The sequence below is a fragment of the Clostridium psychrophilum genome (assembly GCF_018861705.1).
GTDB lineage: Bacteria > Bacillota > Clostridia > Clostridiales > Clostridiaceae > Clostridium_AD > Clostridium_AD psychrophilum.
In genome coordinates this window covers 1-57,671 of record NZ_JAHLEC010000004.1, presented here as the reverse complement: position 1 = coordinate 57,671, position 57,671 = coordinate 1, and the positions used below count along the sequence as shown (strand labels likewise).

Genomic DNA, 57,671 nt, shown 5'->3' with positions numbered 1-57,671 from the left:
CAACAACAAAAACAATAACTTCTAATCAAACCACAGTTAATGTTAATGATACTATTGTTTCTGCTACTAAGGCAGTAGATAAAGGTACAGCCAAAATTGGAGATATATTAAATTACTCTTTTATTCTTAGAAACGAAGGCAATACGCCTGCTCTAAGTGTGTTTTTTACAGATTTACTAAATAGTAATATTTTATTTAATACAGGTTCAGTAATTATTAATGGAACTCCTAGCCCACTTGCTAATCCGAACCTAGGATTTTCATTACCTGATTTAGTGGCACTTGGAACTACTACAGTTTCTTTTAACGCTACTGTTTTAACAAGGCCAACAAATAATGTTGTACCCAATTTTGCAACTATAGACTATCAATATAGAATAGATCCACAACAACCATTAATTCCAGTAACAATAACTACCAATACTGTTTTAACCTATATTGCTACTGGTGAAATTACTGTAACAAAATCTGCAAATAAAGTATATTCAACTGTTAATGACACTATAGAATATACAGTTAGTATAAAAAATACAGGTTCTGTTAATGCAACAAATATGTCGTTCAAAGATTTAGTTCCAGGTAGTACTTCATTTATTACTGGATCGGTTATAGTAAATGGTGTAATACAAAACACTTACAATCCAAATGTAGGTTTTCCATTACCTGATTTAATTCCAAATGCAATAAACCTAGTTAGTTTTGCGATTAAAGTAGATTCATTACCAATAAGTGGAACTATCATTAACACTGCTGCAGTAACTTTTAGTTATCAGCTTACCCCTACAGATCCAACAGTAACGATAACTACTAACTCTAACAGTGTAACTACCTTCATTAATTTAGGAAAGCTTGTTATTACTAAATCTGTTGATAAAGATTATGCTACCCTTGAAAATATATTGGCTTATACTATTACACTTCAGAATGTAGGTAGTGTAACAACTTCAAATATTTTCTTCCAAGATATTATACAGGCAAATGCATTATTTAATAGCGGATCTGTGGTTATAAATGGTGTAAGTAGTCCAACGTTAAATCCTAACACGGGATTTAGCCTTGCAGATATAGCAGAAGCTATAATAACTACTGTTTCATTTACTGTAACAGTAAAATCTGTTCCGTTAAATTCAATTATTTATAACACTGCAAATGCAAATTATAGTTACTATATTGATCCTAGCGACCCATTAATAAATGTATCAGACCAAAGTAACACTGTTGCAACCCAAATAAATTTAGGTAAGCTCACAGTTACTAAAGCAGTAAGTTTAGCCTATGCAACGCCTGGTGATACTTTAGATTATACTGTTAATGTAGTAAATTCAGGAAATGTTACTGCGGCATCAGTAAACTTCAGAGATGTTATTCCTACGGGAGCAACCTTTGTAACAGATTCTGTTACAATAAACGGTGTTATTCAGCCAGGCTTAGATCCATTTAATTCTTTTACTTTAGGTACAATAAGTGCCGGTGACTCTGCTATAGTTGGATTTAAAGCTATTGTAACATCTGTCCCAGTGCCATCATTAATTTCAAATATAGCAAATATAACTTTCACTTACAGAATTAATCCAGCAGGACCTGACATTATTAATCAAACTAATAGTAATGTTGCAACTACCCAGATAAATTTGGGACAATTGACACTTACTAAATCAGTAGATAAAACCTATGCCACATTAAATGATATATTAACCTATACTGTGGTTGTAGCTAATACCGGAAATGTTGATGCGCTTAATGCAGTATTTTTAGATAATCTACAATCAGATGTAACATTTAACACAGGTTCAGTAACTATAAATGGTCAAAGTTATGTGGACTATGACCCTAATGTAGGTTTCAATCTAGGAACAATCCCTACTTTGGGAAGTCTAATAGTATCATTTAAGGTAACGGTAACAACGGTGCCTACGCAGATTACGGTACTAAATTATGCTATTACAACCTTCAACTACAAGATTGATCCAAATGGTCAAGATTATACTAAATCAACACGATCAAATACAGTTTTAACCTATATAAGATTTGCTAGTTTAAAATTAGCAAAAACAGTTGACTTAACCTATGCAACAATAGGAAATACCTTAAACTATACAGTCGTTGTTACAAGTACTGGTAATACAGCTGTAAATCAACTATTTTTTATTGATATATTATCAAATGGAGCAACATTTAACACTGGTACAGTAATTGTTGATGACATTCCTAGACCAACTTTTGATCCAATAGTTGGATTTAATCTTCCAGACTTAATTTCAGGAAATACCTCAACAATTAAATTTACAGCCACAGTAACATCATTACCAGTACCGCCTGTGGTTACAAACTATGCTACAGCTAATGGCGTTTATAAAATTGACCCAGCAGGACCTAATTATCAAATAAGTGCTACTTCAAATACTACTTCCACTTCAGTAAATGTAGGTAATATATCTATAGTTAAATCTGTAAATAAATTATATGCGAATGTATTAGACACTTTGACTTATACGAATACAATAACTAATACTGGAAACGTTACTGCATCTAATGTAATATTTACTGATAACCTACAGCAGGAAGTATCATTTGTTGGAGGTACTGTAAGGATTAATGGTGTAGTGAATCCTCTACTTGATCCTACAGTGGGAATTCCTCTAAATAATTTAGGACCAGCTCAGGTAGTTATAGTTGAATTTGATGTAAGAATAGATTCGTTACCATTGCCACCAATAGTTTCAAATACTTCACAAGTACAGTTTAGTTACAAAATTGATCCGAATGGTTCTATTATAATAAAAACTAATTTTTCAAATACAGTAACTACTAATGTTGTATTAGGTCAGCTTACAGCTACTAAACTTGTAGATAAATCTATTGCTACATTAGGAGATATATTAACGTTTACAATTAATACAATTAATACAGGTAATGTTATTGCTAGTAATGTTATGTTTTATGATACACCTTCTGTAGGTGCAACCTTTAATCTTGGCTCAGTATTGGTAAATGGAGTACCTCAAATTAATTTTAACCCAACGGTGGGCTTTAGCCTTGGAGATATTGGTGTAGGTAGGGTGGTAAATGTTATATTTACTGCAACTGTGACTTCTGTTCCGGTAAGCAGTAAAGTGACTAATGAGGCTACTTTAACTTTTAAGTATCTTGTAGATCCTAAAGAACCTCCTTTTAGCAAAACCACATTTTCGAACATTACCACAACGAATATTGCTCTTGGTAAATTAAGTGTAACCAAAGCAGTTGATAAGGCATTTGCAACTATTGGTGAAAACCTCACTTACACTATTGTAATCACAAATATAGGTAATGTAGATGCTACTAATGTAATTTTCTTAGACCCAACACCTGCAAATGTTGTATTTGTAATTGGCTCAGTAACTGTAAATGGAACACCTCAGCCAACCTACAATCCAGCAGCAGGATTTCCTCTTAATACAATTAAACCGGGTGAAATAGTAACGGTGGTTTATAAAGTACAAGTAATAATTTAATATAAAATCAAAATGGCTAACATCAATATACTTTGGTGTTAGCCATTTTATTAAATTACATTTACGAACAAATATATTCTTATTGAATAAAATAATATAAAATATCATTTTTAAATTACTTAAAAGAGGATGTTTGATTAAGATGATAAGCAAAGATAATATTCATTTTGAGGTTATAAAACAATTGGATTATAAAGAAGAAAATGACAATGAAGAAATAAAATTTTTTACAGACTTCAATGTAAAACGAAGTATTTATACGCCTACAAATTTTGGTAAACCAATAATTATCAGTAATTCCAATGCTTGCATTGACATAAATAATTGCAAGGTAATAGATACAATAAAAGGAACCTCCCTTGAGGGTCAACATCTATCTAGCAAAAAACTTCTTATTTTGGGGAATGTAATATTTACATTGTATTTTTTTATCCCCTATATATGTGACCATTTATTTCATGTTGATGAAATTGTTCCATTTTCAGTTTTCATAATAGTACCAGGTAGTACAAAAAAAGAAGGTATATTTAGATTTAAATATATGATTGAAGATGTTACATCCACTCTCATTAATAAACACAAGTTATTTTTTAATGTTTCAATATTTATACAGTACTTGAATAATCCTTAGGCAGATAATTAATATATGGAAGTAATAAATCAATGTAGAGTGGATTTTAATTATAAATTATCACCGCCAGGACCAATAATATGTAATACCATCTTTAGTAATGTTGTTAAAACAGTAATTATAGAAAAGTTAGTTGTGGCAGTAAAGAAAGTAGATAAACCTGCTGCCTGCATATTTGATATTCTTACGTACACTGTCTGTTTAAAAAACAAATGCATGTATTATGCATCTAATATTTTTTTCCAAGATATTGTTCCAAGTGGTGTCAAATTCATATGTGGTTCTGTTAAAGTAAACTGGATAAAAAATAAGAAAGCAGATCCCAATAAAGGATTCTATTTAGGAACACTAAAACCATTTTCTAAATGTTTTATCTCATTTAAAGTTGTAGTTTTACCATTAACATTAGATTTAATATTAAAAAATCGTGCTTTTATAACTTATGATTATGTTTACAATTTAGAAAAACCTCCAATAAGGGTTACCATAAAAACAAATACGACCTGTACCAGTATTAAAAATACATTGTTTAAACAAATTAATGTTTCAAATAAATTTAAAATTCAGAATCCATGTATTTGTAATAAAGATTTAATAAAGATTTCTACTAAAGTAAATATAATTAAAACAAAAATTGTAGATACGCCTACAGGCATTTCAGAAGAAGGTAACTATTTAACAGGGTCCAAGATTTTAATTATAGGCTCTGTAAAATATAATATAACCTATATTGACAAAGAATTTTCTAGAGTTTGTTGTGAAAAATTTGTTAAAGGGTTTTCAACATCAATAGTTATTCCTAAGGTGATTTGTCACTCTGCACAACCTGAATTTAATATAATAGAAGAGAGTAAATTAACTACGCCTCTAAAGGATAAGCGTTTTGAGGTAGATACTACACTCCTGATATTCTTAATATAGAAAGAAAATTTTATATAGGTACTAATTTTATTGCATTAGAATACAATATATTGTAATTCTTATAATAAAACTAAGGAAGTGTTTTTTATGGCAATAACTCCTGCTGATTTTAACGTAAGCATATCGCCCTCACCAATAAGCGTGACGGTTGGATTTACTGGCAATGTGAACTTGTCTTTTTCAAATACAAGCCTTACTGAGAGAGGGTATAACCTAAAAGCAACTCTTACGCTACCTGATGGGGTTTCTTACGCAGGTGGTCCAATACCTCCAACTACAATTACAAATGGACCAGGCGGCACCCTCATCCTTACTTGGATAAATATAAAAGATTTGGCACCCAATGAAATTGGGTACCTACTTGGAGTTGTACTAAAAGCAGATGAATTCTTTAGAAATACTGGATTACCAGTTCCTTTTGATGTACCACTTACAAGTGTTGACCTTATAGGAACAGTAGATACTCTCCCAAGAGGGAATGCCGATCCTGGAAACGTTGAAATAAATAAAACTGATTCATCTACATTTATACCACTTAGATACACTCTTACAAAAGCTGCTCCAGGTAAAATACCAAAAGGGGCTGGACTCTTAAGTCCTAATGCATCACCTCTTTGGCCATATCAATATACTCTAACTGTGGAGAATAACAGTCGTGAGCCTTCTACAGTTACTTTAATTGATGATCTACCAAATGGAGTGAGATATCTTGACGCTCTTTTAGTAACAGGGCCAGATAGTGTAATACTTTCGTCGCCTACAGTAACTATTCCATCGGTGGGACCGGGATGTCAGGATTTCGTAACTATTGACTGGGGAACTGTCGTACTGTCACCATCTAGTGTAAATACAATTGTATTTAATGCTGCTATATGGGATAACTATACAATAGCTTGTACTGAAAATAGTGGTGCGAAAATTCCTCATATGACGCCTTTGCAAAATATTGCTACATTAACTGGATTATCTGGACCAGTTCAGGGAATAACTGTGACAAGCGCTATGGATATAACAATAGATAAAAGCGCAACTCCATCACCTGTTACAGATGTTAATGTGACAAATAATTATACCTTGACATATAGAGTAAACCAATATGATAACGTAGGAAATGTTATTATAACAGATACCATAAGTGATGGTCAGGAGTATAATGTAGGCTCTGCATCTTTATCACCAGTTAATCCTAATCCACCAAGAAATATTGACGGAACCACAACATTAACATGGAACCTAGGACTGCTTACTACAGGCACAACAGGTAGTATTACTTTTAATACTACAACAAGCACTAATTACTATTTAGATGGTCCTGTTGTTGCTGCAGATGGAATAAGCAACAGTGTTATTATTAATGGAATAAACCAAACAACTATAACACCCACGCCTGATAGTTCTAGTGCAAGTTTAGAAATAGTTATATCAAGTATTACAAAAGAGATAATTAACTATTTCTATAAAGATGGAACTCCTAAAACAATTGATGTAGTTGCTCCGGGAGATGGGGTGGAATTTAAAATAACCTATAGCGCTGTAGGAATAACTGCAGAGCAACGAGATGTGCAAGTAGATGAATATGCACCACCGAATATGGGACCATTGACAGCGGCACTCCCAGTTATTTATGGTGGAACACTTCCCGGACCATTTATTCCGGTTACTGTAGCTCCAAATGGTTTAAGGTGGTTTTTAGGAACAGTACCTGGTAACACCTTGTGGACTGCTGATTTTATAATTCCAGTAGCCAATATTGATTTTGTAGGAGTAAACAACAATCTTGCAAAACTTTCAGGTATAAATACACAAGGGTTTGCATATAGCAGTAGAGATCAAGTAGAGGTAAAATTTGGTCAGCCTAATATAAACTTTGTCAAAACAGTTACTGGACCTGATGTAAATGCTATAAAGGCGGGTGAAAATTATACCTATTCAGTTACAATATCTAATCCTCAAAATTTGGTAGGGGATGTAACAGACGCCTTTGAGATGGATTTTACAGATGTAATACCTACAGGACTTATCTATACAGGTTCCTCTAGTGTTACAGGAACGGGAACTCATTCAACTCCTGTATTTGCTTTGCAAAATGTATCCATGACAGTTAATAAACTTGCCCCTGGAGAGAGTTTAACTTTAAATTATACTGTTTTAGTATCACCGACAGTTGTTAGTGGACAAAGTTATATAAATAATGCAGTGCTTCAAAGGCCATATTCACAGCCGGATAGATCTTACCAGTTTCCAGGAGCACCATTTACTGCATCAACAACTTTAAGAGCCCAGGGAATTATAATGACAAAGCTTATAGCACCTATATTAGCTAAAATAGGGGACACAGTGACTTATATACTCCAGGTAACAGTTCCTGTTGGAACTACTGCTTTTAATGTGAAAGTTACAGACAACTTTCCTGTAGCTACTCAAAGTTTTATAGGCAATGCAACTAAGGATGGATTACCAATAATACCAACGGTTGTAGGAGGATTAGTAACCTTTCCAACTATTCCTTTTGTTGATGCCACAGCAGCTGTTGTGACTATACTTTATTCCTTTGATGTTAGAGTTGTAAATGGGACTCAGGTTCCACCTTTTATTGAAAATCAAACTGATAATGCAACTGTAGCATGGGACATTGATAATGTAGGCACTCCAGCCATGCCATTTAGTACCTCAGCTATTCTTCAAGTAAGAACACCTAACCTTACTGGTAGGAAAGAGCAAAGGAATGTGACAACTGGAGGGGCTTTTACAACAACTGATGTGAACTATAACGTGGGTGATGTTATACAGTACAGAATTACGGTAACGAACACTGGAGCTGAATCAGCATTTAACTCAGTTATAACGGATGTATTGGATCCACTTTTATCATTTAATGCGGGTTCTATTATTACAACCAATGGATCAGCCTCTGCACTAGCAAATACCATAACCTGGAATATACCGGTTATTGCTGCAGGAGCCAGTGATACTATTACTTTTACTGTAACCACACTTAGTGGGGTAGGTGCTGATGGGCGAATTCCAGATAATGCTTCTTTTATATATAACACAAACGATAATGGTTTTGGTATAAGTTATGGACCAATAAACACAAATACTGTCCAGCTTGTAGCTCAAGCTGTAACAATTGTAAAGACTGCATCTCCTACCCAAGGAGAAATCGGGGATAATATCACCTATACAGTAGTCTTTACTGTGCCTAATGGAACTATAGCCTATACCCCTATATTAACGGATACGCTACCTGTTGGTCAGACATATATCGGACCGGCAACAAGGCAAGATGGAATAGGCCCAATAGTAGTAGTTGTACCTAACGTAGTAGGACAGATTATCACTTTTCCAACTAACCCTAATATAGATGCAAGCTTAGGTACAAGGACGCTTACCTACACATTTATAGCCAGAATAACTAGTGCTACACACAGCGCACCTTTCCAGGAAACTCAAACGGATACAGCAAATATTAATTGGGGACGTACCTCAGGTGGTCCTAGAATAAATAGGACATCTACTGTTAATGTTACTGCAAGGACTCCTAATATAACTATATTAAAAGAGCAAAGGAATGTAAGTACAGGTGGAAGTTATACAACCTCAGATATTGCAGGCTTTCCAGGAGATATTATTTATTACAGATTTACAATAGCTTCAAATGGAGCTTCGCCTGCTTTTAATATCAATTTAACTGATATACTCAGCAGTAAAATTACTTTTGTAGGGGGAATATTTGGACCTACTTCAGGCATAGTTACACCGCCATTACCAGGGCCTGGTGGAACCTTAGCTTGGAATATACCTCAATTAAATAATGGCTCAAATGCAGTTTATGAATTTCAAATAGGTATAAATAACGGTATTGGTGCAGGAGACAGCATACCTGATAGTGCAACTTCTACCTATGATTCTAATGATGTAAATCCAATAACCTATAATGAGAATTCAAATAATGTTGTTATAGATATACCTTTGATTGCATTTGCAAAAACAGCCAATACTAGTGTAGCTGCTATAGGAAGCACAATAAACTATACTCTAACAGTAACACTTCCTAGTGGAGTAGCTGTAAATAACTTAACGTTTACAGATGTCATACCAGCTGGGCAAAATTATGTGCCATTAAGTTTTAGTGGAACACCAGTACCAACAGGCGCACTTGTAGCATCACCAAATCAATTGATTTATATAGACAATCTACCATCAAGGGTTGGACCTTTAACTTTAATATATACCTTTGATACCACTGTAATTGCAGGTACTACAGTACCACCTTACACTCAAACACAAACAAATATAGCAGATGTACAATGGAGTATCACGCCGCTTGGACCGCTTGCATCGGTATCTGATTCTAAGGATGTAGAAATACGCTCACCTCATATCATTGCATTAAAGGAGCAGAGGTTAGTGCCAGCAGGTAGTTTTTCAACAGCTCCACTTATAGGTATAGCTGCTTTAGATGTAGTAGAATATAGAATAAGACTTACAAATAATGGAGCAGGAGATGCATACAATGTAGTTACTACAGATACTTTAGACCCAACTTTGAGTTATCTTAGTTTGACAAGTGTATCTGCAGGAGTGGTAACTCCTCCTCCACCCAGCGTTAATTGGACAATTAACCCTGGTCCGATTATTGCAGGAACGTCTGAAACTCTTGTGTTTAGGGTTACTGTAAACGTAGGCCCTGCACCGGGCACAGCTGTAGTTGATCAATCATCAACTTTATATGATACCTTTAGTACTAACCCTACTACGCTTGGACCAACATTATCTAATCAGGTAGCATTTAACTTTAATGTTCCTGAAATTATAAAAAGCGTAGATAAAAATGCAGTGTTTGTTGGAGATATCGTAAGTTACACCGTGGCAGTGACTATTCCTTTTGGAAATATTGCATATAATGTTAAAATTACAGACACATTCCCTCCAGAGCAGACTTATAATACAGGAAGTTTAAGAGTAAATGGTGTTCTTACGGTTCCAGTAACAACAAGTCCTTTGGTAACACCAATTATACCAATAATAAATGCTACGGTAGCTGCTATAACAGTGCTCTATACTTTTTCTGCAACTGTTAATAGTATAACAGGACCAGGACCTCAGCAAGCTCAAGTTGATACTGCAATAGTGGATTGGGATTTAAGTCCTACAGGACCAGCTGGAACGCCTCAGAGTAGTAATGCCACAGTTTATGTTACAAATAGTGACATTACTTTAGTAAAAACTCAGAGTAATAATATAGCAGGCCCATATGTCCAAACTCCAATTCAAACCTCAGTAGGTAGTTTAATATACTATAAGTTGTCAGTTACAAATCCCGGACCGAACACTGTATTTGATGTAGTGTCTAATGATACTTTTAGTTCATTGCTACAAGTTATTTCGGTTAGTACTGATGCAGGTTCTGCAATTGTAGATGGAAATACAGTTACTTGGGCAATTAGTTCCATATTAGCACCGCCACCTATAATAACTTATAATGCTATAGTTACGGCTTTGGTTTTGCCTGGGGGAGGTACTGCAAGCACAATTCCAAATTTCTTTACAGCAGTGTTTGATGCCACAAATCCACCACCAGAAATTGAGTATGGGCCTAAAACTTCAAATACAGTTTTAGCAGATTTGCCAACGCTTCAATTTACTAAGACAGTTTCTAGTAGTAATGTGGAGCTAGGAGATATTATAACTTATACGTTATCAGTAATTGTACCAAATGGAACAATAGCCTATAATGTTGTAGTTTCAGATACTTTGCCTCCTGAGCAGAATTATGTGGGTAATGCATTTATAGGAGGAAGTCCCGTAACGGCTTCGCAAGTTGGGCAAACTATTACTTTCCCAGATTTACCAATTATTGATGCAACCGCCGGACAAGTAACACTTGAGTTTACTTTTGAGGCAAGGGTAGTAATAGGCAATACGTCACCACCATATACCCAACTTCAAACCGATAATGCAAATGTTAACTATGAAACAGACCCTCAAGGTACTCCAGCGACTCCCTTAACAGCAACCTTGGATATTACAGTAAATAATCCATCCTTGTCTGTAATAAAAGCTCAAAGTAATGTTACTCAGGGAACTGGATTTAGAACAATACCAATTTCGGTAAATACTGGGGATATAGTAAGGTTTCAACTGGAGGCAACTAGTTTAGGCGCTTCACCTGCCTACAATGTAGTTATAACAGATGTGCTTTCACCTTTTGAACAATTTGTGGGAATAGAACAGATTTCAGCAGGCAGTGTAACTTACAATGCCATTACCAGAACTGTTACCTGGGTGATTGCTATTATACCACCCAATACTATATATCAATTACAATTTGATATACAAGTACTTCCAGGAGTTGGAGCAGGAGGTTTTGATACAGATATTGCTAACTATGTTTATGGAAGTAATATAGCGACTCCAATCCAGTTTGGTCCTACTGATACAAATGAGGTGCGACAGAATTATCCTAATATACAGATTACAAAAAGTTCTAATATAAATAATACTGTTATAGGAAATGTGGTAACTTATACTGTTTCATTAACAATTCCTAGCGGTACTTTAGCATATAATGTTCAGCTTTTTGATACACTGAATGTAGGTCAGCAGTATAACGATAATGCAACATTAAATGGTGTACCTGTAATCCCTGATTCAGTTAATGGTCAGTTAATAACTTTCCCTGTAATACCATTTGTAGATGCTACAGCTGGAGCAGTAACTTTTAAATATACCTTTGAAGCTTTAATAGTCTCTGCAAATGTGGATCCTATAACACTTATTGAAACACAAATTAATGTAAGTAATGTAAGTTGGTTTATAGACCCAAACACACCTGCTGAGCCTCAGAGTGCTACGGCGCAGGTAAATGTTACTGATAGTTCAATTCAAATAACTAAACTTGCGAGAAATGTATCTAGGGGAGATAGTTTTACTGATATGATTATAAGTGGATTCCCAAATCAGACCGTAGAGTACAGTTTGACTGTTACGAATACTGGAGCTAACCCTGTTTATAATGTAATAATCACAGACGTTTTATCAAATGATTTATCATTTGTATCTGCTGTATCTGTTCCACTAGGAACGTTAATTCATAGTGGTGGCAGCACTAATGGTGTGGTTACTTGGTCCTTTGACCCATTAAACACAGGTGATACAGTTACAGCTGTATTCTCAGCAACAATTACAAGTCAGGCAACAGGTATCATTGCAAATTTAGCATCAGGAAATTTTGCACTTAACCCTGAAGATCCGACTCGTTTTCAAGCACCAGATTCAAATGAAGTACTATTAGATGTATTGCAACCAATAATACAAATTACAGGAAATGCATGTGCTACTATATTTACTAAATGCGAGAAAAAATATAATGATCACGATTGTCATAAAGGATGCCATAGAAAATACTAATGAATTTTATAAATTTATAGTTAATAACTAATTAAAAAATACCAGTTGAATTCTATTTGGAATTCAACTGGTATTTTTGTTTTTTAATAATATATAAAAGTTATTTTATATACTATTAGCTGTAAGGTGTGGCTTCTACAATATAGGTACAACATTTACTTTTAAAAGCGTTATGATCACATACAAAGAAAGAAAATACAGCATTTGTTCCTGGTATAAAATTATCATTATAAACCCAGGCATTACCGACTGGCACTTTTTCTTTGATATTTTTACATAACTTGAATGTTTGGAAAGTGAGGTTTGTAATTGTAGCACCTGATGGATTAGTAATAGTGAATGTAAAATCAAGTTTAACTTCCGGGTCGTCTAAACACAAAGTATCTACGGTAACATTAGCAACTTTAACTGGTGTACCAGGAGTTCCTGGTACTAATGGGAGTTGTACTAGTGTAGACACAGATTTTCCGGATTTTAAAATTAATTTGCTTATACAACAATCATAAGGTAAGTTGTTTTTGGTTAGAGACGTACAATCGTTATTTTTGTATTTTTTTGATAATGAATTCATAATTTATTCATCCTCCTAATTATATTTATAATAATGCAAGTTAATAATATAAAAAATTCTTACAATATAATATATGTACCATAATTAAAATTGATATGAAATGTAACAGACTTTTTTTATATGAATAACCTATAGTAGCAGTTTATATAAAAGTTTACTGCAAGGAGGTAAAATTATGTATAAAGACGTAAATTATGAAAGAGATTATATTGAGGGTAGAAAAAGTTATTATTGGCACGCTGGTGAAGAGAGTGACTCTGATGAACATTCTAGTAGAGATTGTAATTCAAAGAAGTGTGACAAACATCATTGTAATTCTAAATGTGACAAGGGCAATTGGTGGGATGAATGTGATGAATGTGATGAATGTGACGAATGTCACAGGCATTGCCGTAAAGGGTGTGTAACAGGACCAACAGGACCAACAGGACCAACAGGACCAACAGGTTCCATAGGCAATCCTGGATCAACAGGAGCTACTGGGGTAACAGGAGCACAGGGAATTCCAGGTGGATTAACGGGAAATACCGGATCAACAGGAATAACAGGAGTAACGGGAGTAACAGGAACAACTGGATCAACAGGAGCAACAGGATTAACAGGATTAACAGGATTAACAGGATTAACAGGATTAACAGGATTAACAGGAACAACTGGACTAACTGGAGCAACAGGAATTACAGGAGCACCAGGGACTCCAGGAGGAGTAACTGGGAATACTGGTGCAAATGGAACAACAGGAGCAACAGGAGCTGCTGGATTAGCAGGAGCCACAGGATCAACAGGTGCTGCGGGATTAGGAACCACAGGATCAACAGGATCAACGGGATCAACGGGTGCAGCTGGATTTACAACTCAGCTAAGAGGATTAGAAGTTCAGGTTCAAAACGTAGAAGCAACATTAATTGCTTCTGGAGCACCTGTCATATTTGATACAACTATAAATGATTTATCTGCATTTCTTTCTTATAACAATATTCTAGGAGAGATAACAATATCACAGACAGGAGTATTCTATATTAATTGGTGGGTATCAACAGATGGTTTAGGTGGTGGAGCAGACACAATAATCACATTCGCAATTACTACTTCACAGGGTGATAATATTCAGGCGTCAACACCTATACAAACAGGACAAGTGAGTGGAAATGCGTTAATTTCAGTTGGTGTAAGTCCAATAACATTACAGCTTGTAAATTTAACTGATGGTACAATAGCCTATGGTACAACTCCAATTAAAGCAGATTTAACGATTGTTAATGTAACATTCTAATAGTAGTCCCATGGATTAATAAGTCTACATTCGTCCATGGGATTTCTTAGTATTCTATAAGTGTTATTATTTAAATTTCAGAAAATAATTGGAATTTAAGAAGTCATTTTATCAGAGGTAACAACCTATTATTATAAAATAAAAATCTACAAGTATAGCATAAATATGCAATAACATTATAGGTTATTGTCAATAAGGAGAGATGAGATTTGGACACGATAGGTCTTCAAATTCAAAGACAATTAGCTGGAACAGTAAATACAAACTTTAATGTAATATTTGATACGGTAGTAAATAGTTATGGAGCAATAGTATATAACTCAGTAACTGGCGAAATAACAATAAACAAAGCAGGAAGGTACTTTATAAACTGGTCGGTGGCAACTCAGACATCTTTAGGAGCAAATAATATAACTTTTTCAGTTAAGTCATCTCAAGGAGATGACTTAATAGGAAATTCACCTACTAAAACTGGTGAAGTAGTTGGTTTCGCTATTATACAAGCCGATTCCGCTCCAGTGATATTGAGGTTGATAAATGCGACTTCTAATAGTGTAATTTACTCTACTTTGGTGTCAATTAAAGCAAATTTAGTCTTAGGTGAAATACAAGAAGATACAGGAACTACTGGAACAACCGGAACCACAGGTGTAACCGGAGTTATCGGAGAAACTGGGGCTACTGGGTTAATCGGTGCACTGGGGTAACTGGAACTACAGGTGTAACAGGAGCAACAGGAGGAGGTTCTATCGGCACTGGTGGAATCATACCATTTTCATCAGGGGGTCCTTTTTCAGTGACTACTATTGCAGGAGGATTGCCTGGACTACCTTCTTTCGTTGGATTTGGAAGCTCGGCTCAGGGTTCTGCTGTCTTTGGATCATCTATAGATCTTACAGGTTCTGCAAGCGCAGTTGTTAATTTCGCATTTTCAGTTCCTAGTGATGGTACTATTACTTCAATAGCTGCTTATTTCAGTACCTCAGCTTCGTTAGCACTTATAGGATCGACAATAACTGTAACCGCACAGTTATATAGTTCAACTACACCTAATAACATTTTTTACCAGTGGCAGGAACTGCAATAACATTATCTCCAGCTCTTACAGGTATCATTGCAATAGGCGCAATTAGTAATGGCGTTATTACTGGATTATCAATACCAGTAACCTCCAAAACTCGATTGTTAATGGCATTCTCTGAAACAGCTGCAGGATTATCACTTGTTAATACTGTATCTGGGTATGGAAGTGCAGGTATAAGAATAACTTAATTTTACTGACTTATGACGATTTATTCTTAATTATAAAGTAATGATCATGCAGAAGTAATCTACAATAATTATCAAGATGAAAATAATAATTTTAAAGTTAAGGTTTAAAATCAGGACTGTTTCTAAGGGGAGTGAGCACCTTTAGAAACAGTTTTTTCTATAAAGTTTAGTTTGAAAATGTGTGTATTGTCATTCATATTAATTGTCAATAGCAATGTCTTAATTATTATGTTCAATTCTCTTTAGGATAAGGACCTCATACTACAGGTTAAAATCATATATTATCTGTCTTATTTAAGAGAAGGGATTATTTAATTAAATGTCGGATAAATATGTAATCGCATATTATGGTATAACAGCATAGTATAAATAAGCAATGGCATTATAAGTTATTGCAAATAAGGAGAGATGCGATTTGGACACGATAGGTCTTCAAATTCAAAGGCAATTAGCTGGAACAGTAAATGCAAATTCTAATGTAATATTTGACACGTTAGTAAATAGTTATGGAGCTATAGTTTATAACTCAGTAACTGGTGAAATAGTAATAAACAAAGCAGGAAGATACTTTATTAACTGGTGGGTGGCAACTCAGTCAACTTTAGGAGCAAATAATATAACTTTTTCTATTCAAACATCTCAAGGGGATAATTTAATAGGAAATTCGCCGATAAAAACGGGCGAAGTTGTTGGTTTCGCTATTATACAAGTTGATTCTGCTCCAGTAGCATTAAGATTAATTAATACTACTTCTAGTAGTGTATTTTGTTCTACTTTAGTATCAATTAAAGCAAATTTAGTATTAGGTGAGATACAAGAAGAAACAGGAGCAACAGGTTCGACTAGTGCTACAGGAACAACGGGTTCAACTGGAGCAACGGGAGTTACGGGAGCCACAGGAACGAAAGGAGTAACCGGAGTAACTGGAGTTGCAGGAACTACAGGTGTAACCGGAGAAACTGGAATTACAGGATTGACTGGAACCACTGGTTTAACAGGAATTACTGGAGCTACAGGTTTAATTGGAACAACTGGAATTACTGGATTAACAGGTGCTATTGGTGTTACAGGAACTACGGGTGTAACTGGAGAAACTGGAATTACAGGAATAACTGGAACCACCGGTGTAACAGGTGAAACAGGAATTACCGGAGTAACTGGAGCCACAGGAGAAACAGGAACTACAGGTATAGTAGGACTAACCGGAACAACTGGTTTACCTGGAACTACTGGAGAAACAGGAATTACGGGTGTTACAGGAACCATTGGTGTGACTGGATCAACTGGAGCCACAGGAGTAACTGGTTTAACCGGAGCAACAGGAGAAACTGGAGTTACTGGAGTTACTGGAATAACTGGAACTACAGGAGTAACAGGAACTACAGGTATAACAGGATTAACTGGAACTACTGGAGTTACAGGGACAAGCGGAACAACAGGAAACACTGGAGCTACTGGGACAACTGGAGCAATAGGAATTATTGGTATAACTGGAGCCACTGGTGTAACTGGAGAAACTGGTGTAACAGGAGAAACTGGTGTAACAGGAGTTACAGGTTTAACTGGAGCTACAGGAGTAGCAGGAGTAACGGGAACTACAGGTGTAACTGGAGAAACTGGAATTGCCGGAGTAACTGGTTTAACTGGAGCTACAGGAGTAACCGGAACTACAGGAATAACTGGAACCACTGGTGTAACTGGAGAAATCGGAGTTACGGGTGTCACTGGAACTACTGGCGTGACAGGAGCAACTGGTGAAACAGGAACTACTGGTGAAACAGGAGTTACAGGATTGACTGGAACTACAGGTGTAACCGGAGAAACTGGAGTTACGGGTGTCACTGGAACTACTGGTTTGACAGGAATAACAGGTGTTACAGGAGAAACTGGAATTACAGGATTGACTGGAACAACTGGAGTAACTGGAATCACAGGTATAACTGGAACTACAGGTACAACTGGCGAAACTGGGGCCACAGGTATAACTGGAGTGACTGGAACTACAGGTGTAACTGGTTTAACTGGAATTACAGGATTGACTGGAACCACTGGTGTAACTGGAGAAACTGGAATCACAGGAGCTACAGGAGTAACAGGTTTAACAGGAACTACTGGCGCAACAGGAACTACTGGAACTACAGGTATAACTGGATTGACGGGTGAGACGGGAGAAACCGGAATTACTGGATTGACTGGAGAAACTGGAGCTACAGGAGTAGCAGGAGTAACTGGAGTAACGGGAACTACTGGTGAAACAGGAGTTACAGGATTGACTGGAACTACAGGTGTAACCGGAGAAACTGGAATTACCGGAGTAACTGGTTTAACTGGAGCTACAGGAGAAACCGGAGTTACGGGTGTCACTGGAACTACTGGTTTGACAGGAATAACAGGTGTTACAGGAGAAACTGGAATTACAGGATTGACTGGAACAACTGGAGTAACTGGAACTACGGGTGTAACTGGAGAAACTGGAATTACTGGATTGACGGGTGAAACGGGAGCTACAGGAGTAACCGGAACTACAGGTATAACGGGAACCACTGGTGTAACTGGAGAAATCGGAGTTACGGGTGTCACTGGAACTACTGGCGTGACAGGAGCAACTGGTGAAACAGGAACTACTGGTGAAACAGGAGTTACAGGATTGACTGGAACTACAGGTGTAACCGGAGAAACTGGAGTTACGGGTGTCACTGGAACTACTGGTTTGACAGGAATAACAGGTGTTACAGGAGAAACTGGAATTACAGGATTGACTGGAACAACTGGAGTAACTGGAATTACTGGATTCACGGGTGAAACGGGAGCTACAGGAGTAACCGGAACTACAGGTATAACGGGAACCACTGGTGTAACTGGTTTAACCGGAGCTACAGGTGAAACCGGAACTACGGGTGTAACTGGAGAAACTGGAACTACAGGAGTAACTGGTTTAACTGGAGCTACAGGAGAAACCGGAGTTACGGGTGTCACTGGAACTACTGGTGTGACAGGAATAACAGGTGTTACAGGAGAAACCGGAGTTACAGGTTTAACTGGAGTTACTGGATTGACGGGTGAAACGGGAGCTACAGGAGTAGCAGGAGCAACGGGAACTACTGGTGAAACTGGAATTACAGGTTTAACAGGAACTACTGGAGCAACAGGTGTAACTGGATTGACGGGTGAGACGGGAGCTACAGGAGTAACCGGAACTACAGGTGAAACAGGAGTTACAGGAGTAGCAGGAGTAACTGGTACCACTGGTGTCACAGGGGTAACTGGAGAAACTGGAACTACAGGATTAACGGGTGAAACTGGCCAAACAGGTGTAACAGGTACCACCGGTGTCACAGGTTTAACTGGAATAACAGGAGCCACAGGAGAAACTGGAATTACTGGATTAATGGGTGAAACTGGAGCTACAGGAGAAACCGGAGCTACAGGATTGACTGGAACTACAGGTGTAACTGGTTTAACTGGAATTACAGGATTGACTGGAGCCACTGGAGAAACAGGAGTTACAGGATTGACTGGAACCACTGGTGTAACTGGTTTAACCGGAGCTACAGGTGAAACCGGAGTAACGGGAATTACAGGTTTAACAGGAACTACTGGAATTACTGGATTGACGGGTGGGACGGGAGCTACAGGAGTAACCGGAACTACAGGTGAAACTGGAATTACAGGTATAACTGGAACTACGGGTGTAACTGGAGAAACTGGAATCACAGGAGCTACAGGTACGTTCAATCCAGCAGCAACAATAGCAAATGTAGGCCCCGATGTTAGTTCGCAATTTAGTGAATTAAGAACAGCACAAAGGACGCCAATCATTGAATTAATTTCAGTGTATGGATTATCGAATCTAAGGGATATTACTACCACAACAGGTACAGGCACAGTAGGAAGTAATAATACAGAATTTCAACTAACTACCACAGCAAGTGGTGCAGATAGCGCAGCATTAGAAAGTTCGGAAAGAGGAAGATACGAATCTGGATATGCTGGCGAGGTAGGAATAGGTGTACGTCTACCAGCCGCTCCAAATGGCTCACAAGTGGCAAGATGGGGACTCTTTGATGGTCAAAACGGTGCTTTCTTCGGTCAAAATGTAGCGAATGGTATTTTCATAGACATTAGAAGAGCCGGCGTTGACACTATTGTCTCGCAGTCATCATGGAATGTGGATAAACTAGATGGTACAGGACCAAGTGGAGCAACTTTGACACTTTCTAAAGGAAATATATTTCAAATTGTGTTTACTTGGTATGGTTATGGTGTTATCGAATTCAGGGTGGTAATACCTGATCCAACTACTCTTGCTCAAGAAGTTATTACAGTTAATAGATTTTCACCAACGGGGCAAACGAGTTTTACCGATCCAAACCTACCTCTCCGTGCAGAGATCTCTAATAATGGAACAGCAAGCGCATTTAATTTATTCGTTGGTGGAAGACAGTATAGCATAATAGGTAATTATAACCCTACTTTTCGTATAACATCTGAAAGAAGGACGGTTACAGCTACAGGAACATTGACTCCTATAATTTCTTTCAGGAGAAAAACATTTTTCCCTGCTGGTTCAGGAAGGACGAACTCTGTCAGTGTGAAACTAGAAGGAATTGACCTTGTGACTTCTGCCGATATTTCTTATCAGATAATATTGGGTGGTACAATCAATGGAGCATTTGCAGATTATCCGACAGCAACGACTAATATTCCGCTTTCTGAGACGGGTCTGCAAGTAAACAGTACGTTAACTACTATTACAGGTGGTCAAGTATTAATACAAGGATTAGCGGCTGGCGTTAATGGAAGCAATCGTGTTTTAGCATCAGCTAGTTTACTAGATTTCCAGCTGCCTGATACTGAATTCGTGACACTTGCCGTTTTAAATTTGGCAGGTGGAAGTAATTCTGTTTCAGCCACTTTCCAAGTTACTGAGGAATGGTAAAAAGATAAGTATAAAGATAGAAAGGGAGAAATAGAAATATTAATTTCTCCCTATTTTAAAAGGAGGAAATTTAATGTCTGATATTATTATATCAAGTGTTGGTCCAACAGTCAGCTCGCAATTTAATGAGTTAAAAGTTGCAACAAAATTTCCAATTGTCGAATTAACGTCTGTGTATGGAGTATCTGATTTAAGAGATGTTATTATTACAACAGGTGCTGGAACAGTTACAAATACGGCTACAGAATATAGTGTTAATACGACGGCAAGTGGAGCAGATTCTGCGATTTTAGAAAGTGCAATGAGAGGAAGATATGAGCCTGGTTATGCAGGAGAAGTAGGAGTTGGTGTTCGTATACCCACTTTGCCAACAGGAAATCAAATTGCTCGATGGGGGTTATTTGATAATCAAAATGGTGTTTTTTTTGGTGCAACTAGCACTAATATTTTTGTTGCTATAAGGAGGGCAGGAGTTGATACTGTAATTAATCAGTCCGCCTGGAATGTGGATAAATTAGATGGAACAGGACCAAGTGGAGTGACACTTACACTTTCTAAAGGAAATATATATCAAATTGTGTTTACTTGGTATGGGTATGGCGTCATCGAATTTAGGGTAGTAATACCTGACCCAACTACTTTAGCACAAGAAGTTATTACGGTTAATCGATTCTCACCTATAGGTCAAACGAGTTTTGCTGATCCAAATCAACCCATAAGAGCACAAATTAACAACGCTGGAACAGGTACTAGTTTTAATTTATTTGTAGGAGGAAGACAATACAGTATTTTAGGAAAATATGAACCTACCTTTAGAGTAACCTCGGAGCGAAGAACCGTTAGTGATGTAACTACTACTTTGACACCTGTTATATCATTTGCTAGAAAGACGATTTTTCCAACTGGTTCAGCTAGAACAAACTCAGTTGAAGTTGATTTAGAAGAAATTAACCTTATAGCAACTTCTGCTGATTTAGGCTACCAAGTACTGCTAGGAGGTACAGTTAATGGCACATTTGTTAATTATCCAACGGCTACTACCATAATTCCTGATAGTGAAACTGCTCTTTTAGTAAACACAACCTCTACAACAATTACTGGTGGAGAAGTCATATTCCAAGGGATTATCTCAGGAACAGGAGGAAATTCAAGAGTGTTAGCTACTGCTGAACTATTAAACTTTGCCCTTCCTGATAATGCCATAGTCACGTTAGCAGTAGTTAGAATAGCAGGTTCGGGTACTAATACTGTCAACGCATCATTTAGTGTCACAGAGAGTTGGTGAATTAATTTGGTACAATTAATTTGCTGCAATTAATTATGTAATAGAATAAGCTACTTTAAGGGGCCTTCGATAACATTTTGAAGGCCTCTCTTATTAAAGTATTTGTATTACAAATAGAAAGGGAGTGTCATTTAAGATACTCCATGTATAATTAATTTCTATAGTGACATATTAGGAATGAGTTTTGTTTTTTCATTTGCTATCGCCATTAAATATTTTCCATATTGTGTTTTCATTAAGGGCTTAGATATTTTCAAGAGTTGATTTCTATCTATAAAGCCATTTAAATAAGCTATTTCCTCTATACAAGCTACATATAATCCTTGCCTTGTTTGTATTGCTTCTACAAAATTAGCAGCATCTAAAAGTCCACTATATGTTCCTGTATCAAGCCATGCCATGCCTCGACCGAGTAACTCTACTTTTAGTTTTCTCCTTTTTAGATATTCATTATTCACAGATGTGATTTCTATTTCACCTCTAGCTGACGGTTTAACATTTTTAGCAATATCTATTACATCATGATCATAAAAATACAGACCACATACAGCGTAATTTGATTTGGGTTCTTCAGGTTTTTCTTCAATGGATACTATATTATTATTTCCATCGAACTCAACTATTCCAAAATCTTTGGGATTACTTACATGGTATCCAAAGATAGTAGCTCCTTGTTTTCTATTTGCAGCGCTTTTAAGCCTTTGCGTAAAATTATAACCATAAAATATATTATCTCCAAGTATTAAAGCTACCCTATCATTTCCTATAAATTGTTCTCCTATTATAAATGCATCCGCAAGTCCTCTAGGATTTTGTTGAACAGCATATTGTAAATTAATTCCAATAAAACTACCATCACCAAGTAACTCTTTAAAACAAGTGATATCTCTGGGCGTTGAAATAATTAATATATCTTTTATACCTGTGAGCATCAATACTGATAATGGGTAATATATCATGGGTTTATCATATATAGGTAATATTTGTTTTGATATTGATTTCGTTATTGGGTAAAGTCGCGATCCAGATCCGCCTGCTAAAATAATACCTTTCATATTTTGCCTCCTGAAAAAGTCTATATTTATTAATATATTATAGTTAGTACAAATTAGTGCAACACATTATTTTAGTTAATGCTTTATCTTAGGGCACACTATTTATATTAATAAGTATAAAAGCTGAAATAGTATAAAAACTTCTTCACTATTATGAACTTTCTATTTGTTATTCACATAAAGTATAGTGTAGATAGAAAGAGCATTTGTTAAATTAATTATGGTGGTGAAATTAAATGAAAGTAGTAATACTTTGTGGTGGTAAAGGAACACGTATGCGCGAAGAAACAGAATACCGGCCTAAGCCTTTAGTTGAGATTGGCGGTAAACCAATTTTGTGGCATATAATGAAAAGTTATTCAAGTTATGGATTTAATGATTTTATTTTATGTGTTGGGTACAAAGGAGAAATGATAAAGCAGTATTTTATGGACATGTACTGGAGAAATAATGATTTTACTTTGCATTTAAGTGGTGATAGAGAAATAGAATATCATACAAAGGAAGAGGAAAAATGGAACATTACTATTGTTGACACAGGTAATGAAACACTGACTGGTGGAAGATTAAAACAAGTAGAAAAATATATAGATGATGATGAATTTATGTTTACTTATGGAGATGGATTAAGCAACGTAAATATTTTAAAGCTTTTAGAATTTCATAGAAAAAAAGGTAGAATAGGAACACTTACAGGGGTAAATCCTATTTCATCCTTTGGGGTTATGGAGGTTGAAGACGGAATCATTAAGGCTTTTAAAGAAAAACCTATTTTAAAGGATCGGGTTAATGGTGGATTTATGGTATTTAATAAAGAAGTGTTTAAATATTTACCGAGTAAAGATTGCTTTTTTGAACAAGAGCCTATTAAAAATCTTGCAAAAGATAAACAACTTGCGGTTTATGAGCATAATGGTTTTTGGGTGGCTATAGATACTATCAAAGATGTTCAAACGGTAAATAAACTATGGGACACGGGGGAGCACTTATGGAGCGAAGTGGAGTAGATTTGTTTAATAACTTTTACAAGGATAAAAGAGTTTTAATTACTGGACATACAGGTTTTAAAGGCTCATGGCTTTCAATTTGGCTTAATGCATTAGGAGCAACAGTTATAGGATATTCACTTGATCCCTATACGATGGATGATAATTTTGTTGTTAGCGGATTAAAATGTAAGGTCATAGATGTTAGAGGGGATATTAGAGATTATAACAAGCTTTTAGATATTTTTAATATGTATAAGCCAGAAATCGTTTTTCATTTAGCAGCTCAGGCATTAGTAAAAGAATCATATAAGATTCCAAAAGAGACTTATGAGACAAATGTAATGGGCACATTAAATGTACTTGAATGCATTAAAAATTCAGCGACCGTTAAAGTTTCCATTATGGTAACTACAGATAAGTGCTATAAAAATATAGAGCAGATATGGGGATATAAAGAAGTTGATCCAATGGGTGGATATGATCCTTATAGTTCTAGTAAGGGATGCGTCGAAATTCTTATAGATTCATATAGAAATTCATTTATAAATCCTAAAGATTATAGAACTCACGGCAAAGCTATAGCATCTGTTCGTGCAGGAAATGTTATTGGCGGTGGGGACTGGTCAAAGGATAGAATAATTCCTGATTGTATAAGGGCTTTAAAAGAAAATAAGGATATTGAAATTAGAAATCCAAAGGCAATTAGACCTTGGCAACATGTATTGGAGCCCTTAAGTGGATACTTACTACTTGCGTCCAAGATGTATGAAGATGGTGTTAGTTACTGTAGTGGTTGGAATTTTGGACCAAACTCAGATTCTATAGTTTCCGTTGGGAACATTGTAGATAAAGTAATAAAGGAGTGGGGACATGGTAAATGCAAAGATGTATTTATGGGAAATGAACCTCACGAAGCAAATATATTAAAATTGGATTGTACTAAGTCAAAAACTTATTTAAAATGGTTCCCAAAATTAAATGTAGATGAAGCAATAAAGCTTACTGTAGATTGGTATAAAAATTATAATGATAAAGATGTGTTTGATCTATGTGCTAGTCAAATAAAAAGTTACGTAAATAAAACAATTTAAGAGGTAATTTGATATGGAAAAGAGAGTATTGATTACAGGCGCTAGCGGGTTTGTAGGATCTTGTTTAACTCGAAGGCTACTTAAAGAAAACTGTAAAATTCATATTATAACAAGAGATGCTACTAATTTGTGGAGACTGGGCGGCACATTAAAGGATATAGAAATTCATAATTTGAATTTACTCAATAGTGAAAAAATATCTAAATTAGCGAGTGAGATAAGTGTAGATAAGATTTATCACCTAGCAACTTATGGTGGGTATCATTATCAAAATAAAGTAGAAGATGTGATAAATACAAATGTTATTGGAACCTTTAATTTATTTAGAGAATTTTCCAAGAAAGGTATTGAAATGTTTATTAATACTAGTAGCTCCTCTGAATATGGTGAGAAGTTTAAGCCAATGAGCGAGGGGATGAATCTTTCACCTAATAATATGTATGGAGCAAGTAAGGCAGCTGGTACTATTTTATGCAGTACTTATGCAAAAACTAATAATATACCTTTAGTTACATTAAGACTATTCTCACCATACGGATATTATGATGCTAAAACTAGATTAATACCTACAGTTATTATGGCTTGCCTTTTAGGAAAAGAAATTAAATTATCCAATAAAGATTCTAAGAGAGATTTCGTATTTATAGATGATGTTGTTGATGCATATATAGACTCAAGCAAGCAAGTAAATTCTTATGGAGAAATATTTAATATAGGAAGTGGAATACAATATACAACTGATGAAATTGTAAGTAATATAATCAATTTAACTGGTAAGCATGTAAGTATTCATTGGGAAAATAATTTGGATAGGCAATATGAACCACAAATGTGGGTTAGTGATATTAAAAAAGCTAATGAAAAACTAAACTGGGATCCTAAAGTTGAAATAAAAGTGGGACTAAATAATACAATAGATTGGTTTAAAGATAATTTACAATTTTATAGGTAGGTGGTAAATACTATGAAGTTATCAGATTATATTGTTGAGGTTTTAAAGGATAATGGAGTTACAACAGTTTTTGGGTATCAAGGTGGAGCCATAACTCATTTTGTCGATTCGATATATAAAGTAGAGGGGATTAAATATATATCTAATTATCATGAACAAGCATCAGCCTTTGCGGCTGAGGGGTATGCGAGAGTTAGTGGAAATATAGGAGTATGCACAGCCACTAGTGGTCCAGGTGCCACAAATTTAATAACAGGAATAGGAAGTGCATTTTTTGATTCTATTCCCTGTTTGTATATAACTGGTCAAGTTAATACCTATGAATATAAGAGGTCAAATGATATAAGACAAGAAGGATTTCAAGAAACTGATATAGTAAGTATAATAAAACCTATAACTAAGTTCGCAGTTATGGTTACTGATGCAAAAGACATAAGATTTTATCTAGAGAAGGCTTTATATATATCAAGATCAGGTAGAACAGGACCTGTTTTATTAGATTTGCCAATGGATATACAACGTGCAGAAATTGATCCAGAAGAACTAATAAGTTTTTATGAATCAGAGGAATATAGACTAATAATAAATGATAAGGTCTACTTAAAAGATGTTAATGAATTAATAGAGCTGATAAAAAACAGTGAAAGACCTATGATACTTGCAGGTGGAGGTATCAGACTTGCAAATGCAAGTAAAAACATTGAAAAACTTATTGAGATAACGGGCATCCCTGTAGCTTGCACCTTAATGGGAATAGATTGTATAAATCACAACCACGCATGTTACGTTGGTTATATGGGATCATATGGAAATAGGTATTCTAATTTAGCGGTTGCGAATTGTGATTTGTTAATAGTTCTAGGTTCTAGGTTAACCTCAAGACAGACAAGTTCCATAGCTGATAGTTTTGCAAGAGAGGCTAAAATAGTTCATGTAGATATAGATAAGAATGAACTTAATATCAAGGTAAAGGAATTTTTAAGCATAATATGTGACCTGAATTTATTTATAAGTGAATTGAATAATTCTTTATTAAAATTTAATTATAAATTTGATTTTACAGCTTGGATAGATAAAATAAACAACTACAAAGCAAGGTATCCATCATATGAGACTCATAAGGATACAAATGTTATAAACCCTAATGAATTTATGAATAAAATAAGTGAAATGCTAAATCCAAATTCTATAATATCTTTAGATATAGGTCAAAATCAAATTTGGGCTTCTCAATCTTTGAAACTGAAAAAGAATCAAAGATTATTAAATGCGGGTGGAATGGGACCAATGGGTTTTGGACTCCCGGCAGCTATAGGAGCATGGTATGCAAGACCCAATTATAAAATAGTTGCTATAACTGGCGATGGGGGTATTCAAATGAATATTCAAGAGCTACAAACTATAGTTTGTGAAAAAATACCTATAAAAATTATCATTATGAATAATAATGCATTAGGAATGATTAGACATTTTCAAGAACTGTATTTTGAATCAAATTATTATGGAACTATAGAGGGATATTCTGTCCCGAATTTTGTAAAAATTAGTGAGGCTTATGGTATAAAATCATTTAAAATAAGTAATGAAAGTGGTATGGATGAATTAAAAGAAAAGTTAAATGATAATGAAAGCTATGTTATAGAGGTAGAACTTAAAAATATAACTTATGTAATTCCCAAATTGGGTATAGGCAAACCAATAGAAGACCAAGAACCTCTTTTAGATAGAAAGGAACTTAAAGAAAATATGATAATTGATATGTATAAGTGCAAATAGGGGGCGATTAATATCAAAGATGAAAAGATAATAAGGAATGAGATACTTTCCAAAGTAAAGGAACTATATAAGATTCGAGAACAAAAGAAAGATTTCATACCAGGGAAGACAAAGGTAAATTATGCAGGGCGTGTATATGATGAGAATGAAATGGTTGCGGTTGTAGATTCAGTATTAGATTTCTGGTTAACACTTGGGGTTAAGGGAATAGAGTTTTGCGATAACTTTTCAAGATACCTTGGGGTAAAGTATTGTTTAGTAACAAATTCAGGTTCATCTGCTAATTTAATTGCAGTTTCTGCACTTTGTTCTAAGACAATCAAAAATCCAATGAAGTTTGGTGATGAAGTAATAACTACTGCAATGGCTTTTCCTACCACACTAAATCCAATAATTCAAAATGGGTTAATACCTGTATTTGTTGATATAGAAGAAGACACATATAATATTGACGCTAGTAAAATAGAAGAGGCTATAACTGATAAAACAAGGGCTATAATTTTTGCTCATACGTTAGGTAATCCTGCTGAGATGGATAAGATAATGGATATAGCTAAAAGGCATAACTTATATGTAGTGGAGGATACTTGTGATGCATTAGATTCAAGTTATGATGGAAAACTTTGTGGGACATTTGGAGATTTCTCAACTAATAGTTTTTATGCAGCTCATCATATTACAATGGGTGAGGGCGGTGCAATATGTACAAATTCTAATGAGTTATATAAAGCAGCGCTTTCTATAAGAGATTGGGGGAGGGCGTGTTTTTGTCAAACTGGTGAAGTTAGTGGTAAAGGTGCCTGCGGACATAGGTTTGATTATAAGTTTGATGGATTACCAGATGGGTATGATCACAAATATGTTTATAATAATATTGGTTATAACTTAAAACCATTAGATATTCAATGTGCAATGGGAACTGAACAACTAAAAAAGCTTCCGGAGTTTACGAAGGCAAGAAAAAATAATTTTAATAGGTTATATGAATGCTTTAAAAGATATGAGAATGTGTTTATATTGCCAAGATCTTTACCTAAAGCTGATCCATCCTGGTTTGCAATACCAATTACGATAAGAGAGACTGCTAGGTTTTGTAAAAAAGATTTTGTTACTTATCTTGAATCAAAACTTATAGAAACTAGAATGCTATTTGCTGGAAATATTCTAAAACAACCAGGGTACAAGGATATAAAATACAGAGTACCAGGAAATTTAAAATACACAGATGGCGTTCTTTATAGAACATTTTTCTTAGGGGTATATCCAGGAATAACAAAGGAAAAATTAGAATATATGATAAAAAGCATAGATAGCTTCTTTGCAAATAATATAAAATGAGATAAAGCTTACCTGTAATTATTACAGGGTAAGCTTTTTTTATTATAATGGAACAATCAATATTTTTATTAATAGTATACATAAGTTGATATATTGCATTATATTATTATCGGGTTATTTTTTCTATCCTCTAACACTTTTTTTATGTCAGTATCACTTCGAGTTCTAATCCATTTCTTCGTTATAGTATCATACATTTTAATTATTGTAGCAGGACTTCCAGCCACAATGCTGTAATCAGGAATGTTTTTTGTAACAAAACTGTTCGCAGCAATTACTGAGCCACGTCCAATATGGACATCACCAACAATTGAGGCATTTACACCTATCCATGAACCTTCTCCAATTACTATTTCATTTGTTATTGAAGTTATTCCTTGATGCATAATTGGAATGCCGATACTTTCATAATTGTGACTACAGTCTGATATATAAACATTAGGTGCAATTATAACATTTTTTTCAATAGTACCTTTATTAGCAATAGAAAATGTAAAACGACTTCCTATTTGACATCCATCTTCTATAACAATTTTAGGTGAATTATTATTCTCATATGAGCAAATGTTAAGCCAACAATTATCTTTTACAAAGGTGCCAGTACCGATATAAGTATAGCTAAAATTACTTATTTTATAATCTTCTAGAATTATAGAATTGTTACCAAAACTATAGAATAATTTTGATGCTGGGCTATTACTAATTATTGCGGGTTCTCCCATAAAATTTTGCCCCCATATTTAGAATGTATTTATAAAATGATAACTTATACAGCAGTTCTTTTATAATAATCCCTATTTGCAATTATAGCTGGAGAGTTAGGCTTAAACTGTGCAGCTTTATCATTATATTTAATTGATTCATCTCTATTTCCTATTCTGTCATAGCAAACAGATAGCTGTATATTGGGTATATAACCCCAAAAATCATGCGATATAAAGCCCCATCCATTAATTGGTTTATCGAGTTCTGCTGCAATCTTATACCAGACGATAGCCTTGTTATAGTCTCCGGATTCAAAATAATAAGTTCCTATATTACAGCATATTTCAGCCCTTGGAGTATCATATTCAAAACTTCTAAGTAATATTTTAAGCATATTTTCTTTATCACCTACAATGTTATAACATTTAGAAAGATCAAAGCAAGAACTTATATTATCTTCTACCCAGCCTTTTCCTGAGTCTAAAAATTCATTGAAGTATTTTATTGCTTCTTCAATAAATCCATTTTGAAATAATTCCCTGGAATAATAAAAGAGGCCTCTTGGACTCAAAGATTTTCCCTCTGATAATAATTTCTTATATATAGATATATTTCTACCTTGCACTGCTGCATGTTCTTTTCTATGTGTTATACAAGCATCTAGGTTTTTAATATTGCCTCCCATTATTAGGCATTCATGAACAGGTTCCGACCATTTAGAATTATTTGTACGTTTTGATAAGCGTTCTCTAAAATATGATAGTGTAACTGTTCCATTTGCATCAAAACCTACGTTATACATTAGCATTACATGATCCACATCTAGAGTTAAGTCTTGCTTAAGTTGTTTGAATTTTTTTATGTCTTCTTCTAAAATGACATCATCGGCATCTAACCAAAGGATAAAATCCATTTTGGCTTTAGAATAAGAGTAATTTCTAGCGGCAGAAAAATCGTCAATCCACTTAAAATAAAATACTTTGTCTGTGTATTCTAAAGCAATTTTTTTTGTCTTATCGGATGAGCCAGTATCTACTATGATTATTTCGTCAACAATATCCTTAACACATTCAAGGCACCTACCTAAGACATCTTCTTCATTTTTTACAATCATACATAAACTTATAGTTACCATATAAACCTCCTAAAAAAAATCTACATTATATAATATGCTATGGTTTAAAATAGGAAACATATTTATAAATAAAAAAGAAAAATGCCTATTATATTATATTTTATAGAAACATAAATAAGTATTTGGAAATAGGACAGGTACATTATTTAATACTCTGAATATTATGTAATTGGAGCATAATTTGTAGCACTAAGTGTTAGAGGAAGGGATAAAGTAATGATTAAAAGTAGAAAAACTTCTATAATAATTCTAACTTACAACAATCTCGTTTATAACCTTATATGTGTTGATAGCATAAGGAAATACACTAAAGAGAATACCTATGAAATAATTGTAGTGGATAATAATTCTACTGATGGAACAAGACAGTGGCTTAAAGATCAGAAGGATATAGTGGCTATTTTAAATGATGAAAATGTAGGATTTCCAAAAGGCTGTAATATTGGGATAGCAGCTGCAGAAAAAGAAAATGATATTTTGTTATTAAATAATGATACTGTAGTTACTCCAAGGTGGCTTGATAACCTTAAAACATGTATATATAGTGATGATAAAATTGGAGGAGTTGCTTCTATAACTAACAGTTGCTCTAATTATCAGTCTATAAGTGTGCCTTATATTGATGTTAAAGATATGATTCCATTTGCAGAAGTTATTAATATTTCAAATCCAAATAAGTGGGAAGAAAAAGTTAGACTTGTGGCATTTTGTATGCTTATAAAAAGGGATGTTCTTAATAAAATTGGCATTTTGGATGAAAGGTTTTCACCTGGAAATTTTGAAGATGATGATTTAAGCATGAGAATTATAGAAGCAGGATACAAGATGATGCTGTGTAATGATAGTTTCATACACCACTTTGGTAGTTCATCTTTCAAAAAAGATTATACTAAATTTAGCAATATTCTAACTGTAAATCGTAAAAAACTTGAAGATAAGTGGGGTTTTAATTCTAACGTAAGTAATACAGTAAAATTTGACATATTAGAGCGTATAAATGAGCCAAAAGAAAATGAATTTACTATACTCGAATTTGACTGTGGACTTGGGGCAACGCTACTTAAATTAAAATATAAATACCCTAATTCTAAGATATATGGTATAGAAACAAATCATAATATAGCAAAGCTAGGTGAGAAAATTTTAGAAACAATGACAGAGGATTTTGAAGAAAATTATAATATGAGCTTTGAAAAAGATAAAACAAATTTTTTTGACTATATAATTATTGGAAATAGACTACAACAAAGTAAGGATCCCTTTAAACTTTTAAATGAAGTGAAAAAATTTTTAAAGCCTGGAGGATATATAATTGCAACCATTCCCAACGTAATGCATGTCTCAGTTATAAAAGGGTTATTAAGTGGAAGTTTTATGTATGATAAAAATTCAATTTTAGATAGAAGCAATAATAAATTTTTTACTTTAACAGATATATACAAAATATTTGACGAGTGTGGATATACTAATCCATTTGTATTTCATTATTACAATGAATTAGCACCAGAAGATGATAAGTTATTAGATAATATTTGTAACATTGTAGGACCTGAGATGAAAGGATATTTCTTATCTTATGAATATGTAGCTAAGTTTCAGAAGAGTTTATAGTGGGATGCAATTAAAAGATGAATAATATGACTAGGAACTATTATTTCCCATATCCATATGATGAATTGTATGAAAATTATAATTCAAAAGGAGAAGATTTATTATGGAAGTACTGGTCACAGGAGGAGCAGGTTATATTGGAAGCCATACTTGTGTTGAATTATTAAATTCAGGATATGAGGTTATAGTTGTGGACAATTTTTCTAATAGTAAAGCAGAATCATTAAAGAGAGTTCAAGAAATAACAGGAAAACATTTAAAATTTTATGAGGCAGATATTTTAGATAAAGTTATTTTAGAAAAGATTTTTTCTGAAAATAAAATAGAAGCTGTAATACATTTTGCTGGATTTAAAGCCGTAGGGGGATCTATAAAAAAACCAATTCTTTATTATCATAATAATATTACAGGTACACTTATACTTTGTGAAGAAATGAAAAAACACAATGTTAAAAAATTAGTTTTTAGTTCCTCTGCAACTGTTTATGGAATGCCAAAGAGTGTTCCTATAAGCGAACAGTTTCCTCTAAGTGCTACTAATCCTTATGGCAGAACTAAGTTAATGATAGAAACAATTCTTCAAGATATTTATGCATCAGATAAAGAGTGGAGTATAGCTATATTAAGATATTTTAATCCTATAGGTGCTCATCAAAGCGGAAGAATAGGTGAAGATCCAAATGGCATACCAAATAATTTGATGCCATTTATTACTCAGGTGGCAGTGGGCATAAGAGATAAATTAAGTATATTTGGTGGTAATTATGCTACACATGATGGCACAGGAGTTAGAGACTATATTCATGTTGTAGACCTTGCTAAGGGACATTTAAAAGCTTTGGAAAAAATTGCGAAAAGTAGAGATATCCAGTCTTATAATCTTGGAACTGGAGTGGGATATAGTGTTTTAGATGTAGTTAAAAACTTTGAAAAGGCTACTAATAAAAAAATACCATATGTAATATCAGAACCTAGATTGGGAGATATAGCGGAATGTTATGCAAACCCTATAAAAGCAAAAACTATTTTAAAGTGGAGTGCAGAAAAAAATATTCAAGATATGTGTATTGATGCTTGGCGTTTTCAAGTTAACAATCCAAACGGATATTGAAAGCTTAGAGAAAGGAATGATAATTAAAATGAAAAAAAATTTTACCTTATACTGGCCAAGTTTTGTAGATGTGGAATTATGTAAAGATTTGGGCATAATTACTATGATATTTAGTAAATATTTAAACTACAACAGTTCGATTTTATGTAATAAAAATCAAGAAAATTATGATGAAGTAACAAAGGAAAATATCACAATGATTTATGCAGTTGATGATGCCATTATTAATAATGCTTTGGAAAATACGGATGTTCTATTGCTTATAGGTTATTATGATTTTAATTTAAGAATGATAGAAAGGTATAAATCAATTAATCCAAAAGGGAAAATTTATTTGAAACTTGACTTAAATATACATTGGTTAAGAAGAATAGTACTTGGTCAGGAGAATACTGATTTGCTGAATCAGTGTGCTCTTATTTCGGTGGAATGTAAAAACCTTAAAAATACACTCTATGAAAATTGGCCAGTAAAAATTGAATATATACCAAATGGGTATTATAACGCGGGTATTACTAGAAATATCGAATACAAAGAGAAAGAAAATACAATCATTACGGTAGGAAGATTGGGAACTTATGAAAAAGCCACAGAAGTTTTGCTTGAGGCATTTAAATTAGCATCCCCAAATCTAACAAACTGGAAGTTAAAACTTATAGGGAGTATAGAACCATATTTTCAAGCATATGTTTATAATTTTATAGAGACTAATCCAGAATTAAAAGATAAAATTATTTTTACCGGAAGAATTAACGATAGAGAATTAATTGAGGAAGAGTATAAAAAGGCAAAAATTTTCTGTCTTACTTCAAGATGTGAGGGATTCCCAAATGTATTTGGAGAAGCTGCTAATAAAGGTTGCTATATAATTTCGTCAGATATAGATCCTGCATGGGATATCACTGATGACAAAAAATATGGGAGTGTGTTTCCTATAAATGATCATGTAGCTCTTGCAAGTGAAATGATAACAGTTTGCTTAAATGAAGCAAGACTAGAAACAGTATGCAGGGATATTCAAATTTATACAAAAGAGAACTTTGAATGGATAAAACTTTGTGAGAAGATCGAATCTTTCTTAAACGAAAATAATGAATAAGAAAGGAGATTGATTTATGGATAATAGCAATCTAGTCAGTGTATTGGTTCTATCTTATAATAATTTAAAATATATGAAAGAATGTCTAAATTCAATTTTAGAGCAGAATTACCAGCAGATTGAAATTATTATAAGCGATGATTTTTCTAGCGACTTTAAGAAAGATGAAATAGAACAATTTATACTGGATAATAAAAAAGGAAATATGGTTAATTATGTAATAAATCAAAATTCAAACAATTTAGGAACAGTTAAGAATTTAAACAAAGCAATTAGCTTAGCTAGTGGTAATTATTTTATTAACCTTGCTTGTGATGATGTACTATTTGATGTTGAGGTTATAAGTAATATTGTAAAATATTTTTTAGAATCAAATTATTTGGTATTAGCCGGATATGTAGCGCAGTTTGATGAACAATTAAAGGAATGCTTATTAACAACTCCTACATGGCAATATATTAAACAAATACATGGGAACCCTATTGATTGTTATAGACTATTGTGTGCTGGTAATTTTATACCTGCGCCTGGTATGTCTTATAAAAGAGAACTTATAGATAGATATGGTATGTATGATGAGGAATATAAGTTGCTAGAGGATTATCCAAGATGGCTGTATTTATCAAGGAATGGATGTAGTATTGGATTTCTACCACAATATATTGTTAAGTACAGAAAGGGAGGTATCTCATTTAATAGAGATGATAAGAATGATAAAATTTATAATGATGATTTAGTTCTAGTTAAAGAAAAGGAAATATTTCCTTATGTGAATACAATCAAGGATGTAACCTACAAGTAGAAGAAAATATATTAGACATTTTAAAGCTAAAAGGAGGTTTTAATTTGTGAGCATTGAAAGAAAATTAAAAACTATTTCATGTAAAGAATACTGCAATATTCATAATTTTAAATATTCGTTGCAACAAAAGGAAGATTATCAGAAGATTTATACACCAGATTACAGAGAAAATCCTAAAGCTAATAATTATATAAATGTTAAGTATCCTGAAATTTATATAGCTGATTTAAATAATGTAAATATAATTGGTGAAAATTATATAATTTTTGATGGTAATAATTATGGTATATATGATATACCATTTAATGATGATGAAAATAAATATGATTTAAAATGTAATAACACAACATATGTAGATAAAAATATTACTTGTATTAACTATAATGAACCAATTGAAACTGTTGATGAAGGAATAATGCTTATAGGAGCTTGTTCTTATAATTTTTCTCATTTTCATACAGAAGTGTTATCTAAATTATGTTTTATTAATGAAATAAATGAATACGATAATGTTCCAATATTGATAGATGAAATTTGTACTAATACACCTCAATTTATGGAAGAGTTAGAAATGCTAAATAAGAATGTAAGAAAAATTGTTGTTTTAAAAAAAGGGTCTGTTTATAATATAAAAAAATTAACATATATTTCAGATTTAGGAATTTATCCTTTTCAGATTAAAGAGGGTTATTCGCTTAAAAATAAAGACTGTGTCTTTAATAGCCTAGGTATCAAATTGTTAAATGAAAATTTATCAATTAAAAGTAATATATTTAGAAAAGTATTTATTTCTAGGAAAGCATCAGGTAACCCAAGACTTGAAAATCAAGATATAGTCGAACAAATTTTTGTAGATAATGGATATGAAATGATTTTTCCAGAACTTATGTCTTTTGCTGAAAAGTTAAAATTGTTTTCTGAAGCTAAAATTATAGCTGGGGTATATGGTGCAGGATTCACTAATATTTTATTTGCTAATAATAATGCAAAAATTATATGTATACAACCAAAAGCCATAGAATGGCCTTGGATTTCAAATATAGCAGGAATACTCGGGCAACAGTGTTATTTTTTAGATGCTCTGCTTTCTAAAGAAACACCATTTAGGTATTATCAAAATAGTTTTAAATTAGATGAAGAATATCTAAGAAAGTTTTTAAATCAATTTGAGGGTGATTGAATGAATAATTGTATGATTTCAAATAGTGCAATGATCAAAGAAAATGTAATTATTGGTGATAATGTAATAATAGAAGACAATTGTTATATAGATTACGGGGTAATATTAAGAGATAATGTTCATATAAAAAAAGGAAGTTATATTGGAGCTAGATGTATTATTGGAGAATATTTAATGGATTTCTATTCTGATAGAATAAACAAGGTTCATCCTTTAGTAATTGGAGAAAATGCATTAATTAGGAGCGACACAATTGTTTATGGTGAAACAACTATAGGAAGTAATTTTCAAACTGGGCACAGGGTAACTATAAGAGAAAGGTCAATCATAGGAAATAACGTTAGAGTTGGAACCTTGTGTGATGTGCAAGAAGATTGTAGCATAGGTAATTATGTTAGCCTGCATAGTAACGTATTTGTGGGAGAAAAAAGTGTAATAAAAGATTATGTGTGGATTTTCCCTCATGTTATATTAACTAATGATCCAACACCTCCGTCTAGAACCATAATAGGAGTTACAGTAGAAGCGTATGCAGCAATTGCTGCTGGTAGCATAATCTTACCTGGAGTAAATATAGGTGAGAATTCATTAGTTGGAGCAGGAAGTGTGGTAAGTAAAAATGTAGAAAAAGAAACATTGGTAGTTGGTAATCCAGCAAAGAAGAAATCTCAAATACAAGAGATAAGAAATAAGCAGACGGGGCAGCAAGTTTATCCCTGGAAGTATACTTTTTCTAGGGGAATGCCATGGGAGAAGCTAGGATATAAGCAATGGTTAAAAAGGGAGGAATCACTAAATGAACATTGAAAAGAACTTAAAGAATATTTCATGTAAAGAATATTGTAATATCCATAATTTTAAATATTCTATTCAACAAAAAGAGTATACTCAGAAAATTTATATACCAGATTACAGAGATAATCCTGAAGTCAATAATTATGTATATGTTAAGTATCCCGAAACTTATATAGCGGAACTTTATAATGTAAATATAATTGGGGGAAATAGTATAATTTTTGATGAAAATGATAACTGTATTTATGATTTACCACTGATGGATGATGAAAACAGATTTGAACTAATATGTGGTAATGCACTTTTTGTGGATAAGAATATTACCTCTGTTTGTTATAACAATTCAACTAAGATAATTGAAGAAGGAATTATGCTTATAGCAAATGCATCTTTTAATTATTTCCATTTTAATTTGGAATCATTGTCTAAATTATGTCTAATTGATGACTTAGGAGAATACAATAAAGTCCCAATATTAGTTGATGAAAGATGTCTTAGAATTCAATCCTTCAAAGATGAATTAGATATGTTAAATTTACATGGTAGGAAAATAATTTATTTAAAACAAGGATATTCTTATAATATTAAAAAATTAGTATATTTGTCAGACTTAATTATTTCACCTATGAATTTTAAAAAAGATGTATTGATAAGATATGATGATTATATAATTAATGAAGTAGCGGTAAGACTGCTTCATGATAAGTTATCCATTAATAATAATATAACAAGAAAATTATTTATATCTAGGAGAAATTGTAGTCTAATTAGAGTAACTAATCAAAATAGAATTGAACAAATTTTTAAAGAGTATGGTTATGAAGTAATATATCCAGAAGAAATGTCTTTTCAGGATCAATTAAAGACTTTTTCTGAAGCTGAATTCATAGCTGGTGCAAGTGGCGCTGGATTTACAAATATTTTGTTCGCTAATAAAAATGCAAAAGTAATATGCATTTTACCTAAAGAAATAAAACTTACCTGTTATTCCAATATTGCTGGTATATTAGGACAAGAGTGTTATTATTTAGACGCAAAAATTCATTATAATACAAGTATTGTTTATTATCAGGACAGTTTTGAATTAGACGAAGACTATTTAAAAAAGTTTTTAGAAAGCTTTAAACACTAATATTAAGGAGCGGCAACATGTATAATTGTTCATTACTTAAATTTATGAATATAAGTAGTAAATATGGTGATTTAACACCTATAGAGGAAACGGTGGATGTTCCTTTTGATATAAAGCGTATATATTATATTACCAAAGTACCACAGGGAATTGAAAGAGGTTTTCACGCACATAGGAAACTTCATCAAGTACTCATATGTCTTAATGGTTCTGTTAAAATAAAGGTAAAAAACCCAAAAGAAGAGAGTGAATATATATTAGATAATACATCAGTTGGTTTGTATATTGGACCTTATATATGGAGACAAATGTGTGACTTTAGTGAGGGTGCTGTTCTTTTGGTACTTGCATCGGATTATTATAATGAAAATGATTATATAAGGAATTTTGACTTTTATATGCAAGAGGCAGTCAAAAGATATTAGGGAGTGATTAGGGTGGAAGTACCATTTTTAAATCTTGAACCGATGCATAGCAAAATAAGAGATGAGATTATAGAATCTTTTAAAAGAGTATATGATAGAAATTGGTTTATATTGGGACAAAGCGTAGAAAATTTTGAAAAGGATTTTTCAAAGTATTGCAATACTGATTATTGTATAAGTTGTGGCAATGGATTAGATGCGCTTTGCCTTATATTAAGGGGTTATGATATAGGTGAAGGTGATGAAGTGATTGTGCCATCTAATACTTATATAGCAACTGCTTTAGCAGTTTCGAATGTTGGAGCCAAGGTAGTTTTGGTGGAGCCAGATATCAGAACATTTAATATAGATGTAAATAAAATTGAAGAAGCTATTACAAAAAGAACTAAAGCAATTATTGCTGTTCATTTATATGGAAGGCCTATAGAGGCTGATAAAGTAAAAGAGTTATGTAAAAAATATAATCTGAAATTTATAGAAGATGCAGCGCAAGCTCATGGAGCTATGTATAAGGGTGAAAAAATAGGAAGCCTTGGTGATGCAGCTGGTTTTAGTTTTTATCCAGGAAAAAATTTGGGAGCATTAGGTGATGGTGGAGCTATTCTCACCAATGATATTGTTTTGGCACAAAAAGTGAGGGCTTTAAGAAACTATGGTTCAAATATTAAATATCACAATGAATATAAGGGTGTTAATTCAAGATTGGATGAAATACAAGCGGAATTTTTAATAGTAAAGCTAAAAAATCTTTATAAATGGAATAATGATAGACGAAAAATCGCAAAGTTCTATATTGAAAAAATAAATAACAGTAAATTAATTCTTCCAGATGTGAATTTAGTTAAGGATTCCATATGGCATGTATTTCCTGTGAGAGCCGAATACAGAAATGAATTACAGCAGTATTTAAAAGATAAAGGAATAGGAACTTTAATTCATTATCCAATACCTTTACATCTACAACAGGCTTATAAGGATTTAGGCTATAAGATTGGCGATTTTCCAATAGCCGAAGAAATCTCGAAGACTGTATTAAGTTTACCAATGTGGTATGGAATGAGTGAAGACGAGATTAATTATGTGATAGATGTTTTAAATAAGTGGTAAAGATGTATTAATAATATTATAGGATGGATAACAAGAATATTAGGTTAAATCTAGCTGAAATAATGCTAGATTTTCTTTTGGGTTAGAATAAGAAAACCATTTGTTGAAGGTTGTTGGAGTATAGCAATATAGATGTTATAATGAAGAAAAAATATTCTAATTAATGAAAAGTGATATATTAAAATGAAATTAAGCAATACTAATAATGTAGATAGAATAACGGAGGGTGATTATATGTCAAAAAACAAAACATTTACAAGTTCTGAAGCTAAGAAAATCGGCGAATCGCTTGGGATAAATTGGAGCAAATTTAATGTAGAACAATTTAAAATTGGTATGATGGTTGAACTAGAACATGGCAGTATAGATCCTGATACAAATGTTACAGATAATGATTCATTAGTTACAGGCAAAATAGCACTTGCACATTTATCAGAATATCCAGATTATTATACTAGACTTGAAAAAATGGAAGATGAAGCAGAAGAATACTGGGCAAAGAAACTTGGAAAAGACGTAAGTAATAAAAAAATATATACAGGTGAAAATGATGAAGAGGTTTTAAATTGTGAAGGTAATCCTTGTAATTTTGTATACGATGATACAGAGATAGAAAAAGAATAAAATATTTATGATATAACACGTAAATATTTATTAGACAAACATAAATAAATTAAAAATAAAGAAATAGCTGTAGCAAAATTAAATTGCTACAGCTATTTCTTTATTTTGCTTTATTGATGCTTGTAAATTGATAGCTAGATGTAGATTCATTGTATTTAAACTGATACACATAACTAAAAGATTTATTATAAGCGATACCATCGCTAGGTGTAATGGTATAAACTTCAGAGCTAGTTATGCTTCCAGATTTGTTATCATCACTAATGTTGTAATTAGTAATATCAGTTGAAATAACTTCTTCTTGTATTCCAGCTACGTAGGTAGTTGGAATATATGTTTGTTGTTGACTATATAGTTGACTTCCATAAGCTACATAAGGGTCAATTAATGATACATTATTTATATTAATACCCTGTGTTAATGAATAGGCATAATTGCCTAAAAGATCCTTTACTTGATTTTTAGCATCATCTAATTCATTGGTAGAATTCTCAAAACTCAAATAAAGTTCTGTGTCACCAGTTGAAACTGGATATTCTTCACTTTTAAAGGTTCTACCGTTTTCTACATATGTAGCATATATTTTTGATGAACTTTTTATAGGCCCAAAGTGAGAAGCATCTTTAACCTGCACATTTGTGTTTTTTCCATCAATATAGATTTCAGCACTAGGGTTATCAGATGTTATATTTAAGTAACTCAAATCATCAAATACACTTAATTCTGTTATCCCATTATTAGAAGATACAAGATTTACAGGATAAGGTGTATTTAAAGTAATATATTTTCCTTTATAATTAGCCAATATTGAGTAATTGCCAGGAATGTATGGTCCAAATTCTTTAGCAGAATTATCAGTATCGCTTTTACCTATTTCAATATTGTTAATTGAGAAAGTGACATCTTTAACTGCAGATGTTATTTTAATAAAAGAAGGTTTAATGTTAATTTTGTATTTAGAAAAAATTAAAAAGCTTTTCCCACTTTTAGTTAAAGTGAGCGTATTGCCTGATGTTATGCTAAGATTTTTAATATCCTTGGGACTAAGGGCATCATTTTTTAAATTCTCAACCACATCATTAAAATATGCTGGAGTGCTTTTAAAATAAGATAATAATGGGGTGATGCTCTTACTATCTACTTTAAGTCTTGAATCATTAGAGGATAGTATAGTCGCTAAATCAGAAGCATTATTAGAAGCAACATCTTTTTCAAATCTTGTTACAAGTTTATTTGGATCGGATAAAGAATTGCCAACGTTAATAATCACGACTGATGCTATTATTAGGAAAACAATTAGTATCATAACTATCTTAGACTGTTTTGATATTTTAGTATTAGAAGCACTATTATCTATAGGTGTTTTACTACTTGATTCTGTATCATCAACTGAATCCATATTATCATTTGAATCAGTTTTTTCGTTTGAATCTTTATTTTCAACTTGATCATTTTTTTTATCTAAATTAATTTTTTTGAACGAATTAGTAGCATCAACTGAATCAGGCTTGTTAGTATCGTCGCCTCTTAAGTCATTACCACAGTAGGTGCAAAAAAGTTTTTCGTCTGTAATTTCGTTGCCACATTTAGTGCAAAATTTCAATTTAAGTCCTCCAATCTTCTATTGTTAATTAAATAATTAGTTACTATATAGGTTAATTGTTGATTTAATTACAGTTACTAAATTAGAAGTAATAAAATTTTGAACTGATATATAATATGCTACAAAAGTAATTAAAGAGGCTATAGATGCAACCAAAACACATAAATCTGCTTTTAGTTGCAAACTTTCTTTAACTATAATAGCTAAGGTAATAACCGCAATTAATATTCCTAAAATTAAGAAACCTATGCCTAAGTATAAAGAGAAATAAGAAACTAAGATAGATATAATTTCACATGTAAAAATAGGTAAAGTAGAAATTGTTATAACCTTAAATATTGTGAATGCTGAGCATTTTGATTTTACTAGAATATTTATTCCTAAGTATATACAAACGAATAAAACAAGTACACCTATAAGGTAAACAGCACAATTCCCAATAAATATTTGGCCATAAGGAATAGTAATTAATGATTTAAATTGATTAATAGTTTTATTTAAACTTATTAAGTCATCAGTAGTAAAGTTAAAAGGTGAACTTGATCCCAATGAACTATATAGCGAAGAAAAATACATAAGATATTTTGGAATAATATCTTGTAAATTGCTAAAAACTTGATTTACTCTCCAGACACCAAGTATACCTTGTAGCAATGCTAGAATTATTGTTATACTGATAACAGAGCTTTTCTGAGCTTTAGCAACAAAGTTAATACCACCAGAAACAGGCTTTAATACTGAACTTTTTAAAGTATTAATTATTTCAGCAAAATTAATTTCATTTGTTATTGATTTGACATGCTCAAATGCATGTTCTACTTTCTCTGTGTTTTGATTTTGGGTTGAGTTTTGATTTAAGGGTTGATCTACCTTAACTCCACAACCTGGACAATATAAATCATCCTTCTTAATTTCACAACCACAACTGCTACAATATGACATAGTGTTCCTCCTAAATTGACTTTATAATTTACTATTAGTGTTGTTAGTGCTAATATTGCACATAACATATATTCGATATAAACTTTAATATTCCTTCAAACGTTAGTAAAAATAATTCTATTTAATATTTAACAGTGTTTCCATAAGCAGTATAATTTTGAAAGGCCAAATAAAGGTCTGTATCTTCATTTGAAAGCGAATATTCTCTACTTTTAAGAGTTGTGCCATATTCTATGTAACTAGCACTTATTTTTGAAGAACTATCTATTGGACCAAAATTTGTAGCATCATTAACCTTTACATTAGTATCTTTGCCATTAACAAAAATTTTAGCATTATAATAATCAGAAGATATATGTATATATTTCATATCATCTAGAACATTTAATTTTGTTATACCTTTATTATTTGATACAAGACTTACTAGATAAGACTTGTTTTGTGAAATATATTTGCCTTTAAATTTAGCTATAATTGTATAATTCCCAGCAATGTATGGTCCAAATTTTTTGGAAGAATTATCAGTATCACTTTTACCTATTTGTGTACCATTAATTGAAAAAGTGACATTTTTAACTGTAGTTTTTATGTTAACAAAACATGGCTTAACAATTATTTTGTAGTTATGAAAAAACATAAAATTTCCTTTGTTGACTAAGGTGAGTATATTACCTGACTTTATGTTCAAATTATTTATATTTTTAGGACTAATGGCATCATTTTTTAAATTATCGATAACTTTATTATAATATGAAGGATTACTTTTAAAGGAAGATAGCAAAGGTAATAGGCTCTGATTATTTACTGTAAGTTTATCATTATTGGTATATATTATATGTGCTAAATCAGATGTATTGTTTGTTGATACGTCCTTCTCGAATCTTGTTACAAGTTTCGTAGGATCAGTTAGTGAGTTATTAATTGTTATAATAGCTACCACAAGTATTATAAAGAGTGTACATAGTAAAAGACTTGTTTTTAACATTTTTGATGATTTCAGAGTTGGGTTATGAACTTTATCTGGTGTAGCAGGTGCAATAATAGAATCATCAGTGGATTTGTTAGTAGTATCAATAGTAGAGTTATCAGTAGATTCGTTAATAGTCTCATTAATAAATTCATCAGTGAATTTGTTAGTAGTTTCAATAGCAGGCGTATTAATAGATTCATCAGTCGATTCGTTAATAGTCTCACTGATAGAATCGTCAGTGGATTCAACAATAGCCGCATTAGTAGGATTACTTATAGATCTATTAATATATTCGTTAATAGTATCATTAATACAATCATCAGTAGAACCTTTAATAGTTTTATTAATAGAATAATTAATAATTTTGTTAGTAGGATTATTAATAGTTTGATTAGCAAAATTATTATTAAGTTTTTCTCTTAAGTCATTTCCACAATGGGAGCAAAAATAACTTTTTCTCAGAATCTTATGGCCACATTTAGTACAAAATTTCAACGCTAGTCCCCCAATCGTATATTACAATTCAATGAAGAGTTATTATCTATTTTAACTATGAATATGCTTTGTACTAATAAATTATGCTAAGAAACGAAGTAACAACTATTATAGAATAGTTATATGTTTTAACAAATTTAATCGGAGGTGTTGAGAATGTCTAGTGTCATAAAAGAAGACTCAGAAAAAAAAATCAAAGATATTCTGATAGATTTAGTTTCAGTGCAAAGTGATACAGGAACATCACTTGAGAAGGACATTGAGAAGTATCTTTATAGGTGGTTACAAAAATTAGATTATTTCCATAAAAATGTGATGAATGTTGGAATACATCTACTTGAAAACGATCCATTAGAACGGTCTGTAGTTTGGGGGTTAATTAAAGGAAAGGGAAGGAAAACTGTTATTCTTCTTAATCATCATGATGTTGTTGATTCTAATGATTATCAAACTTTAAAAGATTATGCTTACAGTCCTGACTTATTGAAGGAAATGCTCCCAAAGGTTGAATTATCAAAGAATGTTAATGATGATTTAACAAGCGGAGAATGGATTTTTGCAAGAGGGGCTGCGGACATGAAGGCTGGTATTGCAATACAGTTGTCACTTGTTGAAAAGTTCTCAAAGCAAGACAATATGGATGGTAATATTTTGTTCTTATCAGTTGCGGATGAGGAATCTCTATCGCTAGGAATGAGACAAAGCGTTAATTTACTTGAAAAAATTAAAAATAAGTTTGATCTGGAATACAATTTATTAATTGATTCAGAACCATACCAAAAAACAGAGAATAATGAAGGCGTTTTTTATACCGGTTCTGTGGGAAAATTAATGCCGGTCGTGTACGTAAGGGGTAAAAAAACGCATATCGGTGATATTTTTCAAGGATTTAATTCAATCTTGTTACTATCACAAATCGTAAGTGAAACGGAACTTAATACTGATTTTTCAGACATTGTAGAAGATGAAATATCACCACCACCATCATGGACTTTTTTTAGAGATGGTAAAAAGTTTTATGATGCATCTACACCAGAATCAGCTGGTGGATATTTTAGTATCTTAACCCTAAAGAGAACACCAAATATAATACTTGATCAATTAATTGAAATATCTAAACATGCATTTGAAAACGTAATAGTTCAAATGAATAGTAACTATAGCAGACATTTAAGAAAGATGAATAAAGACCAATGCATTTTACCATGGAAGAGTAATGTTAAAACTTTTGCACAAATATATAATGATGCTATTGAGGAATCAGGAGATGAATTTCTTAAGGATTATCGATTGACTATTAACAAATTGAAGATTGATGTAAAAAATAATATCATTAATATCCAGGAAAGCAGTTTGGCCATAATTGGTAAAACATTAGAGTATATTTCGGATAAAACGCCTTTGGCAGTTTTAGCATTTTCTCCACCTTATTATCCACATGTTTCAATTAATGATTTTAAAAAATTAGATAAAGGTGTATCGAAAATTGATGAAGTCATAATCCGTATCGCGAATGAAGTATGTAATGAAAACTATTGTAAGAAAAATTATTTCATGGGTATTTCTGATATGAGTTATGTAGCATTGAATGAAAGTGAAAAAATAATACCACATATACAATATAATATGCCTCTTTGGAAAACCATGTATGATATCCCATTTGAGACGATAAAAAGGTTGGCTATTCCAAGTGTAAATATAGGACCATGTGGTAAAGATATTCATAAATTCACGGAAAGAGTTTTAGAAAAAGATGTAGTTAGACAGACTCCCAAAATAATAGAAAGTGTAATTAAGCATGTTTTAAAAAGTGAGTAATGTTACATACAAATATTTAATTGTTACTATAGTAATTATAAGTATTTATATTAAATTAGGAGGTATAAAATGAACACAAAGAAAAGAAATGTAAAAGATATAATTGAAAAATCCGACGGTCTTGATAGGCGTATGTCAGGAAGACAAATTCAAATGTATGCAATTGGTGGAACAATAGGTACGGGTATATTTCTAGCTTCTGGAAATGTTATTCATACAGCAGGGCCAGGAGGTGCTGTAGTTGCATATATGGTTGGAGCACTTATGATGTATTTAATGATGTCTTGTCTTGGTGAGCTTACAGTAGCAATGCCAGTTTCAGGAAATGTACAAGCTTATGCAACAGAATTTATTAGTCCTGCCATGGGATTTACGGCAGGTTGGATGAAATGGATTAGCTGCGCAGTTACAGTTACTGCACAAATAGTTGCTTCATCCATTATAATGAAAAATATTTTACCAAATGTTAATTCTTTAGTATGGGTAGTTTTATTTACTGTAATGCTAGCTACTCTCAATATTTTGCCATCTAAAAATTTCGGTGAAACTGAATTTTGGTTTGCAAGTATTAAAGTAATAGCTATAATATTATTTGTTATTACAGGAATAGGAATAATTACAGGATTCATTGGACAAAATCCTATTGGATTCACAAACTTTATTTCTGATGGTGGAGCATTTCCAAACGGATTTAAAGCGATTATAGCATCACTTTTAACTGCTATTTTTGCATTTGGTGGTTCTGATATTATTGCAAATGCAGCTGGTGAAAGTAAGAACCCTGAAATCGAAATGCCTAAAGCTATAAGAGGCTTTATAATTATGATAACTTTATGCTATGTAGCATGTATTATTCTAATTGGATGTGTACTTCCTTGGAGGCAAGCAAATCTTGCTGGAAGTCCATTTGCATATATGTTCAAAAGTGCAGGAGTAAGTTCAGCTTCACTTTTAGTTAACATAATTGTTGTAACTTCAGCACTATCATCTGCTAATTCATTTTTACATGCAAGTGTAAGAACTCTTTGGTCACTTGCAAAACATAATCAGGCCCCTAAAATATTAGCTAAAACAAACGAAAAAAAAGTCCCTATTTATTCTCTTGTTATTTCATTAGCTTTTGCAGCATTTGCAATTGTATCAAGTTTTGTAGCGGCAGGTACGGTATATCTTTTCCTTATATCCTTGTTAGCTAGTTTAGATATATTTATCTATACTATTGATTGCATATGTCAAATGCGTTTTAGAAAACGCTTTATATCTGCAGGGAATAAAGTTAAGGACCTAAAATATAAGACCTTATTTTATCCTTTTACTCCAATTGCAGCAATAATATTATATTCTGTAGTAGTAATAGCCATGTTATTTGATCCTATAGAAAAACTAGCTATTTATTTTGGAGTTCCATCTATTTTAATATTATACTTAGGGTATAAATTATTTTCTAATAAAAACAAAGGCACATTACAATAGTAATAAATTGTTTTTTAAACTATACTTTTTGCCAGTCGTACATGGTATAAGTATAGTTGTTTCATTAGAATTTTTTCAGCTTGAGTTTCAGTTATAGTGCCATTATCAATTAGGGCGATTAAAGGATTTATATGTTTGATTTTGTTATCTATATATGTTTTGTTTTTTTTCTCAGTTATAGTAGTAGTTACTTTAGTTGATGTTTTAGGTGTTACTTTGTTACTATTAAGCACAGCTTTAATTTTACTAGCTTGATCTTTTGTTAAAGAGTTAGTAAATACTTGATTTTTAACTTTTGGTTTTAAAATTGGTTGTAATTTAGTACTGATTTGTTTATATTCATTTGTTAAGGGAGTTTTCCCATTAATGTTTAATGGTTTAACAGTTGCTGCAAAAGTTGTACCAATTGATGAAAAATATATGCCTCCTGTTAATAATCCTGTTATTATTTTGGTCTTTAAAGATATATTTCTCATTTTAATTTCTCCTTATGGTTATTTTGATTATTTGTATAATTAAATTATAGCTATTAATAATGTCAAAGAGGTGTCAATATTATGTTTGTTTTGTGTATATTTTAATTTTAAAGGGTATAATATATGTTAAAAAATGCATGTTATGTTTAGTTAATTTATGTTAAGTAACCACAATTAGGAATAACATTAACAGTGGCTATGGGTATGATTGAGCAATATTTGTGTTAAGTACTAACAGCTTTTTACACAGCTAAGTGAATCTAAAATTAGATACTCTTAGCTGTTTCTTAATAATAACAGATTCTTAAATTTCTTTTTTATGCATAATAGTTTTCTAGGACCTTTTTCCTGAAATTTTATCGGCAATAAATACTATTACAGCTAATACTAGCAGCATATGTATCAAACTGCCACCTATTTTAAATATAAAGCCCATGATCCAGAAGAATACTATAATCCCGCCTATCGAACGTAAACACCCTATTTAAAACACCACCTTTACAACCATATTTATAAATATATTCGAGCAATATATTAAGTATATCAAAGCATTAATATATACACAATATAAAATGAAATTATTTGATTTTCTTATATTTATAAAAAATAAAAAATATATAAAATGGTAATTGACTATTATTTTAGGTATATTTTAAGAGTTATGTAGAACATTATAGTTAGCGTATTAAAAAATATGGTAGGGAGGAATAATAAATGCTAAAGGAAGATAAGACATATGAAATTATAATTTCAGAAGAAGGCCTTGACACTTATAGAGGTTCTAATATTAGTGCAAAAACTATGGGAGAATATTTAGGCATTAATAGTGTAATGACCGATTTTGAATGGGATGAAGATGTAAATAAAGAAATAATACTTTATGCTAAAATTTTAGAAAATATAACTAAAGAAGATGCTTTAGCTAAATTAGAAGATGTTGAATTCATTGATAAGGTAGAGGAAAGCAAAGATCTTAATGCAAGTGAGAAAACAATAATCACTGAAAATTATTAATAAAAAATAAGGCAGTAAACTAAAAAAATATTTCTAGTTTACTACCTTTTATATATTATGCTAGTAATTTCATTACAAGAGGGTTAACCTTCTTGCCATCATATTGTCCCTTCAACTTAGGCATACAAGCCTTCATAACCTTTCCCATGTCACCTTTGCCCTTAAAGTTATTTTCTGATATAACTTGGGTAATAATTGCTTTTGCTTCATCGTCAGTTAATTGTTTTGGCATATAAATTTTAAACATCTCTATACCGGTTTCTGTTTCAGATATAATATCTTCTTTATTAGATTGTTTAGCATAACTAAGAGTTTCATTTAATTGTTTGATTGTTTTTTCAATAATAACAATTAATTCATCATCTGTTAGTTCTCTCTTTAAATCCATTTCTTTATATTTAACGTCAGCCATTAAAGTCCTTAAATGAGTTAATCTCACCTTATCTCTACTTTTCATATATTTAATAATATCTGCTTTTAGTGTTTGTTTTAACATATGTATTAACCTCCTAATTGATTTAGTAACCGCGACAATGGTTTTATAACTATATAAAACCATTGCTGCTATATACATTATACTCTTATAACAGAATATGTTCACAAAGATTTTATTTATACTACAAGTCTAAGAAAAAGACATAATAAACATATAAAAATGAACTTAAAATGATATATTATAGGTATATATAATAGAAGTTAATAAATATGTAGAAGTTTAGCTAAAATAATTGTATTAATTATTTTATGAAATTTTTTACTTTTTTGAGCTAAAAAGGGATTAAAATATTATCATTAGTACAAAATAGATAAGAGATTGATAAAATGAATTTTATTTTAATGATTAACAGCTATTAAGTCTAGTGTTACAGAAAAATATACATAGTAAAATTCATATAAAAAAACTAATTTAGAGGTGAATTAACGATATTTCACAAGGAAAGTCGTTAATATTACAGCGACCCAGGAGATGATTTAATTGCAATATAAAAAAATGTCATTCATATTAATTTTATTAATTGCGCTTTCTGGTTGTGCAAATAACAGACAAAGCACGAATGGAACGAATTCGAATAATATAAAGCAAAAAAACAGTAGCAGTACAACGGAAAATAAAAAATCAAATACAAAGGATAGTATAAATAGTAAAGGCGAGTCAAAAACAATTTCAACAACAGTATTAAATAATACCACAAGTTTAGATAGGAAAACTATTAATTGGTCATGGGCTTATTCACCAAGAGATAGTGCAGCATTATTATTAAAATATAATGGGTATGCTTTTGGACAAACATCTAAGAAAATAATTTATTTAACTTTTGATGAGGGGTATGAGAATGGTTATACAGCCAGTATTCTTGATACACTTAAAGCTAACAATGTTAAGGCCGCTTTTTTTGTAACACAACCGTATGTAACTGGTTCCTTTAATAGTATAAAAGATGTTGATCTTGTAAAAAGAATGATGAATGAAGGGCATATTATTGGTAACCATTCAGTGCATCATTTATCTATGCCATCTATAACGAATGAAACTACTTTCAATTCAGAAATTAAAGATAATGAAACTACTGTTAATAATATAAGTGGACTTAAGATGTCAAAATTCTTTAGACCACCAATGGGAAATTTTAGTGAACTTTCTCTTTATTACACTAAGAAACTTGGTTGCAAATCAATTTTCTTCTCACTTGCTTACAAAGATTATGATCCTAAAAATCAGCCTAATCCCGAAACGGCAAAAGCATTTCTTTTAAAGAATACAAAACCTGGGATGATATGTTTGCTACATGCAGTTTCAAAAACTAATGCAGAGATTCTTGACGGTCTTATTAAAGAATGGAAAAGTCAGGGATATGAATTCAGAACATTGAATGACCTTCAATAAAAAGCTATAATAGTTTTAAATACAATTGAAATTTTATTATACTTTACAAAATCTTATAAAAATTTAATTAACAGCTTAATAAAATCAACTCTAAATGTGTTGATATGAGTGAGTTTTGTGGATGTAAGTCTTAGTTAATATAGTTGTTAAATTTAATTAAATTTAATTAAATTTAATTAAATTTGTTTTCTAAGGCAAAAATGTTCTAAGGTTTAAAAGAATCATATTTTATTTAGTTATGAAATTTTATAAAAGGATGATAACGAAATTAATCGTTTTTATCCTTTTGTTTTATGTTCAACTTTATAAGTTATATTTTTTTATAAACTAAATTTTACCAATATAAAAGAATACAATTTATGGCAAAAAAAGCACCTACGAATAAAATCGTAGGTGTATTTTATTTAAGAGCCTCATTAAAAACGTTACGAATAATTTCTATTGAGGGAACGCCTTCATGGATCTTGACTTCGTTAACAAAGTACGTAGGAACATAATAGTAGTCATATTGTTTAGCTATTTCTGGATGAAGTTCTTCATCAATTATTTTAACTTCAATAGCGGCATATTCAGGGTTGTCATTTTTTAGCTTTTTCATCATAGAATATGCTTGTTTACAATAAGGACACCAGCTTGTTACGAACATAGTTACTGGTTTCATTTAGTATCACCACCTATTTTTATTTCCAATAATATTATTATGAATTATAAAACATATTATACACTATTATATTACTTTATTATTAATTATGTGTTATAACCATTTTTTCTTTTTAAAAAATAAAATTTCTAATAAGGAAATGAAAAACATTATAAATAAAGTTATAAAATAACTGTATCTAGCATTCAATTCGGGCATATTTTGAAAATTCATACCATAAATACCTGTTATTATTGTAAGTGGCATCATGACAGTAGTGATTATAGTTAGAAATTTCATAATTTTATTCATGGAATTGGATAATTGAGAAGAATAAAGCTCTAAACAAGATGTAACCATTTCATGATCAGATTCAATTAGATCATATATACGAAGTACATGGTCATAAATATCGGAAAAGTATATTCTATATTTTTCAGTTATAATATCATCGTGTCTCAAAAGAGTATTTAATACTTCACGCAAAGGAGAAACAACCCGTCTAAGCTTAATAACGCTTTTCTTTACTAGCATAATATTATTTAGTGTATTTTGAACAGGATTGTTCATTGATTCTTCTTCTAAGGCATTAATTTTTTCTTCAACTTTATCCGTTACAGTAAATAATTGGTCTAAAGCCTCATCAAGAATATGATAAAGAACAAAATCACTTCCATTAGAAACAATATTTAATCCATTGTTTATAGCTTTCATAATTTTTTTTACTATTTTATTTTCACCATAGTGTATTGTTATAATATAACCTGAACTAATATATACATATACGTTATTATAAGAAAATGCATTTTTTGTATGACCGTCTGAGGTGACAAGAATCAAAAAATGATATGATTTATAATCATTTATTTTACATCTTTTCGACTTATTAACACAGTCTTCAATAGTGAGATGATGAAAATTAAATTTATTTTTTAAAAATTTAAAATCTTCTTCACTTGGGTTATTAATATTAAGCCAAAATATTTCATCAGTAGTTGGTGCTTTAGAAAATGCTTCCTCAACATCGTTAAATTCATGTATTTTATTATTAATATAAGTAATCAATAAGATCTCTCCCTTTATTAAAAAATCGGCAATATAATACCAATCCCATTATATATTATTATTTATATAAAATATATTATATATGGTAAAATAACAAATATATATATTAGATAAATCTAGGAGTTGAGAAGATGATTGAAATTATTGCAGCAACAATAGAAGATGCAAGAAGAATTGAAGAAAGTGGCGCTGATAGAATAGAGCTTGTTAGTGCATTATCAGAAGGAGGATTAACACCTAGCTATTCACTTATTAAAAGAGTAGTGCAAAATGTTAAAATACCAGTAAATGTAATGATACGACCACATGCAAAATCATTTGTATATACAAATGAAGAAATTGAACTTATGGTAGAAGATATTATAATTGCAAAAGAACTTAATGTTAATGGTGTGGTATTTGGTGCTTTAAATATAAATAATGAAATATGTATTCCTTCTCTTGAAAAACTGTTAAATGTATGTGATGGAATTGATGTAACCTTTCATAAGGCTATTGATGAGTTAACTGATCCCGTGAAGGGTATAGAAATTTTAGCTGCTTATGGGCAAATTAAAAATACTCTTACATCAGGTGGAATAGGAAATATACTTGAAAATACTTCGGTTATAAAAAACATGGTAGAAAGGTCAAAACATATTAATATAATTGCTGGGGGTGGCTTGAATTTTGAGAATATTAAAGAGATTATTATAAAAACAAAAGCACCCCAATACCATTTTGGAACAGTAATAAGAAATGGTAAATCAGTATTCGGAGAAATAAATACAGACGCTTTGAGGTTATTAATTAATACTATTAGAAAATAAAGGCTAGTAACAAAGTTAAAAAGTGTCAAAACAATTTTTCATACATAATATATAGTGAAAATTATTTTGATGGGGGATATATATGTACTGTTGTCCTTATTTTTATAACTATAATATGATACGATCTTTTAATAAAAGAATTTATTCAAGAGAAGTCGATGATAAATTTACACAAGATCAGATTGAATCTTTAAATGAAAACAATGTAAATCTTGTTTTAGATTCACAAAATTATTATGATATTCCAAAAAACTTTCGTAAATCTACTGATATATTAACTGCAAAGAATACTGAAAATCTAAACCTTACTGGATTAAGTACATTAAATATTTCTGGTAGTCAGCAATTTTCTGAGTATAATCTACCTCTTGTAATAAATAGCATAGAAACGTCATTACCTATAACAGTTGTTGACTTAAGACAAGAATCTCATGGATTTATTAATGGATATCCTGTTAGTTGGGCTAATGCAAAAAATAGTGCTAACATAGGGTTAACAAGGGATCAAGTAATAATAGACGAATATAACAAATTAAATAATATTAAATTGAATGTTCCTATGAATTTTTATAATCACAAGAATATAACTATAATTCCTATAAAAGTTGAAAATGAATATCATCTTGTTAATTCTAAATTATTATCATATGAACGCATCACTGTAACTGATGGTAAAATACCTCTAGACGACATGGTTGATTATTTTGTTAGATTAGTAATAGCACAACCTAAGAATACATGGCTACATTTTCATTGTAAACAAGGTATAGGAAGAACTACTACCTTCATGATTATGTATGATATGATTAAAAATTCCAAAGATGTTACATCTGATGATATTATAAAAAGACAATTATTGCTCGCAAATTTTGATGAGAGTCATATTAAATCTTTTAATAATAATGAAAGAATTACTTTTTTAGAAAGCTTCTATAAATACTGCAAGGAAAACATCAATGGAAAGTATTAGCTGGAGTGATTGGAAAAAAGCTATTGGCACTAACAATTATATGAAAAATCCTACAATTCCAACTTATCTATATGTTGTTTCTCAAGATACAATGACGCCAAGTGAGCGAACAATGATAGCAACACTTCAAGGGGTTGTTAATAGTCAATCTACTCTGCAAATATACACTCTTAATTCAAAACAGCCAGATTATCAAATATGGCTAGAAGATTTGAAAAATAGATATAGAATATCATATGAATTAATAACAAATCCATGGTACTTATTAGATATATTTAAAGATTATATTAATGGGTATGTTCTATACAATAATAAATCGTTAAAAGATCCTTCAATAAATAATGCTTGTTCACTTGCAGCATTAAATAATTGCATTGCAATTGACGAATCTATCCAAGATAAAGCATCACGAATCTATGGGATCAAGAAGATTATAGGCGACACTCGAGGTACTGATGAAAAGTGGGGGTATGATAATTTATGGAATTCTGGACTTAACCATTCCATAATAATTGAATTATCTCCGGGAAAAGCTTCTGCATTAAGAGACTATGCCATAATGACCAAGTCCTTAGTATTTTATGAGGATAATATAACAGACACAACACTTAGAGATAGAATATTTTCATCAATGGAGAAAGACTCCATTTGTTTAGGGTGGGGACCAGATGAATTTATTAATGTTAGCACAACTTCAAAATATGGTATTAGTATGATTGCAGCGGATTGGTCTTATAATTTAACTGTATTAAGCGCTTTCCCTTCAATACCATTGACTCAAAAAACTTCGATTAGTAATCTAAATAAAAAAAATGCACATTATGTAACATTTATTATGTCTGATGGGGATAATCAACAGTGGAACCTTGGAACTAATTATGGCTCTCACAAATGGTATGGTTCTCCTGATAAAGGAAAATTTAATTTAGGTTGGTCATTAAGTCCATCTTTATATTATTTAGCACCTACTGTATTTAACTTATATTATGAAAGTGCAGCTCATGGATTAACTAATGATTATTTTGTAGTACCACCATCTGGGAATGGTTATATGTACCCAAGTAAATTTAATAAGAATACTCTTGGTAAATATATTAATAGATTAAATGATTATATGAAAAAGGTAGATGAGGAATATGTAGCAATTATTGATGATTCCTCTTTTTATAATAATGATCTTTGGGATGAATTTACTGAAAAGCATAATATAAATGGATTGTTTTATCTTGATTATCATAAACACGACGACTATCATGGTAAGATTATTTGGTCTAATAATAAACCTATTGTATCCTGTAGAGACTTACTTTGGGATAATATTGAAAGTGAAGTCGATCTTATTTCAAACATTAATAATAGAGTTGATTTGGGGCAAGTAGATATTTCTAATGCTAATAGTTATACCTTTGTATATGTTCATGCATGGAGTAAAAGCCTTAGGAATATTGAAAGAGTTGTGGATAAGTTAAAGAAAAATTCAAAAGTGATAGTAGTTACCCCTAAAACATTTATGGAATTAATAAAAAAAAATGTTAAACCAAACTCGTGACCAATTTGGTCTATATTAGCACAAAATAAGTTTAATTTAATATTATTATCAATTGTAAACCAAATTTACTAAATATTTGAAAAAATTTTTGATTTTAGATTCTATTTGATCTATAATAATATTATGGATCATTATGAATTGATCTAAATTTGAAAGGAATGAATAAAAATGAATAAACAAAAATGCGCATTACTATCCATATTTTCGAATAGTGCGTTAATATTTTTTAAAGTTATAGCTGGAATATTGATGGGCTCAGTTAGCGTTATTTCTGAAGCAATCCATTCTTCGATAGATCTATTAGCAAGCATTGTTGCTTTTTTCTCAATTAAAGCAGCCTCTAAAGCTGAGGATGCTGGTCACCCATTTGGACATGGTAAATATGAAAATGTATCGGGCTTCGTTGAGGCTTTATTAATTTTACTTGCGGCCGCTCTCATAGTTTATCAAGCCATAAAAAGAATGTTTCAAGGTGGAACTGTGGAGAATGTAGGTGCTGGTATATTTGTAATGCTTCTTGCAGCGGTAGTTAACTTTGTTATATCAATGATACTATTAAAAACATCTAAAAAGACAGATTCTATTGCACTAGAGGCTGATGCTATGCATTTATTAACAGATGTGTACACTTCAATCGGTGTGTTTATTGGGCTTATATTATTGCAAATAACAAAAATACCAATTATCGATCCAATTACTGCTATTGTTGTGGCAGTACTAATAGTTAGGACTTCTATAAACTTAATCAAAAAGTCTTTAAATGATTTAGTAGATTCTAAACTTCCTGATGATGATATTACAAAGATAATAAATATACTTGACTCCCATATGGAGATTACTAGATATCATAGTTTAAAAACTAGAAAAAGTGGTCCTACACGAGAAATTAATGTGAATGTTCATGTTTTCGCAAACGAATCACTAATAGATGCTCATAGTCTCTCCGATAAAATTGAAGAGGAAATCAAAAACATTTTTCCAGGGAATTCATATGTAATGATTCATCTAGAGCCAGAAATACCTATTAATTTAATAAATCAACACAGTAAGGCTATTTAGAGAGTACAAAATTAATTGCATAATATTTTATTAAAAAGAAGACACTTGTGTGCCTTTTTTTTGTTCTTATATAGGAAACAGCTTGCGGAAACCGCTGTGGATAACATTTTAGATAACATTTTAGATGAAAATTAGGTGGAAAATTCAAGAGAAATATGAGATGATTAAATCATGAGA

43 protein-coding genes and 1 pseudogene (1 of these 44 running past the window's edge) are annotated in these 57,671 nt (G+C 31.9%); 32 read left to right on the top strand and 12 right to left on the bottom strand.

The features are described 5' to 3' along the window. From KPL38_RS02235 to KPL38_RS02220, 4 genes are all read left to right on the top strand, one after another. Nucleotides 1–3,494: the 3' end of a CLIPPER-2 domain-containing protein gene (locus tag KPL38_RS02235; protein WP_216286339.1), read on the top strand. It extends 4,585 nt beyond the left edge of the window; the window shows 3,494 of its 8,079 coding nt (coding positions 4,586–8,079); its start codon lies beyond the left edge, outside the window; its stop codon occupies nucleotides 3,492–3,494. Nucleotides 3,495–3,636: 142 nt separating this feature from the next. Then, nucleotides 3,637–4,125, top strand: a complete 489-nt coding sequence (locus KPL38_RS02230; protein ID WP_216286336.1) for an SPOCS domain-containing protein — start codon at nucleotides 3,637–3,639, stop codon at nucleotides 4,123–4,125. A gap of 15 nt (nucleotides 4,126–4,140) precedes the next feature. Continuing rightward, nucleotides 4,141–5,046: a DUF11 domain-containing protein gene (locus tag KPL38_RS02225; protein ID WP_216286334.1), complete on the top strand. Its 906-nt coding sequence runs from the start codon at nucleotides 4,141–4,143 to the stop codon at nucleotides 5,044–5,046. Between the two features lie 87 nt (nucleotides 5,047–5,133). Continuing rightward, a complete protein-coding gene (locus KPL38_RS02220) occupies nucleotides 5,134–12,459 on the top strand; it encodes a DUF11 domain-containing protein (protein ID WP_216286332.1) in 7,326 nt (2,441 codons plus the stop codon). A gap of 115 nt (nucleotides 12,460–12,574) precedes the next feature. Here the strand turns inward: KPL38_RS02220 and KPL38_RS02215 are convergent, their stop codons facing one another. Next, entirely contained in the window at nucleotides 12,575–13,030 is a 456-nt protein-coding gene (locus tag KPL38_RS02215) for a DUF4489 domain-containing protein (protein ID WP_216286330.1), read from the bottom strand. Between the two features lie 175 nt (nucleotides 13,031–13,205). Between KPL38_RS02215 and KPL38_RS19930 the strand changes: the two genes are divergently transcribed. From KPL38_RS19930 to KPL38_RS02195, 6 genes are all read left to right on the top strand, one after another. Beyond that, complete coding sequence (locus tag KPL38_RS19930) at nucleotides 13,206–14,303, top strand: hypothetical protein (protein WP_216286328.1); 1,098 nt, start codon at nucleotides 13,206–13,208, stop codon at nucleotides 14,301–14,303. 209 nt (nucleotides 14,304–14,512) lie between these two features. After that, nucleotides 14,513–15,010, top strand: coding sequence for a hypothetical protein (locus KPL38_RS20185; RefSeq protein WP_312884134.1), 498 nt, complete (start codon nucleotides 14,513–14,515; stop codon nucleotides 15,008–15,010). Nucleotides 15,011–15,099: 89 nt separating this feature from the next. Beyond that, nucleotides 15,100–15,390: a hypothetical protein gene (locus KPL38_RS20180; RefSeq protein WP_312884133.1), complete on the top strand. Its 291-nt coding sequence runs from the start codon at nucleotides 15,100–15,102 to the stop codon at nucleotides 15,388–15,390. Beyond that, a complete protein-coding gene (locus KPL38_RS20175; protein ID WP_312884132.1) occupies nucleotides 15,372–15,575 on the top strand; it encodes a hypothetical protein in 204 nt (67 codons plus the stop codon). Before KPL38_RS20180 ends, KPL38_RS20175 begins: the two co-directional genes overlap by 19 nt. A gap of 415 nt (nucleotides 15,576–15,990) precedes the next feature. Next, nucleotides 15,991–20,514, top strand: a complete 4,524-nt coding sequence (locus tag KPL38_RS02200) for a hypothetical protein (protein WP_216286327.1) — start codon at nucleotides 15,991–15,993, stop codon at nucleotides 20,512–20,514. Between the two features lie 73 nt (nucleotides 20,515–20,587). After that, nucleotides 20,588–21,799, top strand: a complete 1,212-nt coding sequence (locus KPL38_RS02195) for a hypothetical protein (protein ID WP_216286325.1) — start codon at nucleotides 20,588–20,590, stop codon at nucleotides 21,797–21,799. Nucleotides 21,800–21,957: 158 nt separating this feature from the next. On the opposite strand, the gene rfbA is transcribed toward KPL38_RS02195, so the two are convergent. After that, nucleotides 21,958–22,854: a glucose-1-phosphate thymidylyltransferase RfbA gene (rfbA, locus tag KPL38_RS02190; protein WP_216286324.1), complete on the bottom strand. Its 897-nt coding sequence runs from the start codon at nucleotides 22,852–22,854 to the stop codon at nucleotides 21,958–21,960. A 236-nt stretch (nucleotides 22,855–23,090) separates the two neighbouring features. On the opposite strand from rfbA, the gene rfbF reads away from it, so the two are divergent. From rfbF to rfbH, 5 genes are read left to right on the top strand one after another with little or no spacing between them, the layout of a single operon-like run. Continuing rightward, on the top strand, nucleotides 23,091–23,861 hold the full coding sequence (gene rfbF, locus KPL38_RS02185) for a glucose-1-phosphate cytidylyltransferase (protein ID WP_216286322.1): 771 nt from the start codon (nucleotides 23,091–23,093) through the stop codon (nucleotides 23,859–23,861). Beyond that, nucleotides 23,843–24,934 carry a CDP-glucose 4,6-dehydratase gene (gene rfbG / locus KPL38_RS02180; RefSeq protein WP_216286320.1) on the top strand — a complete coding sequence of 364 codons (1,092 nt, stop codon included), beginning with the start codon at nucleotides 23,843–23,845 and terminating at the stop codon, nucleotides 24,932–24,934. The genes rfbF and rfbG overlap by 19 nt, the downstream gene beginning before the upstream one ends. A 13-nt stretch (nucleotides 24,935–24,947) precedes the next feature. Then, nucleotides 24,948–25,886, top strand: a complete 939-nt coding sequence (locus tag KPL38_RS02175; protein ID WP_216286318.1) for an NAD-dependent epimerase/dehydratase family protein — start codon at nucleotides 24,948–24,950, stop codon at nucleotides 25,884–25,886. 12 nt (nucleotides 25,887–25,898) lie between these two features. Then, nucleotides 25,899–27,662, top strand: coding sequence for a thiamine pyrophosphate-binding protein (locus KPL38_RS02170; RefSeq protein ID WP_216286316.1), 1,764 nt, complete (start codon nucleotides 25,899–25,901; stop codon nucleotides 27,660–27,662). 6 nt (nucleotides 27,663–27,668) lie between these two features. Further along, complete coding sequence (gene rfbH, locus KPL38_RS02165; RefSeq protein WP_216286399.1) at nucleotides 27,669–29,000, top strand: lipopolysaccharide biosynthesis protein RfbH; 1,332 nt, start codon at nucleotides 27,669–27,671, stop codon at nucleotides 28,998–29,000. 98 nt (nucleotides 29,001–29,098) lie between these two features. Here the strand turns inward: rfbH and KPL38_RS02160 are convergent, their stop codons facing one another. Together KPL38_RS02160 and KPL38_RS02155 are read right to left on the bottom strand one after the other, a co-directional pair. Further along, on the bottom strand, nucleotides 29,099–29,722 hold the full coding sequence (locus KPL38_RS02160; RefSeq protein WP_216286314.1) for an acyltransferase: 624 nt from the start codon (nucleotides 29,720–29,722) through the stop codon (nucleotides 29,099–29,101). Nucleotides 29,723–29,766: 44 nt separating this feature from the next. Continuing rightward, nucleotides 29,767–30,840 carry a tetratricopeptide repeat-containing glycosyltransferase family 2 protein gene (locus KPL38_RS02155; RefSeq protein WP_216286312.1) on the bottom strand — a complete coding sequence of 358 codons (1,074 nt, stop codon included), beginning with the start codon at nucleotides 30,838–30,840 and terminating at the stop codon, nucleotides 29,767–29,769. 216 nt (nucleotides 30,841–31,056) lie between these two features. Here KPL38_RS02155 and KPL38_RS02150 point away from each other — a divergent pair, with 216 nt between their 5' ends. From KPL38_RS02150 to KPL38_RS02105, 10 genes are all read left to right on the top strand, one after another. Next, complete coding sequence (locus KPL38_RS02150) at nucleotides 31,057–32,451, top strand: glycosyltransferase (protein ID WP_216286310.1); 1,395 nt, start codon at nucleotides 31,057–31,059, stop codon at nucleotides 32,449–32,451. Nucleotides 32,452–32,554: 103 nt separating this feature from the next. After that, on the top strand, nucleotides 32,555–33,562 hold the full coding sequence (gene galE, locus KPL38_RS02145) for a UDP-glucose 4-epimerase GalE (protein ID WP_216286308.1): 1,008 nt from the start codon (nucleotides 32,555–32,557) through the stop codon (nucleotides 33,560–33,562). Nucleotides 33,563–33,590: 28 nt separating this feature from the next. Further along, nucleotides 33,591–34,661, top strand: a complete 1,071-nt coding sequence (locus KPL38_RS02140) for a glycosyltransferase family 4 protein (RefSeq protein WP_216286306.1) — start codon at nucleotides 33,591–33,593, stop codon at nucleotides 34,659–34,661. Nucleotides 34,662–34,677: 16 nt separating this feature from the next. After that, on the top strand, nucleotides 34,678–35,463 hold the full coding sequence (locus KPL38_RS02135; RefSeq protein ID WP_216286304.1) for a glycosyltransferase: 786 nt from the start codon (nucleotides 34,678–34,680) through the stop codon (nucleotides 35,461–35,463). Nucleotides 35,464–35,509: 46 nt separating this feature from the next. Further along, nucleotides 35,510–36,643 carry a glycosyltransferase family 61 protein gene (locus tag KPL38_RS02130; protein WP_216286296.1) on the top strand — a complete coding sequence of 378 codons (1,134 nt, stop codon included), beginning with the start codon at nucleotides 35,510–35,512 and terminating at the stop codon, nucleotides 36,641–36,643. Then, a complete protein-coding gene (locus KPL38_RS02125; protein WP_216286294.1) occupies nucleotides 36,644–37,450 on the top strand; it encodes an N-acetyltransferase in 807 nt (268 codons plus the stop codon). Beyond that, on the top strand, nucleotides 37,440–38,570 hold the full coding sequence (locus KPL38_RS02120; RefSeq protein WP_216286292.1) for a glycosyltransferase family 61 protein: 1,131 nt from the start codon (nucleotides 37,440–37,442) through the stop codon (nucleotides 38,568–38,570). The genes KPL38_RS02125 and KPL38_RS02120 overlap by 11 nt, the downstream gene beginning before the upstream one ends. Nucleotides 38,571–38,587: 17 nt before the next feature. After that, nucleotides 38,588–38,995: a sugar 3,4-ketoisomerase gene (locus KPL38_RS02115; protein WP_216286290.1), complete on the top strand. Its 408-nt coding sequence runs from the start codon at nucleotides 38,588–38,590 to the stop codon at nucleotides 38,993–38,995. 12 nt (nucleotides 38,996–39,007) lie between these two features. Beyond that, nucleotides 39,008–40,102 carry a DegT/DnrJ/EryC1/StrS family aminotransferase gene (locus tag KPL38_RS02110; RefSeq protein ID WP_216286288.1) on the top strand — a complete coding sequence of 365 codons (1,095 nt, stop codon included), beginning with the start codon at nucleotides 39,008–39,010 and terminating at the stop codon, nucleotides 40,100–40,102. A gap of 234 nt (nucleotides 40,103–40,336) precedes the next feature. Further along, nucleotides 40,337–40,726, top strand: coding sequence for a DUF5661 family protein (locus KPL38_RS02105; RefSeq protein WP_246577771.1), 390 nt, complete (start codon nucleotides 40,337–40,339; stop codon nucleotides 40,724–40,726). A 100-nt stretch (nucleotides 40,727–40,826) separates the two neighbouring features. On the opposite strand, the gene KPL38_RS02100 is transcribed toward KPL38_RS02105, so the two are convergent. The 3 genes from KPL38_RS02100 to KPL38_RS02090 form a co-directional block, all read right to left on the bottom strand. Beyond that, nucleotides 40,827–42,329, bottom strand: coding sequence for a zinc ribbon domain-containing protein (locus KPL38_RS02100; RefSeq protein WP_216286286.1), 1,503 nt, complete (start codon nucleotides 42,327–42,329; stop codon nucleotides 40,827–40,829). A 36-nt stretch (nucleotides 42,330–42,365) separates the two neighbouring features. Next, entirely contained in the window at nucleotides 42,366–43,271 is a 906-nt protein-coding gene (locus tag KPL38_RS02095; RefSeq protein WP_216286284.1) for a zinc ribbon domain-containing protein, read from the bottom strand. Between the two features lie 121 nt (nucleotides 43,272–43,392). Beyond that, the gene (locus tag KPL38_RS02090; RefSeq protein WP_216286283.1) at nucleotides 43,393–44,736 is read right to left on the bottom strand and encodes a zinc ribbon domain-containing protein; all 1,344 of its coding nucleotides are present in this window, start codon (nucleotides 44,734–44,736) and stop codon (nucleotides 43,393–43,395) included. Nucleotides 44,737–44,892: 156 nt separating this feature from the next. Between KPL38_RS02090 and KPL38_RS02085 the strand changes: the two genes are divergently transcribed. Both KPL38_RS02085 and KPL38_RS02080 read left to right on the top strand, forming a co-directional pair. Then, nucleotides 44,893–46,554, top strand: coding sequence for a M20/M25/M40 family metallo-hydrolase (locus KPL38_RS02085; RefSeq protein ID WP_216286281.1), 1,662 nt, complete (start codon nucleotides 44,893–44,895; stop codon nucleotides 46,552–46,554). A gap of 69 nt (nucleotides 46,555–46,623) precedes the next feature. Beyond that, a complete protein-coding gene (locus tag KPL38_RS02080; protein WP_216286279.1) occupies nucleotides 46,624–48,027 on the top strand; it encodes an amino acid permease in 1,404 nt (467 codons plus the stop codon). A gap of 14 nt (nucleotides 48,028–48,041) precedes the next feature. On the opposite strand, the gene KPL38_RS02075 is transcribed toward KPL38_RS02080, so the two are convergent. Next, the gene (locus tag KPL38_RS02075) at nucleotides 48,042–48,503 is read right to left on the bottom strand and encodes a hypothetical protein (protein WP_216286277.1); all 462 of its coding nucleotides are present in this window, start codon (nucleotides 48,501–48,503) and stop codon (nucleotides 48,042–48,044) included. Nucleotides 48,504–48,837: 334 nt separating this feature from the next. Next, complete coding sequence (locus KPL38_RS02070) at nucleotides 48,838–48,969, bottom strand: lmo0937 family membrane protein (protein ID WP_312884136.1); 132 nt, start codon at nucleotides 48,967–48,969, stop codon at nucleotides 48,838–48,840. A 248-nt stretch (nucleotides 48,970–49,217) separates the two neighbouring features. On the opposite strand from KPL38_RS02070, the gene KPL38_RS02065 reads away from it, so the two are divergent. Then, nucleotides 49,218–49,517, top strand: coding sequence for a hypothetical protein (locus KPL38_RS02065; protein ID WP_216286276.1), 300 nt, complete (start codon nucleotides 49,218–49,220; stop codon nucleotides 49,515–49,517). Nucleotides 49,518–49,572: 55 nt separating this feature from the next. On the opposite strand, the gene KPL38_RS02060 is transcribed toward KPL38_RS02065, so the two are convergent. After that, nucleotides 49,573–50,013, bottom strand: a complete 441-nt coding sequence (locus KPL38_RS02060) for a GatB/YqeY domain-containing protein (protein WP_216286274.1) — start codon at nucleotides 50,011–50,013, stop codon at nucleotides 49,573–49,575. A gap of 480 nt (nucleotides 50,014–50,493) precedes the next feature. Here KPL38_RS02060 and KPL38_RS02055 point away from each other — a divergent pair, with 480 nt between their 5' ends. Further along, nucleotides 50,494–51,402: a polysaccharide deacetylase family protein gene (locus KPL38_RS02055; RefSeq protein WP_246577769.1), complete on the top strand. Its 909-nt coding sequence runs from the start codon at nucleotides 50,494–50,496 to the stop codon at nucleotides 51,400–51,402. Nucleotides 51,403–51,802: 400 nt separating this feature from the next. On the opposite strand, the gene KPL38_RS02050 is transcribed toward KPL38_RS02055, so the two are convergent. Continuing rightward, nucleotides 51,803–52,063: a glutaredoxin family protein gene (locus KPL38_RS02050; RefSeq protein ID WP_216286272.1), complete on the bottom strand. Its 261-nt coding sequence runs from the start codon at nucleotides 52,061–52,063 to the stop codon at nucleotides 51,803–51,805. Between the two features lie 93 nt (nucleotides 52,064–52,156). Next, on the bottom strand, nucleotides 52,157–53,107 hold the full coding sequence (gene corA / locus KPL38_RS02045) for a magnesium/cobalt transporter CorA (protein ID WP_216286270.1): 951 nt from the start codon (nucleotides 53,105–53,107) through the stop codon (nucleotides 52,157–52,159). 131 nt (nucleotides 53,108–53,238) lie between these two features. On the opposite strand from corA, the gene KPL38_RS02040 reads away from it, so the two are divergent. The 3 genes and pseudogenes from KPL38_RS02040 (at nucleotide 53,239) to KPL38_RS02025 (ending at nucleotide 57,494) form a co-directional block, all read left to right on the top strand. Continuing rightward, nucleotides 53,239–53,916 (top strand): copper homeostasis protein CutC, encoded by a 678-nt coding sequence (locus tag KPL38_RS02040; protein ID WP_216286268.1) that lies wholly within the window; start codon nucleotides 53,239–53,241, stop codon nucleotides 53,914–53,916. A gap of 193 nt (nucleotides 53,917–54,109) precedes the next feature. Continuing rightward, nucleotides 54,110–56,435 (top strand): annotated as a pseudogene (locus KPL38_RS02030) (GxGYxYP domain-containing protein); the annotation flags it as partial. A gap of 168 nt (nucleotides 56,436–56,603) precedes the next feature. Further along, nucleotides 56,604–57,494 carry a cation diffusion facilitator family transporter gene (locus KPL38_RS02025; protein ID WP_216286256.1) on the top strand — a complete coding sequence of 297 codons (891 nt, stop codon included), beginning with the start codon at nucleotides 56,604–56,606 and terminating at the stop codon, nucleotides 57,492–57,494. Nucleotides 57,495–57,671 lie beyond the last annotated feature (177 nt).

Excerpts from the sequence above, each read along its gene's own strand:
- KPL38_RS02160 (WP_216286314.1), bottom strand. The coding sequence starts at position 29,722 with ATGGGAGAACCCGCAATAATTAGTAATAGCCCAGCATCAAAATTATTC.
- KPL38_RS02080 (WP_216286279.1), top strand. The coding sequence starts at position 46,624 with ATGAACACAAAGAAAAGAAATGTAAAAGATATAATTGAAAAATCCGAC.
- KPL38_RS02065 (WP_216286276.1), top strand. The coding sequence starts at position 49,218 with ATGCTAAAGGAAGATAAGACATATGAAATTATAATTTCAGAAGAAGGC.
- KPL38_RS02085 (WP_216286281.1), top strand. The coding sequence starts at position 44,893 with ATGTCTAGTGTCATAAAAGAAGACTCAGAAAAAAAAATCAAAGATATT.
- rfbA (WP_216286324.1), bottom strand. The coding sequence starts at position 22,854 with ATGAAAGGTATTATTTTAGCAGGCGGATCTGGATCGCGACTTTACCCA.
- KPL38_RS02230 (WP_216286336.1), top strand. The coding sequence starts at position 3,637 with ATGATAAGCAAAGATAATATTCATTTTGAGGTTATAAAACAATTGGAT.
- KPL38_RS02040 (WP_216286268.1), top strand. The coding sequence starts at position 53,239 with ATGATTGAAATTATTGCAGCAACAATAGAAGATGCAAGAAGAATTGAA.
- rfbF (WP_216286322.1), top strand. The coding sequence starts at position 23,091 with ATGAAAGTAGTAATACTTTGTGGTGGTAAAGGAACACGTATGCGCGAA.
- KPL38_RS02095 (WP_216286284.1), bottom strand. The coding sequence starts at position 43,271 with ATGTCATATTGTAGCAGTTGTGGTTGTGAAATTAAGAAGGATGATTTA.
- KPL38_RS02025 (WP_216286256.1), top strand. The coding sequence starts at position 56,604 with ATGAATAAACAAAAATGCGCATTACTATCCATATTTTCGAATAGTGCG.
- KPL38_RS02220 (WP_216286332.1), top strand. The coding sequence starts at position 5,134 with ATGGCAATAACTCCTGCTGATTTTAACGTAAGCATATCGCCCTCACCA.
- KPL38_RS02120 (WP_216286292.1), top strand. The coding sequence starts at position 37,440 with ATGAACATTGAAAAGAACTTAAAGAATATTTCATGTAAAGAATATTGT.
- KPL38_RS02150 (WP_216286310.1), top strand. The coding sequence starts at position 31,057 with ATGATTAAAAGTAGAAAAACTTCTATAATAATTCTAACTTACAACAAT.
- KPL38_RS02135 (WP_216286304.1), top strand. The coding sequence starts at position 34,678 with ATGGATAATAGCAATCTAGTCAGTGTATTGGTTCTATCTTATAATAAT.
- KPL38_RS02075 (WP_216286277.1), bottom strand. The coding sequence starts at position 48,503 with ATGAGAAATATATCTTTAAAGACCAAAATAATAACAGGATTATTAACA.
- KPL38_RS02175 (WP_216286318.1), top strand. The coding sequence starts at position 24,948 with ATGGAAAAGAGAGTATTGATTACAGGCGCTAGCGGGTTTGTAGGATCT.
- KPL38_RS02195 (WP_216286325.1), top strand. The coding sequence starts at position 20,588 with ATGTCTGATATTATTATATCAAGTGTTGGTCCAACAGTCAGCTCGCAA.
- KPL38_RS02170 (WP_216286316.1), top strand. The coding sequence starts at position 25,899 with ATGAAGTTATCAGATTATATTGTTGAGGTTTTAAAGGATAATGGAGTT.
- rfbG (WP_216286320.1), top strand. The coding sequence starts at position 23,843 with ATGGAGCGAAGTGGAGTAGATTTGTTTAATAACTTTTACAAGGATAAA.
- galE (WP_216286308.1), top strand. The coding sequence starts at position 32,555 with ATGGAAGTACTGGTCACAGGAGGAGCAGGTTATATTGGAAGCCATACT.
- KPL38_RS02050 (WP_216286272.1), bottom strand. The coding sequence starts at position 52,063 with ATGAAACCAGTAACTATGTTCGTAACAAGCTGGTGTCCTTATTGTAAA.
- KPL38_RS02215 (WP_216286330.1), bottom strand. The coding sequence starts at position 13,030 with ATGAATTCATTATCAAAAAAATACAAAAATAACGATTGTACGTCTCTA.
- KPL38_RS19930 (WP_216286328.1), top strand. The coding sequence starts at position 13,206 with ATGTATAAAGACGTAAATTATGAAAGAGATTATATTGAGGGTAGAAAA.
- KPL38_RS02140 (WP_216286306.1), top strand. The coding sequence starts at position 33,591 with ATGAAAAAAAATTTTACCTTATACTGGCCAAGTTTTGTAGATGTGGAA.
- KPL38_RS02105 (WP_246577771.1), top strand. The coding sequence starts at position 40,337 with ATGTCAAAAAACAAAACATTTACAAGTTCTGAAGCTAAGAAAATCGGC.
- KPL38_RS02225 (WP_216286334.1), top strand. The coding sequence starts at position 4,141 with ATGGAAGTAATAAATCAATGTAGAGTGGATTTTAATTATAAATTATCA.
- KPL38_RS02115 (WP_216286290.1), top strand. The coding sequence starts at position 38,588 with ATGTATAATTGTTCATTACTTAAATTTATGAATATAAGTAGTAAATAT.
- KPL38_RS02155 (WP_216286312.1), bottom strand. The coding sequence starts at position 30,840 with ATGGTAACTATAAGTTTATGTATGATTGTAAAAAATGAAGAAGATGTC.
- KPL38_RS02060 (WP_216286274.1), bottom strand. The coding sequence starts at position 50,013 with ATGTTAAAACAAACACTAAAAGCAGATATTATTAAATATATGAAAAGT.
- KPL38_RS02125 (WP_216286294.1), top strand. The coding sequence starts at position 36,644 with ATGAATAATTGTATGATTTCAAATAGTGCAATGATCAAAGAAAATGTA.